Annotated in this window: 41 protein-coding genes; 20 read left to right on the top strand and 21 right to left on the bottom strand. The window is 65.3% G+C overall.

Annotation, left to right across the window (positions count from 1 at the left end):
- Nucleotides 1–41: 41 nt before the first annotated feature.
- The 6 genes from UB43_RS00445 to UB43_RS00420 form a co-directional block, all read right to left on the bottom strand.
- Nucleotides 42–287 (bottom strand): ferredoxin family protein, encoded by a 246-nt coding sequence (locus UB43_RS00445; protein WP_024767017.1) that lies wholly within the window; start codon nucleotides 285–287, stop codon nucleotides 42–44.
- 258 nt (nucleotides 288–545) lie between these two features.
- Complete coding sequence (locus UB43_RS00440) at nucleotides 546–2,297, bottom strand: fumarate reductase/succinate dehydrogenase flavoprotein subunit (protein ID WP_045207331.1); 1,752 nt, start codon at nucleotides 2,295–2,297, stop codon at nucleotides 546–548.
- Nucleotides 2,294–3,043 (bottom strand): GntR family transcriptional regulator, encoded by a 750-nt coding sequence (locus UB43_RS00435; RefSeq protein ID WP_045207330.1) that lies wholly within the window; start codon nucleotides 3,041–3,043, stop codon nucleotides 2,294–2,296. Before UB43_RS00435 ends, UB43_RS00440 begins: the two co-directional genes overlap by 4 nt.
- Before the next feature lie 247 nt (nucleotides 3,044–3,290).
- Nucleotides 3,291–4,181, bottom strand: coding sequence for a TauD/TfdA family dioxygenase (locus tag UB43_RS00430; RefSeq protein WP_045207328.1), 891 nt, complete (start codon nucleotides 4,179–4,181; stop codon nucleotides 3,291–3,293).
- Nucleotides 4,182–4,384: 203 nt separating this feature from the next.
- A complete protein-coding gene (locus UB43_RS00425; protein WP_045207325.1) occupies nucleotides 4,385–5,290 on the bottom strand; it encodes a TauD/TfdA family dioxygenase in 906 nt (301 codons plus the stop codon).
- A 56-nt stretch (nucleotides 5,291–5,346) separates the two neighbouring features.
- Entirely contained in the window at nucleotides 5,347–7,716 is a 2,370-nt protein-coding gene (locus UB43_RS00420) for a TonB-dependent receptor (protein WP_045207323.1), read from the bottom strand.
- A 310-nt stretch (nucleotides 7,717–8,026) separates the two neighbouring features.
- Here UB43_RS00420 and UB43_RS00415 point away from each other — a divergent pair, with 310 nt between their 5' ends.
- The 3 genes from UB43_RS00415 to UB43_RS00405 all read left to right on the top strand — a co-directional run bounded on the left by UB43_RS00415 (nucleotide 8,027) and on the right by UB43_RS00405 (nucleotide 10,123).
- Entirely contained in the window at nucleotides 8,027–8,947 is a 921-nt protein-coding gene (locus tag UB43_RS00415) for a LysR family transcriptional regulator (protein ID WP_045207320.1), read from the top strand.
- A gap of 166 nt (nucleotides 8,948–9,113) precedes the next feature.
- Nucleotides 9,114–9,656: a DUF4124 domain-containing protein gene (locus UB43_RS00410; protein ID WP_045207317.1), complete on the top strand. Its 543-nt coding sequence runs from the start codon at nucleotides 9,114–9,116 to the stop codon at nucleotides 9,654–9,656.
- Nucleotides 9,653–10,123 (top strand): GNAT family N-acetyltransferase, encoded by a 471-nt coding sequence (locus UB43_RS00405; RefSeq protein ID WP_256204863.1) that lies wholly within the window; start codon nucleotides 9,653–9,655, stop codon nucleotides 10,121–10,123. Before UB43_RS00410 ends, UB43_RS00405 begins: the two co-directional genes overlap by 4 nt.
- Before the next feature lie 4 nt (nucleotides 10,124–10,127).
- Here UB43_RS00405 and UB43_RS00400 read toward each other — a convergent pair whose 3' ends face one another.
- Nucleotides 10,128–10,796 carry a TIGR04211 family SH3 domain-containing protein gene (locus UB43_RS00400; protein ID WP_045207315.1) on the bottom strand — a complete coding sequence of 223 codons (669 nt, stop codon included), beginning with the start codon at nucleotides 10,794–10,796 and terminating at the stop codon, nucleotides 10,128–10,130.
- Between the two features lie 309 nt (nucleotides 10,797–11,105).
- Here UB43_RS00400 and UB43_RS00395 point away from each other — a divergent pair, with 309 nt between their 5' ends.
- Nucleotides 11,106–11,441: a co-regulatory protein PtrA N-terminal domain-containing protein gene (locus UB43_RS00395; RefSeq protein ID WP_045207312.1), complete on the top strand. Its 336-nt coding sequence runs from the start codon at nucleotides 11,106–11,108 to the stop codon at nucleotides 11,439–11,441.
- A gap of 6 nt (nucleotides 11,442–11,447) precedes the next feature.
- Here the strand turns inward: UB43_RS00395 and UB43_RS00390 are convergent, their stop codons facing one another.
- Nucleotides 11,448–12,833 carry a heavy metal sensor histidine kinase gene (locus tag UB43_RS00390; protein ID WP_045207309.1) on the bottom strand — a complete coding sequence of 462 codons (1,386 nt, stop codon included), beginning with the start codon at nucleotides 12,831–12,833 and terminating at the stop codon, nucleotides 11,448–11,450.
- Nucleotides 12,830–13,504, bottom strand: coding sequence for a heavy metal response regulator transcription factor (locus tag UB43_RS00385; RefSeq protein WP_045207307.1), 675 nt, complete (start codon nucleotides 13,502–13,504; stop codon nucleotides 12,830–12,832). Before UB43_RS00385 ends, UB43_RS00390 begins: the two co-directional genes overlap by 4 nt.
- 498 nt (nucleotides 13,505–14,002) lie before the next feature.
- Here UB43_RS00385 and UB43_RS00380 point away from each other — a divergent pair, with 498 nt between their 5' ends.
- The 5 genes from UB43_RS00380 to UB43_RS00355 all read left to right on the top strand — a co-directional run bounded on the left by UB43_RS00380 (nucleotide 14,003) and on the right by UB43_RS00355 (nucleotide 21,129).
- Nucleotides 14,003–15,154, top strand: coding sequence for a TolC family protein (locus tag UB43_RS00380; RefSeq protein ID WP_045207303.1), 1,152 nt, complete (start codon nucleotides 14,003–14,005; stop codon nucleotides 15,152–15,154).
- Nucleotides 15,155–15,325: 171 nt separating this feature from the next.
- Nucleotides 15,326–16,576, top strand: a complete 1,251-nt coding sequence (locus tag UB43_RS00370) for an efflux RND transporter periplasmic adaptor subunit (protein ID WP_045207299.1) — start codon at nucleotides 15,326–15,328, stop codon at nucleotides 16,574–16,576.
- 12 nt (nucleotides 16,577–16,588) lie between these two features.
- Nucleotides 16,589–19,729 carry a CusA/CzcA family heavy metal efflux RND transporter gene (locus UB43_RS00365; RefSeq protein ID WP_045207298.1) on the top strand — a complete coding sequence of 1,047 codons (3,141 nt, stop codon included), beginning with the start codon at nucleotides 16,589–16,591 and terminating at the stop codon, nucleotides 19,727–19,729.
- Nucleotides 19,730–20,111: 382 nt separating this feature from the next.
- Nucleotides 20,112–20,522 (top strand): hypothetical protein, encoded by a 411-nt coding sequence (locus UB43_RS00360; protein ID WP_045207297.1) that lies wholly within the window; start codon nucleotides 20,112–20,114, stop codon nucleotides 20,520–20,522.
- Between the two features lie 61 nt (nucleotides 20,523–20,583).
- On the top strand, nucleotides 20,584–21,129 hold the full coding sequence (locus UB43_RS00355; RefSeq protein ID WP_045207296.1) for a hypothetical protein: 546 nt from the start codon (nucleotides 20,584–20,586) through the stop codon (nucleotides 21,127–21,129).
- Between the two features lie 261 nt (nucleotides 21,130–21,390).
- Here the strand turns inward: UB43_RS00355 and UB43_RS00350 are convergent, their stop codons facing one another.
- The gene (locus UB43_RS00350; RefSeq protein ID WP_156160311.1) at nucleotides 21,391–22,746 is read right to left on the bottom strand and encodes an OprD family porin; all 1,356 of its coding nucleotides are present in this window, start codon (nucleotides 22,744–22,746) and stop codon (nucleotides 21,391–21,393) included.
- 243 nt (nucleotides 22,747–22,989) lie between these two features.
- On the opposite strand from UB43_RS00350, the gene UB43_RS00345 reads away from it, so the two are divergent.
- Complete coding sequence (locus tag UB43_RS00345; protein ID WP_037014773.1) at nucleotides 22,990–23,334, top strand: cupin domain-containing protein; 345 nt, start codon at nucleotides 22,990–22,992, stop codon at nucleotides 23,332–23,334.
- 55 nt (nucleotides 23,335–23,389) lie between these two features.
- Here the strand turns inward: UB43_RS00345 and UB43_RS00340 are convergent, their stop codons facing one another.
- Nucleotides 23,390–24,082: an MgtC/SapB family protein gene (locus UB43_RS00340; protein WP_024765777.1), complete on the bottom strand. Its 693-nt coding sequence runs from the start codon at nucleotides 24,080–24,082 to the stop codon at nucleotides 23,390–23,392.
- A gap of 303 nt (nucleotides 24,083–24,385) precedes the next feature.
- Here UB43_RS00340 and UB43_RS00335 point away from each other — a divergent pair, with 303 nt between their 5' ends.
- A complete protein-coding gene (locus UB43_RS00335; RefSeq protein ID WP_045207292.1) occupies nucleotides 24,386–24,694 on the top strand; it encodes an NIPSNAP family protein in 309 nt (102 codons plus the stop codon).
- Nucleotides 24,695–24,863: 169 nt separating this feature from the next.
- Here the strand turns inward: UB43_RS00335 and UB43_RS00330 are convergent, their stop codons facing one another.
- The 3 genes from UB43_RS00330 to UB43_RS00320 are packed head-to-tail and all read right to left on the bottom strand — an operon-like array spanning nucleotide 24,864 to nucleotide 30,589.
- The gene (locus UB43_RS00330; protein WP_371319000.1) at nucleotides 24,864–26,273 is read right to left on the bottom strand and encodes an efflux transporter outer membrane subunit; all 1,410 of its coding nucleotides are present in this window, start codon (nucleotides 26,271–26,273) and stop codon (nucleotides 24,864–24,866) included.
- Nucleotides 26,274–26,278: 5 nt separating this feature from the next.
- On the bottom strand, nucleotides 26,279–29,410 hold the full coding sequence (locus tag UB43_RS00325) for an efflux RND transporter permease subunit (protein ID WP_045207289.1): 3,132 nt from the start codon (nucleotides 29,408–29,410) through the stop codon (nucleotides 26,279–26,281).
- Between the two features lie 27 nt (nucleotides 29,411–29,437).
- Entirely contained in the window at nucleotides 29,438–30,589 is a 1,152-nt protein-coding gene (locus tag UB43_RS00320) for a MexC family multidrug efflux RND transporter periplasmic adaptor subunit (RefSeq protein WP_045207288.1), read from the bottom strand.
- Between the two features lie 172 nt (nucleotides 30,590–30,761).
- Between UB43_RS00320 and UB43_RS00315 the strand changes: the two genes are divergently transcribed.
- The 7 genes from UB43_RS00315 (at nucleotide 30,762) to UB43_RS00290 (ending at nucleotide 41,417) form a co-directional block, all read left to right on the top strand.
- Entirely contained in the window at nucleotides 30,762–31,325 is a 564-nt protein-coding gene (locus tag UB43_RS00315; RefSeq protein WP_045207286.1) for a TetR/AcrR family transcriptional regulator, read from the top strand.
- Between the two features lie 257 nt (nucleotides 31,326–31,582).
- Complete coding sequence (locus UB43_RS00310; protein WP_045207284.1) at nucleotides 31,583–34,291, top strand: type VI secretion system Vgr family protein; 2,709 nt, start codon at nucleotides 31,583–31,585, stop codon at nucleotides 34,289–34,291.
- Nucleotides 34,288–36,198, top strand: coding sequence for a phosphatidylserine/phosphatidylglycerophosphate/cardiolipin synthase family protein (locus tag UB43_RS00305; RefSeq protein WP_045207281.1), 1,911 nt, complete (start codon nucleotides 34,288–34,290; stop codon nucleotides 36,196–36,198). Before UB43_RS00310 ends, UB43_RS00305 begins: the two co-directional genes overlap by 4 nt.
- Entirely contained in the window at nucleotides 36,198–37,493 is a 1,296-nt protein-coding gene (locus UB43_RS00300) for a DUF6396 domain-containing protein (protein ID WP_045207279.1), read from the top strand. Before UB43_RS00305 ends, UB43_RS00300 begins: the two co-directional genes overlap by 1 nt.
- Complete coding sequence (locus tag UB43_RS00295) at nucleotides 37,486–38,754, top strand: DUF6396 domain-containing protein (protein ID WP_256204862.1); 1,269 nt, start codon at nucleotides 37,486–37,488, stop codon at nucleotides 38,752–38,754. The genes UB43_RS00300 and UB43_RS00295 overlap by 8 nt, the downstream gene beginning before the upstream one ends.
- A gap of 97 nt (nucleotides 38,755–38,851) precedes the next feature.
- Entirely contained in the window at nucleotides 38,852–39,787 is a 936-nt protein-coding gene (locus tag UB43_RS29455) for a hypothetical protein (protein WP_156160310.1), read from the top strand.
- Between the two features lie 184 nt (nucleotides 39,788–39,971).
- A complete protein-coding gene (locus UB43_RS00290; RefSeq protein ID WP_045207274.1) occupies nucleotides 39,972–41,417 on the top strand; it encodes a SulP family inorganic anion transporter in 1,446 nt (481 codons plus the stop codon).
- A gap of 181 nt (nucleotides 41,418–41,598) precedes the next feature.
- On the opposite strand, the gene UB43_RS00285 is transcribed toward UB43_RS00290, so the two are convergent.
- The 7 genes from UB43_RS00285 to UB43_RS00255 form a co-directional block, all read right to left on the bottom strand.
- A complete protein-coding gene (locus UB43_RS00285) occupies nucleotides 41,599–41,805 on the bottom strand; it encodes a hypothetical protein (RefSeq protein ID WP_045207273.1) in 207 nt (68 codons plus the stop codon).
- A gap of 74 nt (nucleotides 41,806–41,879) precedes the next feature.
- Nucleotides 41,880–46,490, bottom strand: coding sequence for an autotransporter outer membrane beta-barrel domain-containing protein (locus tag UB43_RS00280; protein ID WP_045207271.1), 4,611 nt, complete (start codon nucleotides 46,488–46,490; stop codon nucleotides 41,880–41,882).
- 95 nt (nucleotides 46,491–46,585) lie between these two features.
- Nucleotides 46,586–48,283 carry a response regulator gene (locus UB43_RS28735; RefSeq protein WP_052969467.1) on the bottom strand — a complete coding sequence of 566 codons (1,698 nt, stop codon included), beginning with the start codon at nucleotides 48,281–48,283 and terminating at the stop codon, nucleotides 46,586–46,588.
- A gap of 51 nt (nucleotides 48,284–48,334) precedes the next feature.
- Nucleotides 48,335–48,847 carry a DUF2938 domain-containing protein gene (locus UB43_RS00270; RefSeq protein WP_045208800.1) on the bottom strand — a complete coding sequence of 171 codons (513 nt, stop codon included), beginning with the start codon at nucleotides 48,845–48,847 and terminating at the stop codon, nucleotides 48,335–48,337.
- A gap of 58 nt (nucleotides 48,848–48,905) precedes the next feature.
- Nucleotides 48,906–50,102 carry an MFS transporter gene (locus UB43_RS00265; protein ID WP_045207269.1) on the bottom strand — a complete coding sequence of 399 codons (1,197 nt, stop codon included), beginning with the start codon at nucleotides 50,100–50,102 and terminating at the stop codon, nucleotides 48,906–48,908.
- A 110-nt stretch (nucleotides 50,103–50,212) separates the two neighbouring features.
- Nucleotides 50,213–50,428: a 4-oxalocrotonate tautomerase family protein gene (locus UB43_RS00260; protein ID WP_045207268.1), complete on the bottom strand. Its 216-nt coding sequence runs from the start codon at nucleotides 50,426–50,428 to the stop codon at nucleotides 50,213–50,215.
- A 31-nt stretch (nucleotides 50,429–50,459) separates the two neighbouring features.
- The gene (locus UB43_RS00255) at nucleotides 50,460–51,194 is read right to left on the bottom strand and encodes an SDR family NAD(P)-dependent oxidoreductase (protein ID WP_045207265.1); all 735 of its coding nucleotides are present in this window, start codon (nucleotides 51,192–51,194) and stop codon (nucleotides 50,460–50,462) included.
- A gap of 132 nt (nucleotides 51,195–51,326) precedes the next feature.
- Here UB43_RS00255 and UB43_RS00250 point away from each other — a divergent pair, with 132 nt between their 5' ends.
- Both UB43_RS00250 and UB43_RS00245 read left to right on the top strand, forming a co-directional pair.
- Nucleotides 51,327–52,235 carry a LysR family transcriptional regulator gene (locus UB43_RS00250; RefSeq protein WP_045207263.1) on the top strand — a complete coding sequence of 303 codons (909 nt, stop codon included), beginning with the start codon at nucleotides 51,327–51,329 and terminating at the stop codon, nucleotides 52,233–52,235.
- Between the two features lie 310 nt (nucleotides 52,236–52,545).
- Nucleotides 52,546–54,951 carry a TonB-dependent siderophore receptor gene (locus UB43_RS00245; protein WP_045207261.1) on the top strand — a complete coding sequence of 802 codons (2,406 nt, stop codon included), beginning with the start codon at nucleotides 52,546–52,548 and terminating at the stop codon, nucleotides 54,949–54,951.
- The last annotated feature ends 180 nt before the right edge of the window (nucleotides 54,952–55,131 follow it).

The following is a 55,131-nucleotide window of genomic DNA, read 5'->3' as shown; positions in this document are numbered from 1 at the left end:
CGCGCATGGCGCGCTCCTACAAAGACAGCCTCGGGCGTGGTTCAACGCAGGAGATAGGGAATCTCGACGCGCACCGCGCCGGTCGGGCAGTCCTTCTCGCAGGGCATGCAGTACCAGCATTCGTCGAAGGCCATGTAGGCCTTCTGGGTGGCGGGGTTGATCGCCAGCAGGTCCATCGGGCAGACCTCGACGCAGACGGTGCAGCCCTTGTCGGCGATGCACTTGTCCTCGTCCACCGTCACCGGGGCGCTGGAGCGGAAGAAGATTTCCTGGGGTTGGTAGGCCATTGCACGCGGTCCTCATCGTGTTGCTTGCCGGCCGTCATGGCGGCGGGCTGATTCTGTTCGGTGTTTCCGGGGTGGTACTGGTGCTCGGGGTTTCCCTCTCCCCAACCCTCTCCCTGAAGGGAGAGGGGGCCGTTCGGAGTGTTGGATGTTTCTGTGCTCGCCAGGTGACTCCGCGGTTGCCGCTCGCGCCGGACAGCTCCCTCTACCGCTGGCGGGAGGGGGCGGGGGGAGAGGGGCTTTATGGCCGGCCGGAAATGCTCAAGCCGCCTCGCTCTTCACCCGCAACCGCTCGTAGGCCTGCTGCTCGTCCTCATCCAGGGCGATCACATAGGGCTCGATGGGCTTCTTGAAACTGGTCATCGCTCCGTCCTCGCCCTTCTTCAGGTGCACATGGCAGAACCAGTCGGCGTCGTTGCGCTGCGGGTAATCCACGCGGTGGTGGTACAGGCCCCAGCGGCTCTCGGTGCGGAACAGCGAGGCGCGGGCGGCCATCTCGGCGCAGTCGCGGATCACGCTGACTTCCATGGCGCGCATCAGCTCGTGGGGGTTGTTGGCCTTGAGCTGGTCGAGGTCGCGGGCGATCTCGGCGAAGCGCTGCAGGCCGATCTCCATCTTCTTGGTCACCTTGGGCGGCTGCAGGTAGTCGTTGACCATGCGCCGCAGCTTGTATTCCACCTGTGCGGGCGGCAGGCCGTGCTCGCGTTTCAAAGGGGCGAAGACGCGTTCACGCTCGCGTTCGACCTGGGCGGCATCGACCTCGCTGAACTCGCGGCCGGCCACGTATTGCGCGGCATTGACCCCGGCGAACCAGCCGTAGGTGAAGGCGCCGAGCATGTAGTTGTGCGGCACCGCAGCCATGTCGCCGGCCGAGTACAGGCCCTTGACGCTGGTCTCGGCCTTCTCGTTGACCCACACGCCCGAGGCCGAATGGCCGGAGCAGAAACCGATCTCGGAGATGTGCATCTCCACCATCTGCTGGCGGTAGTCGGTGCCACGGTTGGCGTGGAACTGGCCACGGCTCGGGCGTTCGTTGCTGTGGAGGATTTCCTCGATGGTCTGGATGGTTTCCTCGGCCAGGTGGTCGAGCTTGAGGAACACCGGGCCGTTGCCGCCTTCGAGTTCCTGGTGGAACTCCCACATCATCTGGCCGCTCCAGTAGTCGCACTCGATGAAGCGCTCGCCCTTGCTGTTGGCGGTGTAGCCGCCCAGCGGGCCGGTGACGTAGGCGCAGGCCGGGCCGTTGTAGTCCTTGATCAGCGGGTTGATCTGGAAGCACTCCAGGTTCGAGAGTTCCGCACCCGCGTGGTAGGCCATGGCGTAGCCGTCGCCGGCGTTGGTCGGGTTCTCGTAGGTGCCCATCAGGTAGCCCGACGAGGGCAGGCCCAGGCGGCCGGCGGCGCCACAGGCGAGGACCACGGCCTTGGCGCGGATCACCTGGAACTGCGCGGTACGGCAGTCGAAGCCGAGCAGGCCGTTGACCGCGCCTTCTTCATCGATGAGCAGGCGGGTGACCACCAGGCGGTTGGTGATCTCGATGCGCGCGCGCTTGAGCTGGCGGTACAGTACCTTCTTGATGTCGTGGCCCTCGGGCATGGGCAGCACGTAGGCGCCCATGTGGTGGACCTTCTTCACCGCGTAGTCGCCGACTTCGTCCTTCTCGAACTTCACGCCCCAGCGGTCCAGCTGCTGCAGGGTCTCGAAGCTGTGGGTGGCGTAGGCGTAGACCGCCGCCTGGTTGACGATGCCGTCGTTGGCGACGGTGATTTCCTTGGTGTACTGCTCGGGCGTGGCGTGGCCGGGGATGATGGCGTTGTTCAGCCCGTCCATGCCCATGCTGATGGCGCCGCTGCGCTTGACGTTGGCCTTGTCCACCAGCAGCACGCGCAGCTCGCGGTTGGCTTCCTTGGCCTTGATCGCCGCCATGGGGCCGGCGGTGCCGCCGCCGATCACCACGATGTCGTAGGCGAGTTCCTTGTCCTCGGGGATCTGGGAGAGGTCGAACTGGGTCATTGGTGCTGTCCCTTGTGGCGGTCGATGCGCAGGCGGTACTGGAAGGCGTCGCCGCGGTAGTAGAGGTGTTCGTAGTCCATCGGCGCGCCATCGGCGGTGTGGGTCAGGCGCTCGATGCGCATCACCGGCGAGCCTTCTTCCACTTCCAGCGCGCGGGCGAGTTCCGCGTCGGCGAGGATGGCGTCGATGGCCAGGTCGGCATGGCCCAGGGGCAGGGCGCAGTCGTTTTCCAGGATCAGGAAGATGTCGCGGCTGACCAGGTCGGCCTTCTCCAGGCGCTTGCCGACGGCCTCGGGCAGCCAGGTGATCTCCAGCGACACCAGCTCGCGGTTGACCAGGCGGGCGCGCTTGATCTGCACCACGTTCTCGCCCTCGGCGACTTGCAGGCGGGCGGCGACCTGGGCATTGGCCGGCACGGTCTTGAAGCTGCTCAGGCGGTTGATCACCTCGTAGCCGCGCTGGGTCATGGACTCACCCAGGCCCTGCAGGGTGCTGACGTTCTGGAACGCCTTGGGCTTGGCGACGAAGGTGCCCTTGCCATGGATCTTGAAGATCAGCCCTTCCTTCTGCAGGTCGCCCAGCGCCTGGCGCACGGTGATCCGGCTGACCTCGAAGGCTTTGCCCAGCTCGGCCTCGGACGGCATGCGGCTGAGCGGCGGATAGGTGCCGTCGAGGATGCGCGTGCGCAGGACTTCCTTGAGCTGGCTGTACAGGGGAACGGGGGAGAGGGGGAGTAGTTCGGCCATAGTTCATAACTTGTTATGACGAGTTACCGAAACTATAAAAGGAATAATTGATTCAGGACAAGAAACGATTTGGCATAAGCATAGAAAGCGTCGTCAGCAGGGCGATCTCAGGTTTTTTGTAGGAGCGAGCTTGCTCGCGAACCGCCTGAGGCCAGAGCGCCCGGGTAATCCGTTCGCGAGCAAGCTCGCTCCTACAGGGTCAAAAGCCCTCGCGCGGAGATTTCCGCCCCATAGGGCGGACATCACCTCAGAACGGCCGGCTGCCAGACAGGCTGATGCGCTTCAGGCGACGCTTCTCGCTGGCCGGGAAGGCGTTGCGACCATGCAGCACGGCCTGGTTGTCCCACCAGACGATGTCGCCCACCGACCATTTGTGGCTGTAGATCAGCTCGGGTTTCTGCAGATGCTCGCGCAGCTTCTCCACCAGCGCGGCACCCTGCACCGGATCGGCACCGGGGATTTCCACCTCGGTGTGCACGGAGAGGAACAGCACGCGCTTGCCGTTTTCCGGATGGGTGCGCACCAGCGGGTGTTCGGTGCCCTGGATGGGCTCGATGTCCGGGGTGCGGTAGCGCACGAAGGTGCCGTTGTAGCCGCCGCTCTTCAGGCGGATGAAGGGGTTGTAGTTGATCAGGCGCAGTGGGTCGATCTCGGCGCGGGTTGCTTCATCCAGCGTCTCGTAGGCGCGGGCGAGGTTGGTGAACTGGGTTTCTCCGCCGCTGTTCGGTACTTCCAGCGCATAGAGGAAGGAGCCGGATGAGGGTACCGGCGTCCATTGGTGGTCGACGTGGGCCGGCAGGGCGAAGTTGCCCAGCTCGCCGTCCTCGGTGTTGGCCACCTTGACGATGTCCGGCGCCTTGCCGTCGGCGCCTGAGGACAAGACCGGAATGTCCGCCGGCGGCTGGAACACCGCGCCGAACAGGGTGGCGAAGCGCAGGTACTGCGGGTCGTCGAGTTGCTGGTCCTTGAAGATCAGGATGTGGTGCTCGCGGTGGGCCTGCTTGATCGCCAGGATCTGTTCCGGCGTCAGCGGCTCGCGGGCGTCGAGGCCGCGTACTTCGGCGCCCAGCGGAGCGTCGAGGGGGACGATGGCGAAGGGTTCGGGGGTGGATTGTTGTACGGCGTTGGATTGGGTCATCGGTATGGTCCTGAGTAGGGGATTCCCTCTCCCCAACCCTCTCCCTGAAGGGAGAGGGAGTATTCGAATGAGGCGTGCCTGTTGGGTTGTCCTGGCACTTCGGTGTCAGGAGGAAGTCATGACTGCACTTCACGCCTACCCAGTCCCCTCTCCCTTCAGGGAGAGGGTTAGGGAGAGGGGCTTTCAGATTTTGGCGTTAAGGTTCAAACCTTCTTGATCGTCCGACTACGCTGCCCGTCGATACCCACCGGCACTTCGCCGCTGAGCGTCACGCGGCGCACGATGCGCGGCTGGGTGCCGTAGTCGTCGACGGCGTAGTGCTGCGTCGCGCGGTTGTCCCAGATGGCCACGTCGCCCGGCTGCCAGCGCCAGCGCACAGTGTTTTCCAGGCGGGTGACGTGGCTCTGCAGCACGGCGAACAGGTGCGCCGAGTCGTGCTGCGAGAGGCCCTTCAGGCGCTTGACGAAGTGCCCGAGCAGCAGCGTCTTCTCGCCACTGATGGGATGCACGCGCACCACCGGGTGCTCGGTCTCGTAGACGGTGGAGGTGAACACCTTGCGGTATTCCTCCAGGCGCGCCGGGTCGAAGTTCGGGCGGATGCCGGCGTAGTCGTATTCGTTGCTGTGCACGGCCCAGAGCGAGTCGGCCAGCGCCTTCAGCTCCGGCGTCAGGTCGTCGTAGGCGGTGGCGGTGTTGGCCCAGACGGTATCGCCGCCGGATTCCGGTGCCACCACGTTGCGCAGGATCGACGCCTTGGGATAGGCGTCGACGAAGGTCACGTCGGTGTGCCAGGAGTTGGCGCGGCGACCCTGGGCGCCATCCAGCTCCAGCAGGTAATGGGTGCCTTCCTGAACCGGCACGGTGGGGTGCGCCACCGGCTCGCCGAGCAGCTTGGCGAAGGCTTCCTGGCCCTGGTCGTCGAGCTGGGTCTGGCCACGGAAGAAGATCACTTTGTGCTGCACCAGCGCCGCCTGGATGGCCTCGATGGTGGCGGCGTCGAGATCACCGGAAAGGGTCACGCCGCGAATTTCCGCGCCGATGCGGCCGGCCACCGGGTGGATGTCCAGGTGTGCCAGGTCTTGCTGAATGGCTTGTGCTGCAGTGCTCATCTCATCGTCCTCTTGCTGTGGCAATAGCGCCGCGCCAAAGACGCGGCGGATGGGGATCAGAAGTCGTAGCGAACCGACGCGCCCAGGGTCCGCGGCTGCCCCACCGAGGCGGTGTAGGAGCCGTTGATGCTGGCGAAGGCGGCCAGGTAGTAGTCCTTGTCGAAGGCGTTCTTCAGCCAGACGGAAGCGTCCAGCTGGCCGTCGCCGAGGTCCTTGCGCAGGCCGACGGAGAAGTTCGCCAGGCCGTAGCCGTCGATCTTCGAGAGGTCGGAGTTGTCCAGCGTGCCCTCGGCCTCGGAGCGGTAGGAGTAGCTGCCGGTCACGTACGGGCGGATGCCGTCGTCGAGGTTCCAGGCGTATTCGCCATTGAGGTTGGCGATCCATTTCGAGGCGCCGACCACGCGTTGCCCGGTGAGGTCGCAGGTGGCGGGCGCGCCGGGCTGGGTGGAGATTTCCGCCGGGCACGGGGCGTCCTTGAACGACAGGTAGGTGACGTCGTTGTAGGAGCCGTTGACGTTCAGCGTCAGGCCGCGAATGGGCAGCGCGGTGGCCTCGAATTCCAGCCCGCGCGAGCGCACGCTGCCGGCGTTGGAGAGCACCGAGACCAGCTGGGTCGAGCCCGGCGGCTGGTACAGCGTGGTCGCCTGGTAGCCGTGGATGCCGGTCCAGAAAATGTTGGTGTTGAGCTGCAGGCGGTTGTCGAACAGGGTGGTCTTGATCCCCAGTTCGGCATCGTTGGCGCGCTCCGGGCCGACCAGCAGGGAGTCGGCGCCGGCCGTTGGCGCACTGGCCACGGCCAGGTTCACGCCCCCGGACTTCTCGCCGTGGGACATCGAGGCGTAGCCGAGCAGGTCATCGGTGAACTGGTAGCTCAGGCTCAGCAGCGCCGAGGGCGCGAAGCTGTAGAGGCTGAGGTCGCCGGAGTCGTAGGCGCCCAGCTGGTTGTTGCGGACCACTGCGCCGACGCCACTAACCGGCGCACCGCCGACCGGGGCGAAGCGCTCGACCTTGGCGTCCTTCTCCTCGTAGGTGCCGCGCAGGCCGGCGGTGAAGTCCAGCTTGTCGGTGAGGTGCCAGGTGCCCTGGGCGAACAGCGCAAAGCTGTCGGTCTCGATCTTGCCGTTGGCCTTGGAGTAGGTGTTGTTCAGGGCGTTGAGGTTCGCCCCCAGCAGGTACGGGTCGGCCAGCGGGCCGTAGTCGGTGAAGGTCTTGTTGCCCAGGTTCTGGTTGAACGCATAGGCGCCCAGCACGTAGTCGAAGAAGCCGCCGGTGGGCGAGGCCAGGCGGATTTCCTGGGAGAACTGGCGGTCGTGGACTTCCACGCCGGTGTTGTTGATCGCCGAGACGTTGAGCTGCTCGTCGTTGGCCGGGGTGAAGTGCCAGTAGCGATAGGCGCTGATGGAGGTCAGCTTGTAGCCGCCGTTGAGGTTCCAGTTGGCCTCCACCGAGCTGCCGCCCTGGTGCACGCTGACGTGCTGGCGGCTGTTGATGTTGACCTTGTGCCGGTCGGGATCGCGGATCGGCGAGGCGCCGACCGCGGCGGCACGCTGCCAGAAGCGGTCGGCGGCGCCGTACACCACCATGCTGCCGTTGCTCGAATCCTCCTCGTTGTAGTCGTTGATCCAGCGCAGGTCGAAGTCTTCGTTGGGCTTGAACAGCAGTTGCCCACGGATGCCCTGGCGCTCGCCGCCGTTCAGGGTGTTGTCGTCATGGACGTTCTTGATGTAGCCGTCGTCGCGGGTGCGGTAGGCCGAGACGCGCCCGGCCAGGGTGTCGGTCAGCGCGCCGGAGACGGTGCCCTTGCCCTGGAAGTAGCCATCCTGGCCGCCGGAAACCTCGACGCTGCGCTCGGGGGTGAAGGTCGGCGCGCGGGTGCTGATGTTCAGCACGCCGGCCGTGGTGTTCTTGCCGAACAGCGTGCCCTGCGGGCCGCGCAGCAGTTCGAGTTGCTCGATGTCCAGCAGGTCGAATACCGCCATGCCCGGGCGACCGAGATAGACGTTGTCCAGGTAGACCCCGGCGCTGCCTTCCAGGCCGTCGCTGGCCGGGTTGTTGCCGATGCCGCGCACGGCGATGCTCGACTGCCGCGCATGGATGAAGGCGACGTTCACGCTGGGCAGGATCTGCTGCAGGTCCTGCACCTTGTAGACGCGCTGGGTTTCCAGGGTTTCGCCGCCGACCACGGTGATCGGCGTGGGCACCTTCTGCGAATCCTCCTCGCGGCGGCGGGCGGTGACGGTGACCTTGCCCAGGGTGGCATCGGCCTTGGCCGGCGCGGAGCTGACGGGCTTGCTGGTGTCACCGCCGGTGGTGGCGTCCTCGGCCTCCTCGGCGAGCACCGGCAGGGCGCCGCCCAGCGCCAGCAGGACAATGGCGTAGCGCAGCCGGTGGGGCTTGAAGGGGAAGGGTGATTGTCTCGAAGTCATGCTGTGTCCTTGTCTCTGCACGCAGTACGCGGGCAAAACGGGGCCGCGCCACGCAAAAGTGGCGAACGACGTTTTTCGTTGTGGGTGGGTGCGGCTTTGGCTGTCAGCGACAGCGGGACAGGCACATTCGCGAGGAAAGGAGGTGCAGGGCTGGCATCGGGCGACTCCTGGTCTGAGCTATATTCTTAGTTCATAAAAGAATAGATGTTTGTTTTATTCTTCATTGACGGAATAAGAGCTTGCATTTAAAACCAGCGCATAACGAGCGGCAAATGCCTTTGCCCACTATTTTCAATGCCGGAAATGCATCATGGATCTGCGCCAACTCCGCTACTTCATCGCCCTCAACGAACACCGCAGCTTCGTTCGCGCCGCGGACGCCATGGGCATCACCCAGCCGGCGTTCAGCCGCAGCATCCAGGGCCTGGAGCAGGAGCTGGGCTGCCGCCTGGTGGACCGTGGCAGCAAGGACCTGCGCCCGACCCCCGAGGGCCAGGTGGTGCTGCAGCACGCGCTGAGCCTGGTGCAGGGCGCCAATAACCTGAGCCACGCGGTGGCCCGGCTGAACAAGCTGGACTCGGGTGAGCTGCGCTTCGGCAGCGGGCCGGCGCCGGCGCAGAAGCTGGTGTCCGATGCGGTGTCACGTTTCGTCCAGCGCTACCCGCGCATCCACATCCAGTTCGGCGTGGACAACTGGGAGCGCCTGGCGCGCAGCCTGAGCCGCGAGGAGATCGAGTTCTTCGTCGCCGACATCCGCCATTTCGAGGCCGACCCGAACTTCCAGACCCGCGCGCTGAAACCACGCAGCGGCCTGTTCTTCTGCCGCGACGGGCACCCGCTGCTGGCCAAGGAGAGCCTCTCCACCAACGACATGTTCGCCTACCCGCTGGCGGCCACGCTGATCCCGCCCAGCGCGCGGAAGATGCTCGCCAACCTCAGCGGCAAGATCGACATCACCACCAACGTGCAGTGCGAGGACATGGCCTCGCTGGTGCGTATCGTCAGCCAGACCGACGCCATCGGCATCGCCGTGGAAGAGGCGCTGAGCGAGCCGATGGCGCGCGGCGAACTGGTGCGCCTGCACTTCCGCAACCTGCCCAACAACGTCGACATCCTCCAGGCCCGTTGCGGCATCGTCACCCGCAGCGGCGACCGCCTCTCGGCAGCGGCGCGGGCGATGATCGAACTGCTGGTCGACCTGGATGCGGGCGTGGAGAGCGAGGTGGCGTGAGGCCGGGCCTCCCGTGACGTGACCCCTGGCAGACAAGCGCCAGGGGGATTTACCGAACCTTTACAGAGCGCCAAAGAACTCGCTCAGGCAGTGCATGTCAATCTGATGGCAATCCCAAGGGGCCTGTTTACAGGCATACCAATGGAGTGGTCAGGAGCATTGCATCATGCGCTTCCCATTCGCCGTGGTCCTGCTGGCCGCGCTGGGTTTCAACACTGCGCAGGCCGAGATATTCACCTGTACCGTCGATGGTCGCCAGACGTTCTCCCAGGTTCCGTGCGGTGACGCAGTCACCGAGGTCAAACCGCGGATCTGGAAGCCGACCCCAGTGGACATCGAACGGCAGAAGTCGGCCAATCAGTCGGTGGTCAACGCTACGCTGCAGATGCAGTACGTCAGGGAACTGACTCGCCTGCGCAATGCCATCAGGGACGCAGGCATTGCCATCGACGAACTGATCGAGGCGCGCGACGAGCGCCTCCAGTGGTTGCAATACGAGCGCAGTCGCGCCAACAACAACCTGGCGGGCGCAGTCTGGGAAAACAGCATTGTTTCGGACATGAACGGCGTCAGAGCAGACTACGGCAGCCGGATTCAGGAGATGTCCGACTACCGGAACATGCTGATCCGCAAGCTGGAGATGCTCGAAAGCCAGAAGCCTCCCGTTCAGGACGCCTCCAACCTCGGACAAGGAAGCATCGCACGGTGAAGATCGAGTACCGGCAGGGCCCCGAGCTTACGTTCCGCCCCGCCCGCATTACCGATGTCCCCTACGTCCAGCGCGGCGAAGAGGCCTATATCCGCCAGTGGGAACCCACCCACGAGGAGCGTTGGCGAGAAGATTTCGACCGGCACCTGGCGCGTTGGCTGGAGCACTCCGAGCGCCTGACCATCGCCGAGTCTGAAGGCGAGAGCGTTGGCTACAGTCTCTGGTTGCCCGAAGGGGGCAGCGCGGAGCTCTGCACCCTGGGCGTCAGCTTGGCGTGGCGGGGAAAGGGCGTCGGTGCGGCGCTGCTGCAACGCTACATCGCCGATGCCCGGCAGGAAGGCTACACGCGACTCAAGCTCAGCGTTCGCCCCGACAACCCGGCGCGGCGTCTGTACGAACGCGCCGGGTTCGAACCGCAGGGCAGCGACGCCCTGGGCTATCGGCAGTACGAATTGTGCATCGACTGAAGCGTCAGACCCACTCGGTGCTGCGCTTGCGGCGCACACGCAGCATGGTCGGCAGGATCAGGCCGGCGAGCAGGCCGGCGCCGGCGATGCTGCCGCCGTAGGCCATGTAGCGCATCAGCACCTGCTTGTTCTCGTCGCCCAGTTGCGCCTGGGTATCACGCAGCTGCGAGCGCGCCTGGTTCAGCTCGGCGTCCAGGGCGCTGCGCGCGGCCTGCAGCTCGTCGATGAGCTTCTTGCGCGCATCCAGGGTTTCCTGCATGCCTTGCACGCGGTTCTTCCAGGAGTCGTCGATGGTCTGCAGCTGGGTGGTCAGCTCGGTGACCTTCTGTTCCAGCGAGGGCAGGCGCTCGGCCTGGCCGGGCTTCTCCTGCAGGTCCTTGCTGGCGATCCACACCGTGCTGCCGCTGTCGCTGCGCACCTGGCTGTAGTCGCCGGAGGTGCTGACCAGCTGGACTTTCTGCCCGGAGGTCAGGGTGCCGACGATGCGGTAGCCGTCGGTGGGGCCGCTGCGCACATAGGTGCTCAGACTGTCGTTCACCCAGCGCGAGTTGCTGGCGGGCTCCTCGGCCTGTGCCGGAGCGCCTGCGGCCAGCAGGCTGGCGAACAGGCAGGCACCGAGGGCGCGGGTCTGGAGGGGAGAAACTCGGGCGGGGAAGCGACGCGATAGGGACATGGGCAATCTTCACATGACTTGGAACGAACCCCGCCTTGCGGGAGCGAAAACGTCGGCCGGGCAACTTATTGAGAACTAGCCGGGTGGCCAATGGCCAGGAAACCCACCCGGGGGGCCGACAGCACACAGACAGTCGACGGACGCCGAGAGTTCACCGGTAGGAAATTGCACGGATGAGTGGTGGGAAAATGCCTGCACTGCCTGGGCAGCCCGTGCGCCGGATAACCGAATCGTCATCCTTGCCTCAGCTTCCCGTTAGCGGCGGCCTTTTAAGGTGGAATCACTTTCAACCCCCCTGAGGTGACTGCCATGAAACTCTCCCGCATCTTCCTGACCGCTACGCTGCTCGGCACTTCCTCCCTGGCCCTGGCCGACGGTGGCGGCGATATCACTTTCGCCCGCATGGAACAGGCCCGCCAGCAGGTCATGCAGGCTTACCAGAACGCACCCTCGCCGACGCAGATCGCCGAGGCGAAGCAGTACACCTACGGGATGAACCTGGACATCGCCGAAGTCGTGGCGGTGACGCCGATGAGCACCGACTGCGGTGTGGTGCCGGTGCAGCTGCGCTACAAGGACTCCTTCGGTGACGAGCAGGCCATCGAGTACCGCACCGAACGCGTCGCCTGCCGCGCCACCCGATGATTCAGTTCAGTCGGCTGGCGAAGGAAACGTCAGGAGGAAGCGCGTCGGCCCTTCCTCCGAACTCTGTGCGCTGGCCAGGCCCAGGTGCAGCTCCATGATCGAACGCACGATGGCCAGCCCCAGGCCGGTGCCGCCCTGTGCCCGCGAGCGGCCCTTGTCCACCCGGTAGAAGCGCTCGAACAGGTGCTCCAGGTGCTCGGCGGCAATGCCTGCGCCGGGGTTCTGCACCTGTAGCGTCACGGCTTCGCCATCGTCCCGCACCTGCACGCTGATGCTCTCGCCCTCGGGCGTGTGGCGGATGGCGTTGGACAACAGGTTGGAAATGGCGCGCTGGATCATCAGCCGGTCGCCCACCACCAGCCCGCGACCTTCGATGACGATGCGCAGAGACTTCTCCTCGGCGCTGAAATCGAACAGCTCGGCGACCTTCGCCGCTTCCTCTTCCAGCCGCACTGGCTCCTGCGGCAACAGCGCGCGCGGATGGCTGACCTGGGCAAGGAACAACATGTCGCTGACGATCCGGCCAACCCGTTCCAGCTCCTCGGTACTCGCCGCCAGCACCGCTTCGTACTCTTCCTTTTGCCGTGGCCGCGACAGCGTAACCTGAGCCTTGCCCAGCAGGTTGCCGATGGGCGAGCGCAGCTCGTGGGCGATGTCGTCGGAGAACTGCGTGAGCTGCTGCACGCCGCCATCCAGCCGGTGCAACATCAGGTTCAGCGCCCGCGCGGCCTTGCCCAGTTCCCGTGGCAGGTCCTGCACGGGAATGCGGTGACTGAGATCCTGGGTGGTGATCAGCGAGGCCACCTGGCCGAACTGCCGCAAGGGTTGCAGGCCGCGCTTGGCCACCAGGCGCGCGCCGAGGGCGATCAGCAGCAGCAGCGCTGGCACGGCCAGCCAGGCCGAGCGCAGGAAGGCGCCGAGCAGGGCGTCGTCGTCACGCCGATCCAGGGTCAGGAATACTCGCAAGGTATTGCCGTCGCGCAGGCGGATCAGGCTGCGCTCGGTGAGCAGTCGGCGGCCGTCCGCCGAGGTCCAGCCGAAGGCACGGCCGCTGCCGGCGAACTCGTCGAGTTTCGGCAGATCGGTATTCGGGCCGCTGCTGAATTGCGCCGGCCGTCCGCGTTGCTCATCGAGCAGCGCGGCGCTGAGATTATCGTGTCCCATCAACTGGTCCTGCAGGGCATGGCCGCGCAGCGGCAGGGCGGCGAGGCCGGGGTCGGCCTCCAGTGCGTGGCGCAGCTGGCCGAGCTTGTCCTCCAGTTCGCGGTGGGCGCGCTGGTCCAGCTGATGATCGAGGGCGAGGTAGGCGAGGGTAAGCAGCAAGGCCATCAGCACCGAACCCAGCAGGCCGACCCACAGGCCGATGCGCAGCGACAGGCTGGCCGGTTTCATGCGCGGGACTCCAGCACGTAGCCGACCCCGCGCAGGGTGTGGATCAGCTTTTCGGCGAAGGGATCGTCGATCTTGGCGCGCAAACGGCGAATGGTGACTTCCACCACGTTGGTGTCGCAGTCGAAGTTCATGTCCCAGACCAGCGAGATGATCTGCGTGCGCGACAGCACTTCGCCGCTGCGGCTCATCAGCAGGTGCAGCAGGGCGAACTCCTTGCTGGTCAGGTCGATGCGCTGGCTGTCGCGGTAGGCGCGATGGCGGCCGGGGTCCAGTTCCAGCCCGCCGATCTCCAGCACTTGCGGCTGGTCGATGCGTTCGCTGCGGCGCATCAGCGAGCGCACGCGGGCCAGCAGTTCGGGGAATTCGAAGGGCTTGAGCAGGTAGTCGTCGGCACCCAGGTCGAAGCCTTTCACCCGCTCGGTGAGGCGGCCGCGGGCGGTGAGCATCATCACGCGGATGTCGCTGTGCTGGCGCAGGCTGGCGAGCACGTCCCAGCCGTCCATCTGCGGCAGGTTCACATCGAGGATGACCAGGTCGTAGGCGCACTGCCGGGCCAGGTGCAGGCCGTCGACGCCGTTGTCGGCGCGGTCGACGACATAGCCGCTTTCGCTCAGCCCCTGTTGCAGATAATCGGCCGTCTTGTGGTCGTCCTCGATGAGCAGGATTTTCATGGATAGTTACCCGGTAATGACGTGAAGAGGGGTGCCGCAGGCGCAGGGAAGTTCATGCCGCCAACGAGAAAGGCGCGCAGTCTAGAAGCAGTAGCGACTTCAGGGTCAACCGTGGCGATGTCGCATTTCTGACTGGGGGTGGAGCAATGAAAGTTCTGTAGGTTGTTGGTCTGCAAGGGATTTCAGAAGAACATCAGTTTGTTCGGAGTGAGGCGAATTGTTTCCTGAAGTTACCCGGAAGAGGCGCGGTGCCTTTTTAAATACATACAACGGGAAGTCGGCGGATGGCCAATTACATGTTTGTAATTATCCAGTCACCTTGTCGCTAGAGAGGAACTTCTAGATTCGCCGGTGGAAATGACGGGATGCCGTCGAAGTTGACTCCACCGTGCGAGGTCCGCCGTGTTTTCAAGACGTTCTGCATTCGCCGCCAGGGCAACGCTGCTGGCGCTGCTGCTCTGGCAGTTGCCAACCTGGGCGCAGGCCCGTGAGATCGGCATGGAGGATGCGCTGCAGGCCGCCGCCAGCGGCAACCCCGAGCTGGCTGCCAGCGGCCGGGAAATCGGCATCGCCCAGGGATTGCGCGAACAGGCCGGCCTGTTGCGCAACCCGACGCTGTCCTGGGAGCAGGAGGGCACCGACTCGCGCAATCGCACCGCCACAATCGGCATCAGCCAGCCGCTGGAGCTGGGCGGCAAGCGCGGCGCGCGGGTGGAGCTGGCCGAGCGCGGCCAGGCTGTTGCGGCACTGAGCCTGCAGGCGCGGCGCAACCAGTTGCGTGGCGAAGTGATCGCGGCTTTCTACACGTCCTTGCGCGCCCAGGAACGGGAGCGCCTTGCGCAGCAGTCGGTGGAATTGGCGCAACGCGGCGTGACTGCGGCCGAGGGACGCGTGCGCGCCGGCAAGGCAGCGCCGCTGGAAGCCAACCGCGCGCAGGTACAACTGGCCGAGGTGCGCCTGGAGCAGGACCGCGCCCGCCGCGAGCGAGCCGACGCCAACCAGGCGCTGGCCGCGCTGATGGGGTTGGCGCTGCCGGATTTCAGCGGCGTGCGCAGCGACAGCGTCGAACCCTTGCCCAGCCTGCCCGGCAGCAATCAACTGCTCGATCGCCTGGCCGACAGCGCGGAAATGCGTCTGGCACAGACCCTCATCGAGCAGGGCGAGGCCGCGTTGCGGCTGGCAAAGACCCAGCGCATTCCCGACCTCGACGTCAGCCTGGGCACCCAGGAGGCCATCGACGCCGGCAACCGCGACCGCATCGCGGTGATCGGTTTCAGCCTGCCGTTGCCGCTGTTCGACCGCAACCAGGGCAACATCCTCGCCGAATCGCGCCGCGCCGATCAGGCCCGCGACCTGCGCAATGCCACCGAGCTGCGCCTGCGCCAGGAAACCCAGCAGGCGCTGCAGCAGTGGAGCACCGCCCAGGGCGAGGTGAATACCTTCCGCCAGACCATCCTGCCCAGCGCCCAGACGGCCGTGGAAAGTGCCACGCGCGGCTTCGAGATGGGCAAGTTCGGCTTCCTCGAAGTGCTCGACGCCCAGCGCACCCTGATTACCGCCCGCGACCAGTACCTGCGCGCGCTGGCCCAGGTCAGCGACGCCTGGGGGCGGATCGAAAGGATCTACGGCGATGTTGGCGCGGCCCGCTAAGCGCCGCCGCGCCTGGCTCGGCCTGCTGCTCGCGAGCCTGACGCCGTCCTCCGCCGCGCCGACCGTGAGCCTGCCGGTGCACTGGTGCGTCCACGACCTCTTCAGCACCCTCCATCACCCTGCGGTGCCTGCGTCACGGCGCGGCACCACCGGACCTTTCCTGGAGCTTCCATGATCAAGAAAACCCCTCTCGCCGCTGCCGTTCTGCTGGCCTCCGCGCTGGGCGTCAGCGCCTACGCCTGGATGGGCAGCGAGCAAGCCGGCGGCGGCCACCTCGACGACGCGACCCATGCGGACGGCGAGCACCACAACAGCGCGACGCCGACCCGCCATGCCGAAGCGGCCAGCCATGCCGACACTGAGCATCACGCCGCCAAGGAAACCGAAACCGAAGAGCAAGGCCTGCACCTGAGCCCGGCGCAGATCGAGGCGGCCGGCATCCAACTGGCCACCGCCGGGCCGAAGGGGCTGGACGAAGCGTTCAGCCTGCCGGGCGAGATCGGCTTCGACCAGGACCGCACCGCCCACGTCGTACCACGCACGCCGGGTGTGGTGGAGTCGGTGAAGGTCGACCTCGGGCAGAGCGTGAAGAAGGGTGAGCTACTGGCGGTGATCGCCAGCCAGCAAGTCTCCGAACTGCGCAGCGAACTGGCCGCCGCCCAGCGCCGGGCGAGCCTGGCGAGCAAGACCTTCGAACGCGAGCGCGAGCTGTGGCAGGAGAAGATTTCCGCCGAGCAGGACTACCTGCAGGCGCGCCAGGACCTGGAGGAAGCGCGCATCGCCCTGGCCAACGCACAGCAGAAGACCAACGCGCTGAGCGGTGTGTCGGCCAGCGCCGGGGGTAATCGCTATGAGCTGCGCGCGCCTTTCGACGGCGTGGTGGTAGAGAAGCACCTGGTGCCCGGCGAGGTGGTCAGCGAGACCACGGCGGCCTTCACGCTGTCCGACCTGTCGCGGGTCTGGGCCAGCTTCAGCGTGGCGCCGCAGGACCTGTCGCGGGTGCAGGTGGGCAAGCCGGCGCGGGTGGAAGCGGCGGACCTCGGGATGCAGGTCGACGGCCGCGTCAGCTATGTCGGCAACCTGCTCGGCGAGCAGACCCGCAGCGCGGTGGCCCGCGTCACCCTGGCCAATCCCGATGGCGCGTGGCGCCCTGGCCTGTTCGTCAACGTGCGGGTGAGCAGCCGTGCGCGCCAGGTGCCGGTCGCGGTGCCGGAACAGGCGATCCAGGAGGTGGAGGGCAAGCCCAGCGTCTTCGTGCGCAGCGCCGAAGGTTTCGACCCGCGCCCGGTCGATCTCGGCGCGCGCAGCGCCGGGCAGGTCGAGGTGCTGGCCGGCCTGGTCGCCGGTGACCAGGTGGCGACCGAAGGCAGCTTCATTCTCAAGTCGGAGCTGGGCAAGGGCTCGGCGTCCCACGCGCACTGACGGAGCGAAAGCATGTTCGAACGCATCATTCGTTTCGCCATCGAGCAACGCTATCTCGTGCTGCTCGCCGTTCTCGGCATGGCCGGCCTGGGTATCGCCAGCTACCAGAAACTGCCCATCGACGCGGTACCCGACATCACCAACGTGCAGGTGCAGGTGAACACCTCGGCGCCGGGCTTCACCCCGCTGGAGACCGAGCAGCGCGTCACCTACCCGGTGGAGACCGCCATGGCGGGGCTGCCGGGCCTGCAGCAGACGCGCTCGATCTCGCGCTCGGGGCTGTCCCAGGTGACGGTGATCTTCAAGGACGGCACTGACCTGTTCTTCGCCCGCCAGCTGGTCAACGAACGCCTGCAGCAGGCTCGCGAGCAGCTGCCCGAGGGCGTCGAATCGGCCATGGGGCCGATCTCCACCGGCCTCGGGGAAATCTTCCTGTGGACCATCGAGGCCGAGCCGGGCGCGCGCAAGGAGGATGGCAGCGAGTACACGCCGACCGACCTGCGGGTGATCCAGGACTGGGTGATCAAGCCGCAATTGCGCAACGTGCCGGGCGTGGCCGAGGTGAACACCATCGGCGGCTTCGCCAAGCAGTTCCAGGTTGCCCCGGATACCCGCCGGCTGGCGGCCTACCGGCTGACCCTGGCGGACGTGATCGCCGCGCTGGAGCGCAACAACGCCAACGTCGGCGCCGGCTACATCGAACGCAACGGCGAGCAGCTGCTGGTGCGCGCGCCGGGGCAGGTGGGCAGCCTGGAGGACATCGCCAACATCGTGGTGGCCAATGTCGACGGCACGCCGATCCGCCTGCGCAGTGTCGCCGAGGTCGATCTCGGCCGCGAGCTGCGCACCGGAGCCGCCACCGAGGATGGCCGCGAAGTGGTGCTCGGCACGGTGTTCATGCTGATCGGCGAGAACAGCCGCACCGTCGCCAAGGCCGCCGCGGCGAAGCTGGACGAGATCAACCGCACGCTGCCGGCCGGGGTCAGGGCGGTGACCGTCTACGACCGCACGCAACTGGTGGACAAGGCCATCGCCACGGTCAAGCGCAACCTCACCGAGGGGGCGATCCTGGTGGTGGCGGTACTCTTCCTGTTCCTGGGCAATATCCGCGCGGCGCTGATCACCGCCATGGTGATTCCGCTGGCCATGTTGTTCACCTTCACCGGCATGTTCAGCAACCGCATCAGCGCCAACCTGATGAGCCTCGGCGCGCTGGACTTCGGCATCATCGTCGACGGCGCCGTGGTGATAGTCGAAAATGCCATCCGCCGCCTGGCCCATGCGCAGCAGCACCACGGCCGCCTGCTGACCCGCAGCGAGCGCCTGCACGAAGTCTTCGCCGCGTCGAAGGAAGCGCGCCGCGCGCTGATCTACGGGCAACTGATCATCATGGTGGTGTACCTGCCGATCTTCGCCCTCACCGGCGTCGAGGGCAAAATGTTCCACCCCATGGCCTTCACCGTGGTGCTGGCGCTGCTGGGTGCGATGATCCTCTCGGTGACCTTCGTGCCGGCGGCCATCGCGCTGTTCATCACCGGCAAGGTCAAGGAAGAGGAAAACCTGCTGATGCGCAGTGCGCGCCGCGCCTACGAGCCGGTGCTGGACTGGGTGATGGCGCGCCGCGCGCTGGTGTTCGCCGGCGCTGCCGTGCTGGTGCTGCTCTCGGGGCTGCTGGCCAGGGGCATGGGCAGCGAGTTCGTGCCCAGCCTGGGCGAGGGCGACTTCGCCCTGCAAGCGCTGCGCACGCCAGGGACCAGCCTGTCGCAATCGGTGGCCATGCAGGAAAAGCTCGAGCGCCAGGTGCTCGACAAGGTGCCCGAAGTGCAGCGCATGTTCAGCCGCACCGGCACCGCCGAGATCGCCTCCGACCCGATGCCGCCGAACATCTCCGACGCCTACGTGATGCTCAAGCCCAAGGAGCAGTGGCCCGACCCGAAGAAGAGCCGCGCGCAACTGGAGGCGGAAATCCAGGAAGCCGCCAACGGCGTGCCGGGCAGCGCCTATGAACTGTCTCAGCCCATCCAGCTGCGCTTCAACGAGCTGATTTCCGGAGTACGCAGCGACGTGGCGGTGAAGGTTTTCGGCGACGACATGGACGTGCTGAACCAGACTGCCGAGCAGATTGCCGGCGTATTGCGCCAGGTGCAGGGTTCGTCCGAGGTGAAAGTCGAGCAGACCAGCGGCCTGCCGGTCCTCACCGTCAACATCGACCGCCAGCGCGCAGCGCGCTACGGGCTGAATGTCGGTGACATCCAGGACAACGTCGCCGTGGCCATCGGTGGCCGCGAGGCGGGCACGCTGTTCGAGGGCGACCGCCGCTTCGACCTGATCGTGCGCCTGCCGGAAAACCTGCGCAGCGATATCGATGCCCTGTCGCGCATGCTCATCCCGGTGCCGGCCCCGGCCAACGCCACGGACTCGCGCATCGGCTTCATCACCCTGGGCGAAGTGGCACGCCTGGAACTGGTGCAGGGGCCGAACCAGGTCAGCCGCGAGAACGGCAAGCGCCTGGTGGTCGTCAGCGCCAACGTGCGCGGGCGGGATATCGGCTCGTTCGTCGCCGAGGCCAGCGGCAAGATCGAGCAGCAGGTGAAGTTGCAGGCCGGTTACTGGACGACCTGGGGCGGCCAGTTCGAGCAACTGCAGTCGGCGGCGCAACGCTTGCAGATCGTGGTGCCGGTGGCGCTGCTGCTGGTGTTCACCCTGCTGCTGATGATGTTCAACAACGTCCGCGACGGGTTGGTGGTGTTCACCGGGATTCCCTTCGCCCTCACCGGCGGCGTGGTCGCGCTGTGGCTGCGGGATATTCCGCTGTCCATCTCCGCGGGCGTCGGTTTCATCGCGCTGTCCGGCGTGGCGGTGCTCAACGGCCTGGTGATGATCTCCTTCATCCGCAGCCTGCGGGAGGAGGGGCGTGGCCTCGACGCGGCGATCCGCGAGGGCGCGCTGACCCGCCTGCGCCCGGTACTGATGACCGCGCTGGTGGCGTCCCTGGGCTTCGTGCCCATGGCCCTGGCCACCGGTACCGGCGCAGAGGTGCAGCGGCCACTGGCGACGGTGGTGATCGGCGGCATCCTGTCCTCGACCACGCTGACGCTGCTGGTGCTGCCGGCGTTGTATCGGTGGATGCATCGGCGCGACGAGGACTCCTGAGCGGGGAGTTCCAGGTGCCCATAGAGCGTATGACGTTCACGGTCATACGCCGGTTGGCCCGAAGTCTTCAGCGGTGCCTGGAGCGAGCCGGTGATCACGCTGAAGCGGCGGATAACCTCGAAGGTTATCCGGCCTACGTGGTTGGGCGTTCGCGTTGTGGTGTCCGTAAGGCGGTAGAACTGTCGCCCAGATTGGCGCAAGGGTCACTTGCGCCGTCCAAACCAAGTGGCACCATGCCACCCCCTGTAAGAAATCGGATACAGGCTTCAGGAAGCCTGGCTTTTCGCGTGGGCGGTTGCCTGGGATTGGGTCCGACAGGCTGCCCTGCGCGTCAGCCCGCTCCTGAATCACCCATCAGTTGAATGCTGCCAAGGATGCCTGGATGAGAGACCAGAATATCGAGATCGGGGATATCGCAGAGATCGATATCCGTGATGTATATGCGCCCCCTGCCGCCAAGTTGGTCGTAACGGAGTCCACTGCCGAGATTCTGAAACTCAAGAAGCGCATGCAGTATTCGTTCTACGCGGCCTTTCTCGCCAGTTTCGTGCCGTCGCTGATCTTTCAGATGGCCGGCGGCGTACCGCTGTTGTTGCTTGCCGTGTTTTTCCTCGTGCCGCTCTTCTGGCTCGCCATGCTGGTGTTCATCTTCCTGCTCAACAAGCGGCTTTCCTCGGTGGGCTATGCGCTCTTCAGGACCGTCATCGCGCTGGTTCCGATCCTCGCGCTCTACGTGCTGTACCGCACGTCCTACGACGCCAACAAAGTCATTCGCGCCAATAGCGCAACGTGACCGCCGGGCGCCGGGGCGCCCTCTGCTGTCGAACCAACAACAACGAGAAGGTTTGCCGTTCATGCTCAAGAAGATTTTCGGGGGATTGCTCCTGCTGGTCACGCTGTCCGCGATCGGGGGCTGCGTCAACCAGCCGACCGCTGTTTCCAAGTCCAATATCGCGGAGGGATACACCTCGGCGTCAAAGAGCATCTATGTCATGTCGCTGGTGGGTAGTACCCAGCCGGAGTTCAACACGCTGCTGGAGAAGAGCCTGACCCGCAAGCTCGAATGGGCCGGATACCAGGTCAAGTACGCGAACTCCAACGGTCTTGAGCTTGATCCGGATTCCCACCTGGCCAAGGCCAAGGAGTTCGGTGCGCAATTGGTGCTGGTCATTACCCCCAGCGGCGGAAAGGTAATGGGCATGTCGAACTTCTACGTCGAAGGTCAGTACCGCATCGCTGCTGTCGATGTGACGCTCAAGCGCGTGGTTTACAAGTCGCAGTTGCGGTTCTGGCCCTACAACGATCCGTGGGTCATGGGAATCCAGTGGAACGACGCAAGTGCGCAGGGGCTCGCCGATGCCATCTACAACGAAGGGCACTACAAGGGCCTGCTGTTCTGATCCGGGCGCGCCTTCTGCCGCGTTGAAAGGCGGAGCCGGTTGCCGGTTTGTCGCGGGGAAAAAAAGGCGCCCAATCGGGCGCCGAGGGTTCCTCTTCCTCCAAAGGGGCACGTGGAGCGCCAGGAAGTGGAGCAGTCTTGCGGGGGAAATCATCACCAGAGGCCTTGGGGGGCGGTGATGCCTTCCGTTATACCCAGGGGCGCCTAACGGCAGGCTGAGGCGTAGCTGACAATTCCGTCATCCGCCTGCCAGGCGCCGGCCTTACAGCACGGCCAGCGGGTATTCGATGATCAGCCGCACTTCGTCCAGGTCCGATTCGAAGGCGGTGGCGCGGGTCGTTGCCTGGCGTACGCGCAGCGACAGGTCCTTGAGCTGGCCTTCCTGGAACACGTACTTGGCCTCGATGTCGCGCTCCCAGCGCTTCTGGTCGGTCAGCGGGTCGCCGTTGTCGTCGCGGCGCATGTACACGGCGTTGGCATTGGAGTAGTCGGCGTCGGTACCGCGTGCGTAGCGGGTCATGAAGCTCAGGCCGGGCACGCCGTAGGTGGCCATGTCGAGGTCGTAGCGGACCATCCAGGAGCGCTCCTTCGGCGAGTTGAAGTCGCTGTACTGGATGGAGTTGTCGAGGTAGATCGAGTCGGCCTGGCGCAGGTAGTCGAAGTCGTTGTTGCCGTTGTTGCGCTGGTGGCTGACGGCGATGCGGTGGGCGCCGAAGTGCACGCCGGCGCTGGCGCTCCAGATGTTGGTGTTGAACTCGCCGAGCAGCTCGCGGCCCTCGTCCTGCGACTTGTAGTAGTTGAAGCCGCCGAACAGCTCCACCGCCTCGCTGAGCGGGAAATTCAGCGCGGTGCCGAAGTAGTACTGGTTCCAGGCGTCCTTCAGGCGGCTGCTGTAGAGGCTGACGCTGGCGTGGTCGTTGATGGCGTAGTCGCCGCCGCCGTACGCGAGCCAGGCCGAATCCACCGGGCCGGCGTAGAAGGTGGCGAAGCCGTCGTCCATCTGCCGCGATTGCGGCTGGCTCATGGCGTGCAGGCGGCCACCCTGCAGGGTCAGGCCTTCGAGGCTGGTGTTCTGCAGGGTGAAGCCGCGGAAGGATTCGGGCAGCAGGCGCGAGTCGCCGTAGTGCACCACGGGGGTCTCCGGGAACACGTCGCCGGCCTTCAGCACCGTGTCCCACAGGCGCACCTTGGCGGCGCCGCCGGCCTTGGCGTAGTCGCTCTCGGTGCGGCCGTTGTTGTCGGTGGGCAGCACGTCCACCGAGCTGCCGGCGCCGTTGCGGCCGTCGCCGGTGTCGAGCTGGAAGCCGAGCATGGCGAAGGCGTCAACACCGACGCCGAGCGTGCCCTGGGTGAAGCCGGATTCGAACTTGCCGATGATCCCGTGCGCCCAGACTTCCGAGTAGCCGTTGCCGCGCGGCGGTACGGACTGGCCATGGCGGGCGTCGCGGTTGAAGTAGAGGTTGCGGTTGAGGATTTCCAGGCTGGCGCCTTCGATGAAACCTTCTGGCTTCCCTTCGGTTGTCGCCTCGGCGAAGGCGGTCGGCGAAGCGACCCCCAGTGCCAGCAGCGAAGCCGCCAGCGGGAATTTGCGTCGGTACTGTCGATACGTGTGATGCATGGATGTGCTCCCAAGGGCAGGATGGTCGGTTACCGCCTGCTGTTGTTGTTTTCGCCCAGGCGTGGCGAGGGCCACGGGCATCGTGTGGGAGCACGGATAACGGCGCGGTGAGCGGCGGATGACAAATCTGTCAGGCAGCGGCGGGGCAGCGCTGGCAGGCAAGCCGATGTCGGAACCAGGCAATCGCTGCGGGCGGTCGATGCCTAGGGTGGCGAACCCTCACCGAAACGATCTGGAGCTGACATGTCCGACTTCATCACCGTCCTGCGCGACACCTGCCCGACGCCAGTGCTGGACGCCACCAAGTGGCAGCGCATCGGCGGCGACCCGCACACCGTCAACCTCAACGCCTACCTGTCGGCGGACGGCAGCAAGATCATGGGCACCTGGATCTGCACCCCCGGCAAGTTCCAGGTGAACTACGAGAAGTGGGAGTACTGCCATTTCCTCGACGGCTATTGCGTCATCACTCCCGAGGGCGAGCAGCCGATCCATTTGCGCGCCGGCGATGTCTTCGTCATCGAGCCGGGCATGAAGGGCACCTGGGAAGTGGTGGAGACGGTGCGCAAGTACTTCGTCTTCGCCTGACCGCGCGAGCATGAAAAAGGGAGCCGACAGGCTCCCTTTTTGCGTAGTGGACGGCTCACTGCGGGCCGTCGCTGACCGACCAGCTCGCCGCTGACACATAGGGCGCCAGTGCCAGCTCGCCGACCAGGGCTTCCAGCAGGCTGTCCTTGTCGCTGGGGGCCAATACCAGCGCGGCCACTTCCACTTCGCCGCCGGTCTTGCGCGCGTGGCTTTCCAGGCTTTGCAGGGCCAGGCCGTTGGCGCTCAGGCGGCGCAGCAGGGTGGAGCGCACCAGCGCCTCCTGGTGGGCCTCGGTGACGGCCTCGACCGTGTAGTAGCGCTCGCTGCTCGGTTCTATCGGCGCGTGACGCTGGATCCAGCGTGTCACCGAGGGCAGCGTCAGGTTGCACAGCACGATCAGAAGAGTTGCGACCAGAGCCGCCGCGAGGAAGCCGCTGCCCGCCAGCACGCCCACCGCGCCGGTGCACCAGACCGTCGCCGCGGTACTCAGGCCGCGCACGCTGAGGCCATCGCGCATGATCACGCCGGCGCCGAGGAAGCCGATGCCGGTGACCACCTGGGCGGACATGCGCACCACCTGGTCCTCCGCGCCCATGAGGAAGGGCAGGGTGGCGAAGGTAGCGGCGCCGAGGGAGACCAGCCCGTGGGTGGCGACCCCGGTGAAGCGCTGGCGCCACTGGCGCTCCATGCCGATCAGCGCGCCGAAGCAGAGCGCTGCGAAGAGGTCGAGGATGATGTCGAAGTACATGCCGTTGTGCTCCGCGCCGGCCTTGCGCCGGCGCCCGTGGAAAGGAGCATCGTGCCCCTGGTGATTATGGAGGTGCGTCCAGTCTAACGGGCTGGCAAACGATACGGGCTGACATGTCGCAGGTGGGCTGTGACCTGTAGGAGCGAGCTTGCTCGCGAACCGCTTGACTACGAGGTCGCCGGGAGGTCTGTTCGCGAGCAAGCTCGCTCCTACGAAGAGCCATATGCCGGGGAGGCCGTTTAGGCGTTCCCGCGAGAACTAGGTACAGTGGCCGCTCCCTTTCACCGGAAGAGAGTTGGCAAGATGGTCACCTGTTACCTGCGCTACGTGCTGGACCCGTACAAGCTCAAGGAATTCGAACACTACGGCCGGTTGTGGATCCCGCTGGTGGAACGCTTCGGCGGCCAGCACCACGGCTACTTCCTGCCCTCCGAGGGCGCGAACAATATTGCCCTGGCGATGTTCACCTTCCCCAGCCTGGCCGACTACGAACGCTACCGGCAGCAGTCGATGGACGATGCCGAATGCCAGGCCGCGTTCCGTTATGCGGAAGAAACCCGCTGCATCCTCAGCTACGAGCGGAGTTTCTTCCGGCCGGTGTTCGGCGGCTGATCAGTCTGCGAAATAGCGGTCCGTCATGCGCCGGCCTTGCCGGAGGATCACCCTGTAGGAGCGGGCCATGCCCGCGATTCGCGCGCATGGCGCGCTCCTACAGGGTGAATGGGTCACGTAGGAGAGAGTTCCGTCCGCGATCGCCCTCCATTGGCAGGGGAACTGTGCATCAATGCTGCGCCGCCGCCTCCCCATTCCAGCCGCCGCCGAGGGCGCGGAACAGGTCCACCAGCGCGATCTGCCGCTGGGTGCTGGTCTCGATGTAGGCCGACTCGTTGACGAAGTTGCTGCGCTGCGCGTCGAGGTAGCGCAGGTGGCTGTCGACGCCGCCTTCGTAGCGCGCCTTGGCCAGCTTCAGCGTCTCGTTGGTGGTGTTGGCCAGGGCGCGGCGCGCCGCTTCCTCGCGGCGCAGAGTGTCGGTCGCCGCGAGCGCGTCGGCCACTTCCCGGAATGCCGTCTGGATGGTGCCTTCGTAGGCGGCCACCGCCGAGTCCTTGCGCACCTTGGCCAGGTCGAGGTTGGCGCTGTTGCGCCCCGCGTCGAAGATCGGCAGCGACAGGGTCGGCACGAAACTCCACGAACGCGAGCCGCCGTCGAACAACCCGGACATTTCCGCACTGGAGGTACCGAAGCTGCCGGTCAGGCTGATACGCGGGAAGAACGCCGCGCGGGCCGCGCCGATGTCGGCGTTGCGCGCCTTGAGCACGTGCTCGGCGGCGAGGATGTCCGGGCGCCGCTCGATCAGCTCCGACGGGGTGCCGGGCGCGATGTCCTGGATCAGCATCGGCTTGTCCTGCGGCACCTGCGGGATGCGCCTGGCCGCATCGGATGTGCCGAGCAGCAGCACCAGGGCATTGAGCGCCTGCTGCTTCTGCCGGGCGTTGCTTTCCAGTTCGGCGCGGGACTGTTCCACCAGTCCGAGCGCTTCCTGATAGTCCAGCGCCGTCGCCGCGCCGGCGGTGCGCCGCTGGCCGATCAGGCTGAGCGAATCCTCGCGGCTGGCCAGGGTCTGCTCGGTCAGCTGCAGGCGGCGCTGCGCACCGTCGTAGGTGAGATAGGCCTGGCTGACCTCGGCGATCAGCGCGATGCGCGCACTGCGGGCGGCTTCCTCGGTGGAGAGGTATTGCTCCAGCGCGGCGTCGGTCAGGCTCTTCACCCGGCCGAACAGGTCCAGCTCGTACTCGGGCAGCGCCAGGCCGACCTGGTAGCTGCTGCTGACCGCCGAGCTGCCGGTGTTGGACAGATCGCCCGGCAGCCGCTGGCGATTGCCGTTGGCCGCGGCGTTCAGCCCCGGCACGCGGTCGGCGCGCTGGATGCGGTACTGCGCGCGGGCCTGTTCGATGTCCAGCAGGGTCTGGCGCAGCGAGCGGTTGTTGTCCAGGGCGACGCCCACCAGATTGCGCAGTTCGCTGTCGACGATGAAGGTCTGCCAGTCCAGGTTGCTGGCCGCCGTGCCGGGCTGGGCGGCGGGGCCGCTCCAGCTCGGCGCCACTGGCGCTTCGGGGCGTTCGTAGGTAGGCGCCATCGAGCAGCCGGCCAGGGTCAACGCCAGCAGCAAGGCGCAGGCGGGTTTATGCAGGGCGCTCATTGCGCGACCTCCGAAGCTTGTTGCGCAGGTTTGGGCTGGCGCCGCAGCAGTGACAGCAGCCAGACGAAGCAGATGGGCACGAAGATCACCCCCAGCAGGGTGGCGCTGAGCATCCCGCCGATCACCCCGGTGCCGATGGCACGCTGGCTGGCGGCGCCGGCGCCGCTGGCGACCACCAGTGGCACCACGCCGAGGATGAAGGCCATGGAGGTCATGATGATCGGGCGGAAACGCAGGCGCGCGGCCTGGATCGCGGCGTCGCGCAGGCTGTGGCCCTGTTCCCAGAGCTCCTTGGCGAACTCGACGATGAGGATCGCGTTCTTCGCCGCCAGGCCGATGATGGTGATCAGGCCGACCTTGAAGTAGACGTCGTTGGGCAGCCCGGTGACCGTCACCGCCAGCACCGCGCCCAGCGCGCCGATGGGCACGATGAGCATCACCGACAGCGGGATCGCCCAGCTCTCGTAGAGCGCCACCAGCAGCAGGAACACTACGAGGATGGCCAGGGCGAACAGCTGGCTGGCCTGGCCGCTGGCGACCTTCTCCTGGTAGGAAAGGCCGGTCCATTCGTAGCCGATGCCGGCCGGCAGTTCGCTCACCAGACGCTGCATTTCAGCCATGGCCTCGCCGGTGCTGACGCCGGAGGCGGCGTCGCCGGAAATGCGGATCGACGGGTAGCCGTTGTAGCGCGCCAGCTGCACCGGGCCTTCTTCCCAGCGGGTGCTGACGAAGGCGGACAGCGGCACCAGTTCGCCGCTGGTATTGGGCACGTAGAGCTTGAGCACGGCCTCCGGGGTCATCCGGTCGCCTTGTTCGGCCTGTACCACCACGCGTTGCTGGCGGCCAGCGTTGGCGAAGTCGTTGATCACCGAGGAGCCGAAGGCAGTGGACAGTGCGCTGCTGATGGACTCGAAGCTGACGCCCAGGGTGCGCGCCTTCTCGCGGTCGATCTCCAGGCGCAGCTGGGGGGCCTCGGCGAGGCCTTCCATCATGGCGTAGAGGATCTTCGGGTTGCCGTTGGCCTGGCCGAGCAACTGGTCACGGGCTGCCAGCAGTGCCTCGCGGCCGAGGCCGGCGCGGTCCTGCAGGCGCAGCGAGAAGCCGCCGGAGTTGCCCAGGCCATCGATCGGCGGCGGGGTCACGGCCATGATCGCGCCGTCGCTGATGCCGGCGAAGCGCTCGTTCACCGCGGCGGTTTCCGCTTCGGCTGACTGCGACTTGTCACGCACGGACCAGTCTTTCAGGGTCGGGAAGGCCAGCGCGGCGTTCTCGCCCATGCCGGAGAAGCTGAAGCCCATCACCAGGAAGGATGAGGCCACGGCCTCGCGGGACTTGAGGAACTGCTCCAGCTCCTGGCCGGTGACGTCCGCGCGCGCACGGGTGGCGCCCGGCGGCAGCTGGATGTCGACGATCATGTAGCCCTGGTCTTCCACCGGCACGAAGGATTCCGGCAGGCGCAGGTAGCTGTAGCCGAGCAGGGCGACGATGCCGGCGTAGATCAGCATGTAGCGCCCGGCGCGTTTCACCAGCGCCGTGTTGAGCAGGGTGTAGCGCTCGGTCAGGCGGTTGAAACCCCGGTTGAAGGCGCCGAAGAAACCGCGCTTCTCGTGGTGGCCCGCCGGGATCGGCTTGAGCAGCGTGGCGCACAGCGCCGGGGTGAAGGTCAGGGCGAGGAAGCCGGAGAACAGGATCGACACCGCCAGCGACAGGGAGAACTGCTGGTAGATCACCCCCACCGAACCGGCCATGAACGCCAGCGGCATGAACACCGCCGAGAGCACCAGGGTAATGCCGATGATCGCGCCGGACACCTGGCCCATCGCCTTGACCGTGGCGGCAGGCGGGGAGAGGCCTTCCTCGGCCATGATCCGCTCGACGTTCTCCACCACCACGATGGCGTCGTCCACCAGGATGCCGATGGCCAGCACCATGCCGAACATGGTCATCATGTTCACCGAGAAGCCCAGCAGGTACATCGCCGTCAGCGTGCCGAGCAGGCACACCGGCACCACGATGGCCGGGATCAGCGTGTAGCGCACGTTCTGCAGGAACAGGAACATCACCAGGAACACCAGCACCATGGCTTCGAGCAGGGTGTGGATGACCTTCTCGATGGCCACGTCGACGAAGCGCGAGGTGTCGTAGGGCACCGAGTACTCGACGTCGTCGGGGAAGTTCACCGACAGCTCGGCCAGGCGTTCCTTGACCAGCGCGGCGGTCTGCAGGGCGTTGGCGCCGGGCGAGAGCTGGATGGCGCCGGCCACGGTGGGCTTGCCGTCCAGGCGCGCGGTGAAGTTGTAGCTCTCGCTGCCCACCTCCAGGCGCGCCACGTCGGCCAGCTTCACGGTGGAGCCGTCCGGGTTGGCGCGCAGGACGATGCGGCCGAACTCCGCCGGGTCGTCCAGGGTGCCCTTCACGGCGAGGGTGGCGGTCAGTTCCTGCTCGGTGCTGCCGGGGGAGGCGCCGAAGCTGCCGGCCGGCACCTGCACGTTCTGCCCGCGAATGGCGTTGCCCACGTCATCGATGGACAGGCCGTAGCCGACCAGCTTCTGCGGGTCGATCCACACGCGCATGGCGGCTTCGGAGGAGAAGAACTGCAGCTTGCCGACGCCTTGTACGCGGCGCAGCTCGTTGTTGATGTTGCGCGCGGCGTAGTCGCCCAGGGCGGTGGTATCGGTGCGCTGGGAGCCTTCCTTGTAGTTCAGCGCGTAGATCAGCAGGAAGCCGGCACTGGTCTGCTCGACCTCCAGCCCTTGTGTGAGCACGGCCTGGGGCATGCGCGCCTCGGCCTTCTTCAGGCGGTTCTGCACGTCCACCTGGGCCAGCTCGGGATTGGTGCCGGGCTGGAAGGTGACCACCACTTCGGCCATGCCGTTGGAGTTGCTGGTGGACTCGAAGTAGAGCAGGCCCTTGGCGCCGTTGAGCTCCTCCTCGATCACGCTGGTGACCGAGTCCACCAGCACCTGCGCCGAGGCGCCGGGGTAGGTGGCGGTGACGGTGATCTGCGGCGGCGCCACGCTGGGGTACTGGGCCACCGGCAGCAGCGGGATGGCCAGCAGGCCGGCCAGGGAAATGAACAGCGCCACCACCCACGCGAAGTTGGGGCGCTTGATGAAGAACAGTGACATGGGGAATTCCTCGCGGCGATGCTCGCCTTACTGACGTGCCGCCTGCTGTTGCTCCGGGGCGTGACGGGCCTCGACCTTGGCGCCCGGCTGCAGGCCGGTGAGGCCGCCGACGATGACCTGGTCGCCGCTGGCCAGGCCCTGGCTGATCTGCCAGCGCGAGCCCTGCATGGCGCCGGTCTGTACCTGGCGCGTCTCGACACGGTTCTCGGCGCCGATCACCAGCACGTGGGCGGTGCCGTCGGTGGCGCGCTGCACGGCGCGTTGCGGCACCAGAATGGCCTTGGCGTCGGTGCCCTGCGGGGCGGTGACGCGCACGTACATGCCCGGCAGCAGCAGGCCGTCGGCGTTGTCGAACTTGCCGCGCAGCGAGACCTGGCCGGTGCCGCGGTCCACCGAGATGTCGGTGAACAGCAGTTCGCCCTGGCGCTCGTACGGAGTGCCTTCGACGCGCAGGCTCAGGGCCTGGCTCTGGCCGGCGGGGAGGTTGCCGCTCTTCAGCGCTTCACGCAGGCGCAGGGCATCGGCCACCGGCTGGGTGAAGTCGGCGTAGATCGGGTCGAGCTGCTGGATGCGCGCCATTAAGGTGGCGTCACCCTGGCCGACCAGTGCGCCCTCGGTCACCAACGCGCGGCCGATACGCCCGGAGATCGGCGCCTTGACCGAGGCATAGCCCAGGTTCAGGCGCGCGGTTTCCAGGTCCGCCTGGGCGGAGCGCACCGACGCCTGGGCGCTGCGCAGGTCGGCGGTGGCGGTGTCGAAGTCCTGCTGGCTGACCGCTTCGATCTTCACCAGCGGCTCGTAGCGCTTCACCCGTGCCTGGGCTTCCTGCTGCGCCGCCTGGGCGCGTGCCAGTTCGCCTTCGGCGCGGGACACGGCAGCCTTGAGCGGCGCCGGGTCGATCTGGAACAGCAGGTCGCCGGCCTTGACGTCGGCGCCTTCCTCGAAGCGCTTCTGCACCACGATGCCCGCCACCCGCGCCCGCACCTCGGCGACGCGCATCGGCTCGATGCGCCCCGGCAACTCCGAGGTCAGGGTGAGGGGTTCGGTCGCGACTGCCACCACATCCACCGGGCGCGCCGCCTCCGCGGCGGCCTGCGGCTCGCCGGATTGTCCGCAACCCGCCAGCGCCAATGCTGCCACCAACGCACTGATTGTCCCTACTGCACGCAACCTGCCCATGTTTCACCCGGGATCTGTCTACCTGGAAAGGTGCGTATGATCCTTTCAAATTCAAAATGAGTCAATAAAGTCTCATTTGCTTCTGTGGTGTATAAAATGTGTCATGACCTTTCAAAAGAGAGGCCTTTTTCTGCACAATGAGACGATCCGTCACCTGACACGAGGCCCCCGAATGACTCTCTCCGCCCACGATGAACGTCTGCTCAAGGCGCTGGCCGTCGCCATCGTCGACCGCCCTCGGGCGACGCTGAAGGAGCTGGCGGAATCGGCGGGGGTGAGCAAGGCGACGCTGCACCGCTTCTGCGGCACCCGTGACGGGTTGATGGAAATGCTCGAGGACTATGGTCATGTGGTGATCCGGCAGATCCTTGAAGCCGCCGAGCTGCAGCGTGCCGAGCCATTGGAAGCACTGCGCCAACTGATCGCCGAACACCTCAAGCACCGCGACATGCTGAACTTCCTGCTGTTCCAGTACCGCGCCGAGAACCTCGACATGCAGGCGACGACCGAGCGCTGGAGCTACTACACCGAAGCAGTGGATGCTTTCTTCCTGCGCGGCCAGCAGAGCGGCAGGTTCCGCATCGACATCACTGCCGCGGTGTTCACCGAACTCTTCCTCTCCATGCTCTACGGCATGGTCGATGCCGAGCGCTACGGCCGCGCGGCCAGCTCCAGTTCCGCGCAGGTGCTGGAGCAGTTGTTTCTCCATGGTGCGCAGGTCAAGACCCAGGCCTGAGTCCGCACTGCACTGAAGGAAAAGCCACTTTCTTTGGCGGATTGTGTCTATGCCAGCCCGTTCGGAGCTCACTGAAAAGAATTGTCTGTAGTCCCGGAGAACTTTCCCCTGACCTTTCCGGCGCTCTCCCGGACCATTCTTATATTTCTAGGTATTAGGTGGCTCTTATGGTGGCCGACTGAGTCAGCAGGTCGGCTATATCGGGTTTTTCAGCCTGTCTCCTGCGCTCGCACCCATTGCACGCAAGGAGGTCAGGCATGCTTCAGGAAGCACGGATTTTATTCGATCACAGCCGCCATACCCTGAACGTCAGGGACGTTGACGCGCCGCTTGATGTGCTGGCCTTCGAGGGTGACGAAGCCCTCAGCCAGCCTTTCGCCTACCGCATCGAATTCACCAGCACTCACCTTGATCTCGATGCCAATACCTTCCTGCTCAAGGACGCCAGTTTCAGCCTGCGCGCCCCGCCCGAGCAGCTCGGCATCCCCGGCTACACCCCACCGATTGCCGCGCCGCTGCGCACCTTGTACGGCACCATCACTCGCTTCGCTCTACTGGCCCTTTCGCGGGATGAATCGCGCTACGAAGTGACATTCGTACCGCGCCTGAAGCTGCTGGGGCTCGCCCGCCAGTACCGCATTTACCAGAACCAGAGCGTGCCGGAGATCGTCGAGCAGGTGTTGCGGCGCAACAACTTCGCCGGGCAGGATTTTCTCTTCCAGCTGACCCGCGAGTACCCGCAACGCGAACAGGTGATGCAGTACGGCGAGGACGATCTGGCGTTCATCCAGCGCCTCACCGCCGAGGTCGGCATCTGGTACCGCTTCAGCATGGACGAGCGCCTGCGCATCGAGGTGCTGGAGTTCCACGACGACCAACGCCATTACCTGCCCGCGCCAGCCCTGCCGTTGCGTGCGCTGTCATCGCTGGAGTCCAGCGGGCAGGATGCCGTGTGGGGCCTGCAGAGCCGCGATGAACTGGTGCTGCAGCAAGTCAGCAACCGCGCCTATCACTACCGCGATGCCGGCGCCTCGCTGGATGCGCAGATCGACCTGCTCAAGTCGCCGCAGACCACCTATGGCGAGGCCTATCACTACGGCGAGCCGCACCAGACGCTCGGCGACGCCTACGCCCAGGATGAAGACCTGGAGAGCGAAAGCGGCTACTTCTACGCGCGCCTCGCCCACGAGCGCTACCTCAACGGCCGTACGCGCCTGACCGGCAGCACCAGCAGCCCCGTCCTGCTCCCCGGCCGGGTGCTGAAGCTCGATGACATCGACGAAGCCTTCGCGCCCGGTGCAGTGATCGTCCGCCTGCACAGCCGCGCCGCCCGCGACCGCAGTTTCGAGGTCCACTTCGAGGCCATTCCCTATGACGAACAGGTCTGCTTCCGCCCCGACGTGCCAGCCAAACCCGTCATCGCCGGCAGCCTCCCGGCGCGTGTCACCAGCCCCGAGCTGAACGACCTGTATGGCCACATCGACAAGGAAGGCCGCTACAAGTGCCACTTCCTTTTTGACCGCGATACCTGGCCGGCCGGGCGCGAGAGCCTGTGGTTACGGCTGGCGCGGCCCTATGCCGGCGACACCTATGGCCTGCATTTTCCGCTGATCCAGGGCACCGAAGTGCGCGTCGAATTCGAAAACGGCGACCCCGACCGCCCCTACATCGCCCACGCCATGCACGACTCGCGGCATCCCGACCTCGTCACCCTGCAGAACTACAAGCGCAACGTCCTGCGCACGCCGGCCAACAACAAACTGCGCCTGGACGACACGCGCGGCCAGGAGCACATCAAGCTTTCCACCGAGCACAGCGGCAAGAGCCAGCTCAACCTCGGGCACCTGGTGGACGCGCAGAAACAGAAACGTGGCGAAGGCTTCGAGCTGCGCAGCGATGGCTGGGGCGCAGTGCGGGCCGGCAAGGGCCTGTTCATCAGCGCCGACGTACAGCCCGGTGCGCAAGGGCAGGTACTGGCCATGCAGGAAGCTATCGCCCGTCTGGAACAGGCTGGCGACGAGATGCAGAAGCTCTCCAGCGATGCGGAAATGTCCCAGGCCGATGCGGCCAACTATCTGGCGCAAATTGCCTTCATGCGCGAAGAGGTCGCCCAACTCGAAAGCGCCGTCGCCCTGCTCAGCGCTCCGCAGGGCATAGCCCTCACCAGCGGCCAGCACCTGCAACTGGCCGCCCAGCGCAACCTGATGCTCAACGCCGGTAACGAGGCCGCCATGAGCGTGGTCAAGCGCCTGTTCATCGGCGTGGGGGAGGGAGCCAGCCTGTTCGTGCGCAAGCTCGGTATGAAACTCTTCGCCAACCAGGGCGCGGTGCAGATCCAGGCGCAGAACGACCGGATGGAAATCCTCGCCCGCATGGGGATGGACATCGTCAGCACCGAGGACGAAATCCACATCACCGCGAAGAAAAAGATCGTCCTCAACGCCGCCGGTACCTATATCAGCATGGACAACTGCGGCATCGAATCCGGCACCCAGGGCGACTACCTGATCAAGTCGGCGCATTTCGATTTCCAGGGGCCTGCGAGCATGCCGGCGACCCACCCGCAGTACCCCAAACTCGATGCCGCCCAGCGCATCAAGGTCCGCATTTCACGCGCCCCCACCGCCCCGCAATCGACCTGGGCGGGCATGCCTTACACCTTGTATGCCGATGGAGCCCCCCTGGAGAGCGGCGTACTGGACAAGACCGGCTTCCTCGCCTTCGACCATCAGGTCATCACCCGTCAGTACCGCCTGGAGCTGGCCAACGGCGTCAGCTACCGCATTCCCGTGCCCGAGGATTACAGCAATCCGGAGCAGGGGGAGTTGGCGAATCGGGGGCTGCACAATCATCCATCGCTAACCGGCGATCCCGAGATCGGCCCACCCTCGCAGCACACGGACCATCGCACCGACTACGCCCAATTGCTCAAGGATATAGCCAAGCGCGCAGGAGACCAGTCATGACATCGTGTGAAATCGTAGCGCCGCTGGCTCTGCAACATGGTAACGAAGTCACCTGCAACTCCCCCTGGTTCGTTCAGGACACCGAATACCGACCCAGGCCCGCCAGCTACAAGCCACTGATCAACGGAGAAGAAGCCTTCCGTGCCGTGCACGAGGCCATCGCCAAGGCGACGAAATCCGTGGACATCATCTGCTGGGGCTTCCAGCCCTCGATGTATTTCATTCGCGACGGCAGCGCACCCTGTATCGGCGATCTGCTGATAGCCAAGGCAACAGACAAGAACAACCCAGTGCGGGTGCGCATTCTGGGCTGGGAGGCGCCCTACAACCTGACAGGCTTTGTTGTGGGAGAGTCCAACCTACCCAGCAAGGAAGTGGTAGGTCCCGGGCAGCGCGCAGGGCAAACCTCCACGGACGAACAATATGCCTATGAACGCAGGTGGTTCCGCGATTGCTCTGCCATGGCTGGCGAGGCAACGGTCTGGGACAAAGCCCGTCCGATTTTTATCAGCCGTGGCTTCGGCCCGATGGAACGAACCGAAATCGCCTATCAAGCGGCCCTGCACAGCCTCGATCCCGAGCTCGACAGGAACACGATAACTTCTCTGGCTGGGGCGCCCTCTCACCACCAGAAGACCGTCCTGGTCGACTACGAAATTCCTGAGCTGGCGGTTGGCTTCGTCATGGGCCACAACATGCTCGACGAATACTGGGACACCGACCTGCACTCGGCCAAAGGCCGCGCCAGCGATATGCCCGCACCCAACAAAGGCCCACGCGGGCGGCTACCCCGCCAGGACATCTCCAGCCGAGTTACCGGGCCGATACTGGCCCACCTGCACCATAACTTCGCTTTCGCCTGGCGCCGGGAGACAGGAGAGGATCTGTTTGTCTTGCGCAACGACACCATGGTCGCGCGCCAATTACAGCCCGGCCGTGAAGACTCGCTGCTCATGGCTCAACTCCTGCGCACCCAGGCCCAGGAAGGTCGGCGCGATATCGAGAAGCTCTATCTCCAGGCCGTCAACAACGCGGCCCAGTTCATCTACATCGAAAACCAGTATTTCCGCTGGCCAGCACTGGCCGACGTCATTCTCGACATCACCGGGAAACAGACCCAAAAAGGCCGAGAACCCGGCCTGCACGGCCCATTGCACCTGTTCGTGGTCACCAATGCCAACAAGGATGGGGTTGGCGACGGCATCGTCAACACCCAACGCATGCTCGAGCGGCTGGGCCGTGAAGACAGCATGCCTACCGTCACCAAACTGCGCCGTGTCGAACAGGCCAAGCAGCGCGCCGCCGAACTGGAACCGGCCTGGCATGAACGCCTCGGGCGCAAGGTCACCGAACTGGCAACAGCGCTGCCCGATGCCCTGCAAGGTACGAACCTCGGCGAGCGCGCACGGGATGCCCAACGCGAGGCCGACGCGCAGGCGCGCCAACGCAGCATCGAACTCCAGCAGGAAATCGAAGCCATCCAGAACAACGAGGTCAGGCGCCCAGCGGAGCGCCCCGGCCTGAAAATCCACATCTGCTCCCTGGTGGCCAAGGACTCGCCCCCCGGCGCCTGGATGCCGGTGTACATCCACTCCAAGCTGATGATCATCGACGACGTCTTCACCACCCACGGCTCGGCCAATATCAACACCCGCAGCATGCAGGTGGACAGCGAGATGAATATTGCCCACGAGGAGCTGGGCGTGACGCAACCCATGCGCCGGCGATTGTGGAGTCTGCATACCAATGGGAGGGGGGCGCAGGATGATCCGGAAGATGCGTTTGACGCTTGGGGTGACGTTATCAATAGGAATAAGGGACTTCAGAACGACAAGAAAAACGGCGTGCCCTGTGCCCCCATCATCGAGTTCTACTTCGACCCGACTGAACTGAAGAACAAAGACTGATGCGCCGACTCTTTCTGCTCGCCTGCTTTCTGCTCGCTGCTTGTGACTCCGGCGGCACCGCCAATGCCCCGCAAAAGGAAATTGCCATGGACCCGCTCCCCCAGATTCGCGCCAACCTGGCCTTCACCTGCAAACACGAAGAGTTCCCCACGCCCACGGCGGACAGCGACATGCTGTTCCAGTACGCCCGCTGGTTGCAGAAGAACAACCAGCTCAAGGAGGCCCCGGGTGTGGATGTGCAAATCGAACGGCTCTACCGCATCGCCGCTGAATACGGCCACGCCAAGGCCAATATCAACCTACAGAATGGTTCAATGCAGGGCGTGTTCAAACTGCGCACTGCCGAACATCTGCGCCTTACCGAAGAATTGATCGATGCCAAGATTGGAGCCGGTTATGCGTTTATCGCTATCGCCTTGCAGCAGGGTGCACTGGGCTTGGTGCAGGACAAAGACATGGCGCTGCGGTACTACCGCAAGGCCGCCGATATGGGCAGCCCCGAAGCGCAGACTTACGTGGCTGACAAGCTGGCGCCCAGTGATATGGCACCAGACATTGCTCGCCAGATGCGGCGTTGTGCCGCGGAGCAGGGAAATGAGGCTGCCGCGACTGACCTTGGTGTTGATCTACAAATTCAGAAGAGATTTAAAGAAGCTCTGGAGGCATTCCAGCTTGGCGTAGCGGCAGGCGATGAGAGCTCAGCTTCCGTTCTAAACAACGGATTTCGCAATCCGCCTCTTTCCGATGAGCTGTACTACTTGGACCAGAAAGAAGATCTCGAACGGGCTAATCGTTACAAAACTATTTTGCGTTTCCTTGCGCGGTATTCCTACGCCTCGCCCAAAGTCCCCGAGATCAACGAAATTCTACCGCTGCCCCCGGCCAAGTTGCCACCGTGGGACGGCAAACTGAAATGGCTGGAGGAACGCAAGGCCAATATCCCGCCGCCCAAGCCCAGCGAAGCGCTGATCCAGCAACTGGCCAAGGACAAACACCTCGACCCGGCCACCGGTCGCCCCACGCCCGAGTCGCCCCACTTCGTCCACCTCCCTTCATACCCCGTCCCGCCCATCTGCGTCAGCGGCGAAGCCTGCCCACGCGATGGCTACTGGCAGGCCATGGATGTGTCCTTCTCCTGGATCACCGTCAAAGGCCAACCCCTTCAGCGCTTCCGGCAAGGCGACACCCTGCCGACGCTGGTGCTGGAGCGACGCGAAACCCGCCTGTGGCCGCTGCCGAAAAAGGTCACCGTCGGCCCACAACACGTCAGATGGATACTGCTCGGTGATGCCTAGGTACTGGATGCTGGTTGGCTGGGTGCTGCTGTCCGCTTGCGACAGCGGCAGTGCGTTGCCGCCCCCAAAAGCGGCCGTCGCCGTGGACCCGCTCCCCCAGATTCGCGCCAACCTGGCCTTCACCTGCAAACACGAAGAGTTCCCTACGCCCACGGCGGACAGCGACACGCTGTTCCACTACGCCCGCTGGCTGCAGAAGAACAACCAGCTCAAGGAGGCCCCGGGTGTGGATGTGCAAATCGAACGGCTCTACCGCATCGCCGCCGAACAGGGCCACGCCAAGGCCAATATCAACCTGCAGAACGGCTCCATGCAGGGAACGTTCAAGATACGCACTGCAGAACATCTTCGGCTGACCGAGGAATTGATCAACGCCAAGGTTGCCGCCGGCTATGCCTTCATCGCCATCGCCTTGCAGCAGGGTGCACTGGGCTTGGTGCAGGACAAAGACATGGCGCTGCGGTACTACCGCAAGGCCGCCGATATGGGCAGCCCCGAAGCGCAGACTTACGTGGCTGACAAGCTGGCGCCCAGTGATATGGCTCCAGACATCGCTCGCCAAATGCGGCGTTGTGCAGCGGAGCAGGGAAATGGGGATGCCGCCAGTGATCTTGGGGTGAATCTCAAGAACAACAAGAGATATAGGGAGGCCCTAGAAGCATTCCAACTCGGAGTGGCTGCGGGGGATGAGAACTCAGCTTCTTTTCTAAGTAATGGCTTTCGTAATCCACCGGCCTCCAATAGGTTGTACTACTTGGACCAGCAAGAAGATTTAGATAGGGCTGACCGCTACAAAAAAATTTGCAACATCCTCGCGGACTACTCCTACGCCTCCCCCAAAGTCCCCGAAATCAACGACATTCTCCCGCTGCCCCCGGCCAAGCTGCCACCCTGGGACGGCAAGCTGCAATGGCTGGAAGAACGCAAGGCCAATATCCCGCCGCCCAAGCCCAGCGAAGCGCTGATCCAGCAACTGGCCAAGGACAAACACCTCGACCCGGCCACCGGCCGCCCCCTGCCTGAGTCGCCGAACTTCATGCGCCAGGCCTCCGACCTCACCTGCGAAAGCGATCAGGCTTGTCCGCTGGCGGGTTACTGGGTGGCGCAGAGTTACTGGAGCCAGGAAGTCCGCTACTACAAACAGGGCGATATCCTGCCCCGCTGCAGGGGCAAGGACTTCGTACCGCGCATCTGGCCGCTGCCCGACAAGATGGTGGACCGCGAATGGATCATCAAATGGGGCTATGTCGGTGAGGCGTAGACCTTCCCTGCTCGCGCGGCCGGCAGTCGTTCTGCTTACGCGCCCCGGTAATGGTGAGTATTTGGAAATGTTTTTTGAAGGAAGGAACAGTGCTGTGGTGAAGTTGAAAGTTTCAATTGTTATGTTCTTGTTTGTTTTGTTGGTCGGCTGTGAAAGGACTTCATATGTTTCGGATGTAAGGCCTAGAGAGACTTCAAAATTTTGCCGGGAAACAACTGGTGACGGATCGAAGGGTAGCTGCTTTTCCGGTCTTCAGGTTATTTCAGGTAACTATGTTCTTCTGAAGGGAAATGTGTACTGGAGGACTGTCAAAACTTACTCGGAGTCGGCATGTGCAGCCAGTAGCGGGGATGCGACTGCCGCGATCCCTAACCTCCTATCTCCGAAATGCTGGATAGGAGGTCATGAAAGATATTACGTTAGCGAGTATCACCTGTATTTTGTAGTCAAACACTCTCCCGACTTTCGCGTGCTAGGGGGAGAAGGTGGCTCTGTTAAGGTTGACTGGCAGCAGTTGCAGTTGCAAGATTATGCCACGGATCTTAAATCTGTATACTTTCAAGGGAGGGTAATAAGAGAGGCTGATCCGAAGAGATTTTCAGTGATCTTTCCTTTTGGTGATAATGAAGATTGGGATGCTTTTTATGTGTCGCAGAGTGGTGCGATGTTGTTTCTTAGTGGTGTTCCGCAAGGAGATATTGATATTTCCGGGTTTCACTATTTTGAAACGACCAAGTGCCCAGGGCACGGGCTTCCTTGTACATCCGAGAAAGATCTTGCTGATTTTATCAGGTCTGGCCAGTCGATAGTGGGATGGTCTGGTTCTGATATAATTTTACTGAGAGGGGAAAGGGCTTATAAGTTCAATGGAATGATGTCTAAAGATGCATATGTGTTCTCGAGTATTAAGCGGACGTATTTTTACTCTAATGGAAAATTTTACGAGTTCAAATTTGAGGACGAGCGTGGACTTGAAAGGGGGGTCAAGCTTTTTGATATGGATGTGGAATATTACAGGGCGAACAACTATTGATGGTTTCTATTCCGAATGTCTGAAGGGTTTTCTTCCTTTGCGAGGTTGGAGCAGGTTTCCCCCCAATGGTGCGGCGGCTCCAGCAACGGTCTGATTGAAGTCGGCGCGGGAACCACGGGTGGCCGGGCGGGGCTGTTTTCCGTACCATTGCCGGCCCTTCGAAGTCCCCGTTCCGAGTAGAAAAATGAAACCCGCCCGCCTGCGTGCCGATGTCCTGGCCGGACTCACCACGTCCTTCGCGCTGGTGCCCGAGTGCATCGCCTTCGCCCTGGTCGCCCACCTCAACCCGCTGATGGGCCTGTACGGCGCCTTCATCCTCTGCACCCTCACCGCGCTGTTCGGTGGTCGCCCCGGCATGGTTTCCGGCGCCGCCGGCTCGATGGCGGTGGTGATCGTCGCGCTGGTGGTGCAGCACGGCGTGCAGTACCTGCTGGCCACGGTGTTGCTCGGCGGTATGGTGATGATCCTGTTCGGTGTGCTGCGCCTGGGCAAACTGGTGCGGATGGTGCCGCACCCGGTGATGCTCGGCTTCGTCAACGGCCTGGCGATCGTCATCGCCATGGCGCAGCTGGAGCACTTCAAGGACGGCGCGCACTGGCTCAGCGGCAACCCGCTGTACGTGATGCTGGGGCTGGTTGCACTGACCATGGCAGTGGTCTACCTGCTGCCGAAACTGACCCGCGCGGTGCCGCCGGCGCTGGTGGCGATCCTCGGCGTGGGCCTGCTGGTCTACCTGCTGGGCCTGCCGACGCGCACCCTGGGCGACATGGCGCACATCGCCGGTGGCCTGCCGCCGTTCGCGTGGCCGGCAATCCCGTGGAACCTGGATACCCTGCGGATCATCGCGCCCTATGCCTTCCTGATGGCCATGGTCGGCATCCTGGAAACCCTGCTGACCCTCAACCTCACCGACGAGATCACCGAGAGCCGCGGCTTCCCGGACCGCGAGTGCGTGGCGCTGGGCGGCGCCAACATCGTTTCCGGCCTGTTCGGCGGCATGGGCGGCTGCGCCATGATCGGCCAGACGGTGATCAACCTCAGCTCCGGCGGCCGAGGTCGGCTGTCCGGCGTGGTGGCCGGGGTGATGATCCTGCTGTTCGTGCTGTTCCTCTCACCCCTGATCGAGCGGATTCCGCTGGCGGCACTGGTGGGCGTGATGTTCGTGGTGTCCCAGCAGACCTTCGCCTGGGCCTCGTTGCGGGTGCTGAACAAGGTGCCGCTGAGCGACGTGCTGGTGATAGTCGCGGTGACCGCCATCACGGTTGCCACCGACCTGGCCACCGCCGTGTTCTGCGGGATCATCCTTGCTGCCCTGGACTTCGCCTGGAAGCATGCCCGCGAGCTGTACGCGGATATCCATGACGAATCCGATGGCGGCAAGCTGTACCGCGTCCACGGCACGCTGTTCTTTGCCTCCACCACGCTCTTCCTCAACCAGTTCGACCCGGCCAATGACCCGCAGCAGGTCACCCTGGACTGCGCGCACCTGAGCTTTGTCGACTACTCGGCCATCGCGGCGCTGATGACCCTGCGCGAGCGCTATGCCAAGGCCGGCAAGCACTTGCGTGTGGTGCATCTGTCCGAGCGCTGCAAGCAGTTGCTCAAGCGAGCCGGCGCGCAGCACGCCTGAGTTTCGGCGCAGGGTTTCATCCGCGATGCGGCCTGACGGCGATCGCGGGCGGAGTCCGCTCCTACGCCACGTGCAACGGCTGGCAGGGTGCCTGAACCTGTAGGAGCGAGCTTGCTCGCGAACGCAGTATCCGGGGGCGCTGGAGCTGGGCGGTTCGCGACCAGGCTCGCTCCTGCAAAAGCTAAGCCGCTTCGCCGGTGAGCTCCTGCCAAACGCATTCGAGCGCATCGGCATCCAGCAGCAATTGGCGGGCGGCGCAGCGGATGCGCCGGGCCTGTTCGTCGGTGACGTTGCAGGAGCACAGTTCGCGCAGCAGCTCGGCGGCGACCTCATTGTTGAAGGATGTGGTGCGCACGGTGCGCAGGATCTGGTTGTCACGGATTGGCATGGCGCTCTCCCAGAGGTGCATGAATAAAAACAGCGAGGCGCCCCGAGGGCGCCTCGCCGGTCAGTGGTCAAGGTTCAGAATTTCATCTTGATGCCCAGGATGCCTTCGTAGCTGCGGCCCTCACCATCGAAGGATTTCTGAAGTCCCAGCGAACCGGTGACGCTGGTCCGGTCATTGAGCTGGTAGTCCACGCCCAGGTTCAGTTCGCCCCAGCTGCCGTCCATGTCGGTGCCGAAGGGGATGTAGCCGTTGGCCGTGGAGAACTCGGTCTTGGCCTTGCCCTCGAACTCGTGCCAGACGCTGGGCCGTACCCAGGCGCTGGTGCGATGGATACGCCCCTTGTCGTCCTCGCGGAACCAGTCCTTGTCGACCCGTACGCCCAGGCGGCCGGTGAGGGAGTCGACGTCCTCGAAGTGCACGTCGGCGGCATCGTCGTGGCTGTCGTCGAGCTTCAGCCGGCTGGCGATCAGCTGGGCCTGCGGCTCGAGGTGGAGGGTCTTGTCACGGTTGAGCTTGAACGGGTAGCCGGCTTCCAGCGAGGCGGTGACACCATGGCCGCGGGTCTTCAGGGAGTCGGCGTCGTTGGCGCGGGCCTGCATGTCGAAGCGGTTGAATTGCAGCACGCCATCCAGGTACCAGCCTTTGGGCCCGAAGTGCGTCCAGTAGCCGCCGATGCCGTAGGAGCGCAGGGTGTCGTCGCCGGCGCCCTGGCCGTCGGTGTGCTCGACATTGCCCTTGATGCGCCCGGCCTGCAGCGACAGGCCGGCCTGGTCGGTGCTGCCGTCGGTGTCCTCGTTGCGGTAGAGGTCGGCGCCCACCTGGAAGGCCTGGATGCGGTAGTCGTAGTCGGCGCCACCGGGCAGGCTGTCCTTGCCCTTCTGGTAGATCAGCCGGCCCCAGCCCAGGGACGGGCCGTAGGTATCGGTTTCTTCGCTGGGCAGCGGGTCGGTGGCGTTGCGCCGTTCTTCACCCACTCGCTCGTGCAGCGTGTCGACCAGGGCGCGGCTGTAGTTCAGGGCCATGGCGGGGAGGGCGCTGTACAGCGAGGTTTCCGCGCGGTAGTTGGGTACCTGCGGTGCGGGCGCAGGGGCCGGATCGGTCGGTGCGTCGGGCGTGACGGGGGCGATGGGGACGACCGGATCGGCCGGATCGACGGGGGTGACCGGATCGACTGGATCAACAGGATTGACTGGATCAACCGGATCAACCGGATCAACGGGATCGACCGGATCAACAGGAGCAGCATCCTTCGTCGAGCGCAGGTACCAGGCTTCGCCATTGCTGTCGTCGAGACTGGCGCGGTGCAGCGTGTATTCGTACGGGCCGGCCTTGACCCGGTTGAGCAGACGGAAAGCCTCGGCATCGGTGGTGCCGCCGTTCACCGCATCCACCACCTTGATGCCGTTGCCTTCGGTCAGCGCGCCGGGACCGCCGGCGTTCTTGATCCGCAGGTTGCTTTCGCCCGTGGCCTGGCCGCCGTCGATCACCAGTTGGTCGGAGGGCGAGTCGTCCTTGTACAGGTAGGTGTTCAGCGCGAGGGTGCCGTTGGCGCCGTGGTAGTCATTGACGCTGAGCTGCTTGTAGCCGCCGTCGGCGCTGAAGTCGATCAGGCTGGCGTCGTTGCGCAGGCTGCTCAGGTTCGAATCGCCGGTGAGCTGCCACAGGCTGGTGTCGCGCAGGGTCACGTCCGAGTGGCTGCCGGCCGCGGTTTTCGCCGTGCCGGTGACCAGGGAGGACGACAGGTCCAGTCGGGCGTCGCCGGCGGCGTCCTGGCTGGTGCCGATGCCTTGCCACTGGCCGGTGCCCATGTCCGGAACGCTGCTGCCATCGCTGGCCACCGAGCGGTCCACGTTCAGCCATTGGCCACTGCCACCGGCGAGGGAACGGCTGAGGGCGATATCGGCGACACCGGCAGTGGCGATGGTGGCGCCGTCGCGGTTGGACAGTGTGGCGCGGTCCATGCGGACCTGGCCCGGAAGCGCGTCGGTTCCCTGCACGTAAAGCGCTGCGGATTGCGCGCCCTGTGCGGCCACCACGACGGATTCGGCGTCGACGCTGCCGCCCTGGCGGGCCACCACGCCGTGGCCGAGGTCGCCCTGGGTATTCACGCTGACACCATCCAGGCGGGCGCTGGCCGTGTTGTTGGCGAACACCCCCACGGCCTGTTCGCCCTGGGTGCTGACAGTGCTGTTGGTCGCGCTCAGCGCGCCGCCGGATTCGGCCCGCAGGCCGTGGGAGCCGGCACCGAGGGTGGAGATGCTGCTGTCGCTGAGGTCCAGCGTCGCGGTCTCGCTCTTGTACTGCCGGCTGACCATGGCGCCGGCGGCGTGGTCGCCGGAAGTCTGCACGGTGACGTGGCTGGCGGAGAGGCCGACCGTGCCGGGCTTGGCGGAGCCGATGCCGGCGTACAGGCCGACCGAGTACTGGCCTTCGGTCTTCACGCTCAGGTTGTCGAGGATCATGCTGCCGCCATCGTCCACGGCGGCGCCGTAGGCCTGCGATCCCTGGGTCAGCACGCTGGTGCCGTCGGCCACCAGCAGGGCGCCGGGATTGCGCGCGGCGAGGGCGTGGGGAAAGGTGAGGTTGCTGGCCACCGGCGAGCCGTTGCCGGTGGTGGTGACCGAGCCGCCATGCACGATCACCGTGGCACCCAGGTCGGCGACTATGCCCATGGCGTTGTCGTTGCCGTGGGTGGTCACGGTCAGGTTGTTGGCGGTGAGGGTCGAGCCCGGCGCGGCGCTGGAGGAGCTGCCGGCGGCCAGTGCCGTGGAGTAGTTGCCCTGGGTGGTGATGCTGCCGTTGCTGAGGGTGGCGCCGGCGCCTTCGCGGATCTGCACGCCGTAACTGGTCTTGGGCGTGGTGTGCACATCGCTGCCGGTCATCTGCAGGCTCGATCCGGCGCCGTCTACCAGCACGCCCGGCGACCAGGGGCCGACGGCGCCGGCCGGCGCATCCACCGACAGGCTGCTGGCATCGACTGTCGCCGTGGCCCCGCCGGTGATATTCAGGCCGATGGAACGGTTGCCGTCCACGCTCACCGTGGAGTGGCTGAGGCTGCCGCTGGAACCCGCGCCCTCGATGGACACCCCGTGGCCGTACAGCAGGCCATGCACGTCCAGCGTGGCGTGATCGAGCGCCACGCTGCCGCCGCCCATGGCGCGCGCACCGGCGGCCGGGTTGGCGACGCTGCCGGAGCCGCTGATCCTGGCGCTGGAGTGGCTGAGCAGGACATGGCTGCCGCTGCCTTCGGCACGGGCGCCGCCGACGTTGGTACCCGAGATGTCGAGGGTGGACCCGGTGGCGGTGATGGAGCTGCCGGACAAGGCGTGCAGCGCCGCGGTGGTCGTGGTGGTGGTAGCACTGCCGGTGAGCGCGATGTCCGCATTGCGCAAGGCGATCTGCGCACCGTCCTCGGCTCGTGCCGCGCTGGCGCTACCGGCGGCGATATCGAGACTGACGCCTTCGGCATCGATCAGCGTGCCACTGCCGCCGGCGAGCAGACCGTGGCTCAGGCTCAGGGATTTCTCGTCATCCACCGGGCTGGCAGAGGAGACCGCCGCCCCGCTGGTATGAATCTGCGTGTCGCCAGTCAGGTGGACGGTCGCGCCGTTGCGCGCCCAGACACCGACGGAGCCCTTGCCGGCCGTGGTGATCGATCCGCCGTCGAGATCGACCCGTGCGGCATCGGCCAGGACGCCGTGGCCGTTGCCACCGGCGGTGCTGATCGCGGTGCCGTCCAGCGTGGCGGAGGCGCCGCTGTCGACCCGTAGCCCGTAGGCCGAGCCGCCGCTGGTATCGATCGTGCCGCCGCTGGCGGTGAGCGAGCTGGCGCCAGTGACCAGCACGCCATGGGCGCCGCTGGTCGTGGTGCTGCGGGCGCCCGTGGTGGTGACGGCGACGTCGTCCAGCCTGGCCTGGGCGCCATTCTCCAGGGTGACGCCGACGCCACCCCAGGACTGCGTGCCCACCGAGCCGCGGCGCATGTCCAACTGGCCGTTGGTGACCACGATCCCGCGGTTGTTGTTGCCTTTTGCACCACCGCCGATCAGCACCTGGGTGTCGCTCAGTTGCGCTGTGCCGTTGGCGTCGATGCGCACGCCGGTGAGGTCATTGGTGGTGATCGCCACGCTGGCAGTCGTTTTCGGGTCGAGAACGATGCTGCTGTCGCTGATCGTCAGCGTATCCCCGGCACCGACCTGCGCGCCGGTCTGGCCCTTGGCAGCCGCGGCCGTGGTGGCGGAGTTCTCGATACGACCCTGGCTGATGCTGACGGCTCCGCTGGCCTTGACGCCCGTGGCGTTGGCGGCGAGAAGCCTGACCGTGGGCTCGAGATGGCTGCCCGTGGTGGCGATGCCGATGCCGCCGGTGGTGGTCACACTGATTGGCGGCGGCGCGCCGAGCAGGGCGCGGCTGGCAAAGACGGCGGGTGCCTGCTGAGCGGCTTGCAGGGCGATATCCAGGTACGACGCCGCGGCCGGTTCGAACACCGCGCCGGCTTCGGAGGGCTGGTTGAGGTCGTCGGTGTCGGCTTCGGTGACGCTGTCTTCGGCTTCCGCCTCGATCACCCGCAGGCTGAACAGGCTGGCCAGGATCAGGCTGATGGCCTGGGCCAGGTGCGAGCGGCGCAAATGCGAGAGGGAGGTTTCCGACGTGGGCGAACGGCGAGCGGCGTTTGCGGTTTTCATGATGCTTCTCCATAGCGAGAGGGCTATGGCGCAAGCATCGGGTCAGGCGGTGGTGCGCCCCATCGGGGGCGACTGATACTGCTGTAGTGGGTGCACTAGAAACGCGGACTTCCTTTCGGCAGCTTGAGCTGGATCAAAGCGGCGATGGCGAAATCGGTCGTGCTGCCGATCCTGAGTTCCCCTCCGAGCAGGCGACACAACCAGCGAGCCAGGTGGATGCGTGCCTGCTGCTCGATGTCGATCAGCGGCGGCTGGACGTCTTCGTCCTGCGCCGCCCGGAATACCAGCTGCCACTGCAGTTCGCCGTGGGGCAGCGTGGTGCAGTCGGCGGTCAGTTCCAGGGGCGGCAGCCCGGCCTTCTCGAAGCTGCGGATCAGTACGTGGATCAGTCGCAGGTAGCGGTTCGGATCGATCCATCCCCAGGGCGCGTCGGCGCAGGGGTGCAGTTTGGGTCGCGGTTGCGCGGAGTCCAGCGCCCTTTGGGTCAGCTCGTTGAGGTTCTCCGATTGCGGGATGGTCAGCACGGCGCCCTGTTCCAGTCGCGTCAGCTCCAGGAGCACTTCGATCTTGTCGCGCATCTTGCTCACGTGCGCGCTGGACTGGCTCAGGTTCGCATCCTTGGGATGCCTGGCGCGGCTCGCCGCCAGTAGCGCGTCGAGTGAGTCGAGCTCGACGAGCAGGTCCCGGCCCGACGTCGTCAGGAACCCTGTACGGCTGGCGTACAGGGATTCGAGGTAGGTCTTGGATTCCTGCAGGCGCTCGACGTAACGCTCGTGTTCGGTGATGTCGACAGTTGATAGCAGCACACCGATCAGTTTTCCCGACGCCTCCTTCATCGGCACGCCGATCAGCCGGATGATGCGCAGCTCCGCTCCGGCGCGGGCATCGATAATCAGGGTGAAGGGCTCGCCCGAAGCGGTGCCCTTGAGGAATTCCCGGCGCGCTTGCTCGGTGTTCTGCGGGTTGATCTTGCCCAACGAGAAGATGGGGGAGCCCAGCAGTTCCGATTCGCTCTTGTCGTAGTAATCGGCGAACCGTGGATTGCAGGCCAGCAGGGTGCCTTCGACACTCCACAGGCTGACGGGATTGGGGAGGATGTCGAGCAACTGGGCGAGCTGGTCCGGCGTGTGGGGTTGCGCACCGGGCGCACGGGCGAGATCGCGGATCACGCCGTCGTCCAGCAGGCCGCGCTGCCGGGCGGCCTGCACCAGGTCGATCAGCGAGTCGGTCTGGGTCTTCTCCAGCAGGCGGGTCTTGTAGGTGCTGACCGTTCTATCGCTGATCGCCAGTTGTTCGGCGATGTCCTTGACCCGATAACCCTGCGCCAGATACTTCAGCACGGTCAGTTCGCGGGGGGTGATGCTCTCCGGCGCGATGCCTTGCCCGCTGCCGTCGGCCAGCACGTCGGGCAATCGCGCGGGAAATACCTTGCGCCCGCTGAGCACCAGTTTCACCGCCTCGTCGAACTCCTCGGGCAGGTCGCTCTTGTGGACGAAGCCGGCCGCGCCGGCTTGCAGGCAAAGGCTGTGGTAGTACGCCCCCGAAAGGTTGGTGAACACCAGTGTCTTCTGCCGCGCTGCCGCACTGCTGAAGCGCCGCAGCAACTCCACGCCGCCCAGGCGCGGCAGGTCCAGGTCGAGGACCAGCAGGTCCGGGTGCAGGCGCTGCACCAGCGCCAGGGCCTCGCGGCCGTCGCCTGTCTCGCCGACCACCTCATGCCCGGCCGCGACCAGCCGCTGGCGCAGGGCGGCGCGGGTGAAGGGTTGTGGATCGGCAATGAGGATTCGGCTCATTCGCTGGCTTCCTGCGCGGCGATAGGTTCGCTGCAAGGGTAGTCCGGCGATTCAGTTGGCGCAGGCCACCGGTAACAGCAGGCCGATCTGCGCAGCCAGGTACAGCCCTGCGCCGAATACCAGGTGGGTCAGGACGCTGTGGAAGCGAGCTTTGCCGGGATGGGCCGTTTTCGCGGCGGCGATACCCAGGCCGAACGCCGGTTGCATCACCAGGAAGGGCAGCAGGACGGTGGCCAGGCCGAACGCCAGCGCCGGCAGCAGGGTTGGCGCGCACAGCCAGCCGCGGCCGGTGGCGCCGATCAGCAGCGCGGCGAACAGGATGCCGGTGAGGTAATGCACTAACCAGCCCAGGGCACGTTCAGCGGCGATCGGCTCGGCCTTGCCGATGGCGGCGTGATGGAATTGCCCGCGCGGCATATGGCCGACCCAGCGGCCGACCAGCGCATAGTCCAGCGACGGCATGCCCAGCAGGTGCTTGCGCAGGATGCTCCAGCCGTCCATCAGCAGGGTGGCGCCGATGCCGATGGCGGCGCTGTGCAGCAGGGTAGCGAGGGAGTAGGGCATGCGGGGCTCCTTGAGCGAGTCGATGGAGCCCAGCATCCCGGTTCAAGTGGACTTGAGGTCAAGCCCCGCTGGCGCTGCGCCGGCTCAGGTTCGAGCCGATCACATAGAACACCCCGCCGCCGACGATAAAGGCGCCGAGCATGACGAACACCCAGTGCGGGGCGAACAGCGCCAGGAAGTAGCCCACCAGGATCGGCCCGAAGGCGCCGCCGAGGTTGGCCAGGTTCTGCGTGCCGTAGTACACGCCGCGCAGGTGCGGCGGGGCGATGCGGTCGATGAACATGTACTCGGCGGGGATCACGATGATCTCGCCCAGGGTGAACACCACCATCGCCAGCCCCCAGTGCCAGAGGCTGTGGGACAGGCCGAAGCCGACGATGCCGAGTACGAACAGCCCCAGGCCGACGAGCAGCCAGCGCTGCAGGTGCTCGTTGCCGATGCGCCTGCCCAGCAGGTACTGCAGGGCGATCACCGTCACCGCGTTCACCCCGAGCAGGGTCTGGATCACCTGGTAGGCGTACTCCGCCGTCCCGGTGGCCACCAGGTACTGCGAGAGGTAGGCGGAGAACTGGCCGAACACCACGGCGGTGAGCACGCCGCCGATGGTGAAGTACATCAGCCGATGGTCCTTCGCCAGCACGCCCAGCACTGCCAGGAAGGATGGCGGCGAGACACTGGCGGCGGGGCGCATATGACGGTCGCCCAGGCGCGCGAAGGCCAGCAGGAAAAGCGCGCCAAGGCTGGCCGAGATGATGAAGGGCAGGTGCGGGTTGCCCTGCGCGAGGTAGGCGCCGACGAAGGGGCCGATGGCGTAGGCGAGGTTGATCAGGGTGTAGCGGATGGAAAAGGCGCGGCCTTGTTCCTCCGCCGGCAGCAGGCGGCCGAAGAGGGTCTTCACCACCACGTCGGTGACCGAATAGGCGAAGTTGAAGCCCAGCAGGAACAGGAAGAACAGCCACAGCTGGCTGGTCAGCAGCATGCCGGCGAAGGCGGCGACGAAGCAGGCGCCGAAGCCGAGGATCAGCCGGAAGCCGGGCATCCGGTCGATCAGGAAGCCACCATAGAGGCTGAGCAGCGAGCCGCCGAACAATGCGCCACCCATGATCAGGCCGATGCGGCTGACCGGCAGGGCGAACTGGGTCGAGAGGTAGATCACCAGGTAGGGCAGGGTGATGGCCCGGCCCATGGTCAGCAGGAAGGTGCCGCCGAGCAGCAGGTTGACCTGTAGCGGGTAACGCTTGAGCGCGGCGAGCATTCCATGCCTCGGCTGTCGATAGGAGCGGGTGGGCTCTCGATCCTATCAGCACCAGCTTGGTGCATGGCAAGCGCCGGAGGCCCTGGCGAGCCCCCGGCGTGCCCGCTGGGTCAGCTGCTGCCGTGCTTGCCCTGGGCCTTCAGCTCGGCGACGGTCTTGCCACCCACGCCCCAGCTGTCGGTGGCGATTTCCTGGATCACCACGTAGGTGGTGGACGGCGGCTTGCGCAGCACGCGCTCCAGCAGTTCGGTGACGCCTTCGATGAGCTGGCGGCGTTCGTCGGCGGTGACGCCTTCGTCGGTGACCTGGATGTTCACGTAGGGCATTGCGATTCTCCGTTGTTGTTCGAGGGGCGAGTTACCAGACGCCGGTGGTGGAGCCACCGTCGACGTTGAGGAGGGTGCCGCTGACGAAGGTCGAGTCGGTCAGGTAGAGCACGGCGTCGACGATATCCTGCGGGCTGCCGATCTGGCCACTGGGGGACAAGCTGCGGAGGAAGGTATGGGTGCCTTCGTCACTGGCGTGCAGCGGCGTCTCGATGATCCCCGGCGCCACGGCGTTGACCTGCACGTGGGAAGCCGCCAGTTCCAGGGCCAGGCCGCGCACCGCGCTGTTCAGGCCGCCCTTGATCAGTACCGGCAGCAGGGCCGGGACCTTCACGTTGGGCTGCATGGCGATGGACGCGGTGATGGTGACGATATGCCCGGAGCCATTGGCCGACATATGCCGGGCGGCTGCCTGGGACGGGTAGAAGAAGCCCATCAGGTTGGTTCCGACGATGGCGTTGACCTCTTCCTCGGTGTAATCGATCACGGGTTTGGGAATGAAGATGCCGGCGTTGTTGATCAGGATGTCCACCCGGCCAAAGGCTTCGATGGCCTGGGCGAACAGGCGGCTGGCGGTTTCCGGCCGGGCGATGTCGCCGGCCACGCCGAGGAAGTTGTGCGGGTTGCCCAGCTTCGCCGCGGCCTCCTCCAGGCGCGCCTGGGTGCGGGCGTTGCCGACCACGTTGTAGCCGCGCTCCAGGTAGGCGCTGGCGATGGCGAAGCCGAGGCCGCTGGAGGCGCCGGTGACGATGACGGTCTTGCTCATGGTGGATTCTCCGAGAGAGGAGCGGGGCGGTGTGCCCGCGTCTTGGAGGCCAATCTAGGCTGCATTCGCTGCTTGAAAAATGAGGCCCATGGCATTTGAATTGATACCTCATGTAATCAATCGGGCGGCACCATGACTCGCCACTTCGACGATCTGCAACTGGGCAGCATCGAGCTGTTCTGCCTTGCCGCGGAAACCGGCAGCTTCACCGCCGCGGCCAACGAGGCCGGGATCACCCCGGCGGCGGTCAGCCGCTCGGTGGCGCGACTGGAAGAGCGCCTGGGCGCGCGACTGTTCGTGCGCACCACGCGGCAGATGCGCCTGACCGACGACGGCCGCAACTACTTCGAGCAATGCCGCCAGGCGCTGACCCAACTGGTCGACGCCGAGCGCGCTGTCAGCGGCGGCCAGAGCGTCGTGTCCGGGCGCCTGCGCATCAGCGTGCCCACGCCCTATGCGCACTACCGGCTGTTTCCGTTGCTGCCCGAGTTCCGTCGGCGTTTCCCGCAGGTGCAGGTGGACGTGCATGTCAGCAACCGCAATATCGACTTCGCCAACGAGGGTTATGACCTGGCCATCCGTGGCCGCGACCCGGCGGACTCCAGCCTGGTGGCGCGGCGCCTCGAGGAAGCGGAGAACGTGGTGGTTGCCACGCCCGAGTACCTGGCGCGCGCCGGTACGCCGCAGACACCGGAGGAACTGGTTCATCACGAGTGCATCCAGTTCGAGTTGCCCAGTACCGGGCGGCGCGTGCCCTGGTCGTTCCGGGTCGACGGCCAGCCGGTCGAGATCGAGACGTCCGGCAGCCTCACGGTGCTGGAGGATTACCTGGCCACCGCCACCCTGGCCAAGTGCGGGGGAGGGCTGATGCAGGCCTATCGCTTCACCGTGCAGGAGGAACTGAAGCGCGGCGAACTGGTGGAAGTGCTGAAGGACTACGGCCAGACGACACGGCCATTCCTGCTGATCTACCCCCACGCGCGCCATGTGCCGTCGCGGGTGCGGGCGTTCATCGAGTTCATGCTGGCGATGCGGACGTAGGAGCGGACTCCGTCCGCGATCGATTCATCGCCACGCCGACGGGGCAGGGAGCTGGGCGAAGTCATCGCGGACGGAGTCCGCTCCCACACCGTGCCCAGCCGCAGCGTTTTTGCATGATGGTGCAGCGTCGGATAAGGCGAAGACCAGGGGGCTATCGATACGATTTAAGATACAAACAATTCGCATTTACATATAATTTACATCTGCATACACTTTGGCTCCCCGCCGGCGTTCCACCACGCTGGCATTCGCCAACCCGAGTCATTGCGCCGCCAGAGCGCAAAACCTCGCACCAAGGATCCTTCAGCAGATGAAAGACGTAGCGTCGGGAGCGCTCCTGCTCAGTCTCTCCACTTTTGCTCTCTCCGCAGTGGCGGCCCCCGTGGCCATCGACCTGCCCAAGCAGCCCCTGGCCGCTTCCCTGGAGCAATTGCAGTCCGCAAGCGGAATGCGGATTTCCTATGATCGTGCCCAGGTCGCCAAGGTGGGCGCGCCGGCACTCAAGGGCAACATGGAGGCGGGCGCGGCGCTCGACCGTCTGCTGGCGGACAGCGGCCTGCAGGCCACGGTCGACGGCAACAGCGCGCAGGTCAGCGGCACCGTGCGCAGCAAGGCAGCGGGCAACGACAGTGTCGACCTGGGCGCGACCGAGATCGTCGGCGCCGCCAGCGTGGCGCCGGGTACCACCGAAGGCACCGGCTCCTACACCACCGGCGTGATGCAGACTTCCACCAAGCTGAACATGACCGTCCGCGAGACGCCGCAGTCGGTCAGCGTGGTGACCCGTCAGCAGATGGAAGACCAGAACATGCAGGACCTGGACGACGCGATCCGCGGCGTCACCGGCATGACCGTGCAGCAGTACGGCCCGGCGCGGGTGAGCTACGCCGCGCGCGGCTTCGACGTCGACAACATCATGTACGACGGCCTGGCCACCAGCATTTCCACCTACACCCAGGACGTCATCAGCGCCGCCGACCTGGCAATGTTCGACCGCGTCGAAGTGGTGCGCGGCGCCACCGGCCTGATGCAGGGCGCCGGCAACCCGGCCGCTGCGGTGAACATGGTGCGCAAGCGCCCGACCCAGGACTTCCACATGAGCCTGGAAGGCAGCGCCGGCACCTGGGACCGCTACCGCAGCCAGGTCGACGTCTCCGGCCCGCTGAACAGCGAAGGCACCCTGCGCGGCCGCGCGGTGGCCGCCTACGAGACCCGCGACAGCTTCCAGGACGTGGTCAGCGGCGAGCGCGGCGTGCTCTACGGCATCACCGAAGCCGACCTGAACCCGGACACCACCCTGACCCTGGGCGCGTCCTACCAGAACGACAACAAGAACGACAACTGGGTGGGCCTGCCGGCGCCGCTCGGCGGCCGTCACCTGGACCTCAAGCGCTCCGATTACTACGGCGCCGACTGGTCCTACTGGGATACCACCACCACCCACCTGTTCGGCGACGTGGTGCACCGCTTCGACAACGGCTGGCAGATGAAGGTCGCTGCCGACAAGCTGTGGGCGCGCATCGACATGCTCGGCCTGTACAACAGCTGCTACTACACCGAAGGCTGCCCGACCATGATCCAGGGGCCGGGCCAGTACGCCTACACCGACGACCACCAGAGCTACGACGCCTTCGCCAACGGCCCGTTCCAGGCCTTTGGCCGCGAGCATGAACTGGTGTTCGGCGGCAGCTACCGCGAAGAACGCTTCGACGGCCATGGCGGCTGGGGCGACCTGACCTACAACGACGGCTCGCCGGTGACCCCTTTCGACCCAACGAAGTGGGACCCGAGTTCGGTGCAGAAACCGAACATCGACATGAGCCTCTGGAACATGAAGCTCGACCAGGAGCAGAAGGGCGCCTACGTCACCACCCGCCTGAACATCGCCGACCCGCTCAAGGTCATTCTCGGCGGCCGCCTGGACTGGTACGAGGCCGATCCGCACAACGACACCGGCACCCAGAAGGTCACCCGCAACGTCACCCGCTATGCCGGCGTGGTCTACGACCTGAACGAGGTCTACTCGGTCTATGCCAGCTACACCGACATCTTCAAGCCGCAGAGCAACTTCGACTCCAGCGGCAGCCTGCTCGACCCGATCACCGGCAAGAACTACGAGATCGGCCTGAAGGGCGAACACTTCGGCGGAACACTGAATACCCAGCTCGCGCTGTTCCAGATCGACCAGGAAAACCGCGCCACCGACGACACCAGCGGCCCCTCGCCGTGCCCCAGCTCGCCGACCTCGATCTACTGCTCGCGCGCCTCGGGCAAGGTGCGCAGCCAGGGCGTGGACATGGAAGTCAGCGGCGCCATCACCGAGAACTGGCAGGCCATGGCGGGCTACACCTACGTCGACGCCAAGTACAAGCACGACAGCAACGAGGACAACGTCGGCAAGCCGTTCGACCCGAGCAAGCCGCGCCACCTGTTCAAGCTCGCCACCAGCTACACCCTGCCGGGCGAGCTGCACCAATGGCGCGTCGGCGGCAACCTGGTGACCCAGAGCCAGACCGAGGACACCACCACCGGCTTCCAGCAGGGCGGCTACACGGTGACCAACGCCATGCTCGGCTACAGGGTCAACGAGAACATCGATACCCGGGTGAACTTCAACAACATCTTCGACAAGTACTATTACAGCGGCATCAGCTTCGGCAACCTGAACTACGGCGAGCCGCGCAACCTGATGTTCACGGTGAAGTACTCGATGTGATCCGCCTGGCCGGATGAGCGACACGAAAAAGCCCCGCATCGCGGGGCTTTTTCTTGCGGTTCATGCCACCGCCGGGGCCAGTTTCCCTCGGTGTATCCCGAGGCTCGACCCTATTCTTGTAGGAGCGAGCTTGCTCGCGAACCGCCTGAAAACGGCGTAGCCCATGACTCTGTTCGCGAG

The organism is Pseudomonas sp. 21, from assembly GCF_000955805.1.
Classification (GTDB): Bacteria; Pseudomonadota; Gammaproteobacteria; order Pseudomonadales; family Pseudomonadaceae; genus Pseudomonas.
This window is presented reverse-complemented; position numbering and strand designations above follow the sequence as displayed.

Bases quoted from the DNA above. Each gene is read 5' to 3' on its own strand.
- UB43_RS00445 (WP_024767017.1), bottom strand. From the start codon at position 287: ATGGCCTACCAACCCCAGGAAATCTTCTTCCGCTCCAGCGCCCCGGTG.
- UB43_RS00440 (WP_045207331.1), bottom strand. From the start codon at position 2,297: ATGACCCAGTTCGACCTCTCCCAGATCCCCGAGGACAAGGAACTCGCC.
- UB43_RS00435 (WP_045207330.1), bottom strand. From the start codon at position 3,043: ATGGCCGAACTACTCCCCCTCTCCCCCGTTCCCCTGTACAGCCAGCTC.
- UB43_RS00430 (WP_045207328.1), bottom strand. From the start codon at position 4,181: ATGACCCAATCCAACGCCGTACAACAATCCACCCCCGAACCCTTCGCC.
- UB43_RS00425 (WP_045207325.1), bottom strand. From the start codon at position 5,290: ATGAGCACTGCAGCACAAGCCATTCAGCAAGACCTGGCACACCTGGAC.
- UB43_RS00420 (WP_045207323.1), bottom strand. From the start codon at position 7,716: ATGACTTCGAGACAATCACCCTTCCCCTTCAAGCCCCACCGGCTGCGC.
- UB43_RS00415 (WP_045207320.1), top strand. From the start codon at position 8,027: ATGGATCTGCGCCAACTCCGCTACTTCATCGCCCTCAACGAACACCGC.
- UB43_RS00410 (WP_045207317.1), top strand. From the start codon at position 9,114: ATGCGCTTCCCATTCGCCGTGGTCCTGCTGGCCGCGCTGGGTTTCAAC.
- UB43_RS00400 (WP_045207315.1), bottom strand. From the start codon at position 10,796: ATGTCCCTATCGCGTCGCTTCCCCGCCCGAGTTTCTCCCCTCCAGACC.
- UB43_RS00395 (WP_045207312.1), top strand. From the start codon at position 11,106: ATGAAACTCTCCCGCATCTTCCTGACCGCTACGCTGCTCGGCACTTCC.
- UB43_RS00390 (WP_045207309.1), bottom strand. From the start codon at position 12,833: ATGAAACCGGCCAGCCTGTCGCTGCGCATCGGCCTGTGGGTCGGCCTG.
- UB43_RS00385 (WP_045207307.1), bottom strand. From the start codon at position 13,504: ATGAAAATCCTGCTCATCGAGGACGACCACAAGACGGCCGATTATCTG.
- UB43_RS00380 (WP_045207303.1), top strand. From the start codon at position 14,003: ATGGAGGATGCGCTGCAGGCCGCCGCCAGCGGCAACCCCGAGCTGGCT.
- UB43_RS00370 (WP_045207299.1), top strand. From the start codon at position 15,326: ATGATCAAGAAAACCCCTCTCGCCGCTGCCGTTCTGCTGGCCTCCGCG.
- UB43_RS00365 (WP_045207298.1), top strand. From the start codon at position 16,589: ATGTTCGAACGCATCATTCGTTTCGCCATCGAGCAACGCTATCTCGTG.
- UB43_RS00360 (WP_045207297.1), top strand. From the start codon at position 20,112: ATGAGAGACCAGAATATCGAGATCGGGGATATCGCAGAGATCGATATC.
- UB43_RS00355 (WP_045207296.1), top strand. From the start codon at position 20,584: ATGCTCAAGAAGATTTTCGGGGGATTGCTCCTGCTGGTCACGCTGTCC.
- UB43_RS00350 (WP_156160311.1), bottom strand. From the start codon at position 22,746: ATGCATCACACGTATCGACAGTACCGACGCAAATTCCCGCTGGCGGCT.
- UB43_RS00345 (WP_037014773.1), top strand. From the start codon at position 22,990: ATGTCCGACTTCATCACCGTCCTGCGCGACACCTGCCCGACGCCAGTG.
- UB43_RS00340 (WP_024765777.1), bottom strand. From the start codon at position 24,082: ATGTACTTCGACATCATCCTCGACCTCTTCGCAGCGCTCTGCTTCGGC.
- UB43_RS00335 (WP_045207292.1), top strand. From the start codon at position 24,386: ATGGTCACCTGTTACCTGCGCTACGTGCTGGACCCGTACAAGCTCAAG.
- UB43_RS00325 (WP_045207289.1), bottom strand. From the start codon at position 29,410: ATGTCACTGTTCTTCATCAAGCGCCCCAACTTCGCGTGGGTGGTGGCG.
- UB43_RS00320 (WP_045207288.1), bottom strand. From the start codon at position 30,589: ATGGGCAGGTTGCGTGCAGTAGGGACAATCAGTGCGTTGGTGGCAGCA.
- UB43_RS00315 (WP_045207286.1), top strand. From the start codon at position 30,762: ATGACTCTCTCCGCCCACGATGAACGTCTGCTCAAGGCGCTGGCCGTC.
- UB43_RS00310 (WP_045207284.1), top strand. From the start codon at position 31,583: ATGCTTCAGGAAGCACGGATTTTATTCGATCACAGCCGCCATACCCTG.
- UB43_RS00305 (WP_045207281.1), top strand. From the start codon at position 34,288: ATGACATCGTGTGAAATCGTAGCGCCGCTGGCTCTGCAACATGGTAAC.
- UB43_RS00300 (WP_045207279.1), top strand. From the start codon at position 36,198: ATGCGCCGACTCTTTCTGCTCGCCTGCTTTCTGCTCGCTGCTTGTGAC.
- UB43_RS00295 (WP_256204862.1), top strand. From the start codon at position 37,486: ATGCCTAGGTACTGGATGCTGGTTGGCTGGGTGCTGCTGTCCGCTTGC.
- UB43_RS00290 (WP_045207274.1), top strand. From the start codon at position 39,972: ATGAAACCCGCCCGCCTGCGTGCCGATGTCCTGGCCGGACTCACCACG.
- UB43_RS00285 (WP_045207273.1), bottom strand. From the start codon at position 41,805: ATGCCAATCCGTGACAACCAGATCCTGCGCACCGTGCGCACCACATCC.
- UB43_RS00280 (WP_045207271.1), bottom strand. From the start codon at position 46,490: ATGAAAACCGCAAACGCCGCTCGCCGTTCGCCCACGTCGGAAACCTCC.
- UB43_RS28735 (WP_052969467.1), bottom strand. From the start codon at position 48,283: ATGAGCCGAATCCTCATTGCCGATCCACAACCCTTCACCCGCGCCGCC.
- UB43_RS00270 (WP_045208800.1), bottom strand. From the start codon at position 48,847: ATGCCCTACTCCCTCGCTACCCTGCTGCACAGCGCCGCCATCGGCATC.
- UB43_RS00265 (WP_045207269.1), bottom strand. From the start codon at position 50,102: ATGCTCGCCGCGCTCAAGCGTTACCCGCTACAGGTCAACCTGCTGCTC.
- UB43_RS00260 (WP_045207268.1), bottom strand. From the start codon at position 50,428: ATGCCCTACGTGAACATCCAGGTCACCGACGAAGGCGTCACCGCCGAC.
- UB43_RS00255 (WP_045207265.1), bottom strand. From the start codon at position 51,194: ATGAGCAAGACCGTCATCGTCACCGGCGCCTCCAGCGGCCTCGGCTTC.
- UB43_RS00250 (WP_045207263.1), top strand. From the start codon at position 51,327: ATGACTCGCCACTTCGACGATCTGCAACTGGGCAGCATCGAGCTGTTC.
- UB43_RS00245 (WP_045207261.1), top strand. From the start codon at position 52,546: ATGAAAGACGTAGCGTCGGGAGCGCTCCTGCTCAGTCTCTCCACTTTT.